Annotated in this window: 58 protein-coding genes (1 of these 58 only partly in view); 39 read left to right on the top strand and 19 right to left on the bottom strand. The window is 62.7% G+C overall.

The window, feature by feature from the left end; translation table 11 throughout:
* The 6 genes from SM764_RS11630 to tpiA form a co-directional block, all read left to right on the top strand.
* A protein-coding gene (locus tag SM764_RS11630; protein ID WP_274833639.1) for an SPFH domain-containing protein crosses the window boundary here: on the top strand, positions 1–624 show its 3' portion. It extends 267 nt beyond the left edge of the window; the window shows 624 of its 891 coding nt (coding positions 268–891); its start codon lies off the left edge, out of view; it ends in the stop codon at positions 622–624.
* Positions 624–905 (top strand): NfeD family protein, encoded by a 282-nt coding sequence (locus SM764_RS11635; RefSeq protein WP_065273206.1) that lies wholly within the window; start codon positions 624–626, stop codon positions 903–905. The genes SM764_RS11630 and SM764_RS11635 overlap by 1 nt, the downstream gene beginning before the upstream one ends.
* A 113-nt stretch (positions 906–1,018) precedes the next feature.
* Entirely contained in the window at positions 1,019–1,381 is a 363-nt protein-coding gene (locus SM764_RS11640) for an SUF system Fe-S cluster assembly protein (protein ID WP_065273205.1), read from the top strand.
* Positions 1,382–1,485: 104 nt separating this feature from the next.
* Positions 1,486–2,724, top strand: coding sequence for a glycerophosphodiester phosphodiesterase family protein (locus SM764_RS11645; protein ID WP_369001850.1), 1,239 nt, complete (start codon positions 1,486–1,488; stop codon positions 2,722–2,724).
* A gap of 112 nt (positions 2,725–2,836) precedes the next feature.
* Complete coding sequence (locus SM764_RS11650) at positions 2,837–3,196, top strand: HesB/IscA family protein (protein WP_065273204.1); 360 nt, start codon at positions 2,837–2,839, stop codon at positions 3,194–3,196.
* A gap of 147 nt (positions 3,197–3,343) precedes the next feature.
* Complete coding sequence (tpiA, locus tag SM764_RS11655) at positions 3,344–4,096, top strand: triose-phosphate isomerase (protein ID WP_369001851.1); 753 nt, start codon at positions 3,344–3,346, stop codon at positions 4,094–4,096.
* A gap of 163 nt (positions 4,097–4,259) precedes the next feature.
* Here tpiA and SM764_RS11660 read toward each other — a convergent pair whose 3' ends face one another.
* The 5 genes from SM764_RS11660 to SM764_RS11680 form a co-directional block, all read right to left on the bottom strand.
* A complete protein-coding gene (locus SM764_RS11660; protein WP_274828695.1) occupies positions 4,260–5,678 on the bottom strand; it encodes a TRAP transporter large permease in 1,419 nt (472 codons plus the stop codon).
* Entirely contained in the window at positions 5,678–6,370 is a 693-nt protein-coding gene (locus SM764_RS11665) for a TRAP transporter small permease (protein WP_369001852.1), read from the bottom strand. Before SM764_RS11665 ends, SM764_RS11660 begins: the two co-directional genes overlap by 1 nt.
* Positions 6,371–6,481: 111 nt before the next feature.
* A complete protein-coding gene (locus SM764_RS11670) occupies positions 6,482–7,483 on the bottom strand; it encodes a DctP family TRAP transporter solute-binding subunit (RefSeq protein WP_274868015.1) in 1,002 nt (333 codons plus the stop codon).
* 265 nt (positions 7,484–7,748) lie between these two features.
* The gene (locus SM764_RS11675) at positions 7,749–8,990 is read right to left on the bottom strand and encodes a sigma-54-dependent transcriptional regulator (protein WP_369001853.1); all 1,242 of its coding nucleotides are present in this window, start codon (positions 8,988–8,990) and stop codon (positions 7,749–7,751) included.
* Entirely contained in the window at positions 8,987–10,753 is a 1,767-nt protein-coding gene (locus SM764_RS11680; protein WP_369001854.1) for an ATP-binding protein, read from the bottom strand. Before SM764_RS11680 ends, SM764_RS11675 begins: the two co-directional genes overlap by 4 nt.
* Positions 10,754–10,826: 73 nt before the next feature.
* Here SM764_RS11680 and SM764_RS11685 point away from each other — a divergent pair, with 73 nt between their 5' ends.
* Positions 10,827–12,008, top strand: coding sequence for a cytochrome P450 (locus SM764_RS11685; RefSeq protein ID WP_369001855.1), 1,182 nt, complete (start codon positions 10,827–10,829; stop codon positions 12,006–12,008).
* A 35-nt stretch (positions 12,009–12,043) separates the two neighbouring features.
* On the opposite strand, the gene SM764_RS11690 is transcribed toward SM764_RS11685, so the two are convergent.
* Positions 12,044–12,517 carry an Lrp/AsnC family transcriptional regulator gene (locus tag SM764_RS11690; RefSeq protein WP_065273197.1) on the bottom strand — a complete coding sequence of 158 codons (474 nt, stop codon included), beginning with the start codon at positions 12,515–12,517 and terminating at the stop codon, positions 12,044–12,046.
* A 200-nt stretch (positions 12,518–12,717) separates the two neighbouring features.
* Here SM764_RS11690 and cobA point away from each other — a divergent pair, with 200 nt between their 5' ends.
* The 6 genes from cobA to SM764_RS11720 all read left to right on the top strand — a co-directional run bounded on the left by cobA (position 12,718) and on the right by SM764_RS11720 (position 17,620).
* The gene (gene cobA / locus SM764_RS11695; protein ID WP_369001904.1) at positions 12,718–13,506 is read left to right on the top strand and encodes a uroporphyrinogen-III C-methyltransferase; all 789 of its coding nucleotides are present in this window, start codon (positions 12,718–12,720) and stop codon (positions 13,504–13,506) included.
* Entirely contained in the window at positions 13,506–13,814 is a 309-nt protein-coding gene (locus tag SM764_RS11700; protein WP_274831886.1) for a DUF2849 domain-containing protein, read from the top strand. The genes cobA and SM764_RS11700 overlap by 1 nt, the downstream gene beginning before the upstream one ends.
* Positions 13,807–15,471 carry a nitrite/sulfite reductase gene (locus SM764_RS11705; RefSeq protein WP_065273195.1) on the top strand — a complete coding sequence of 555 codons (1,665 nt, stop codon included), beginning with the start codon at positions 13,807–13,809 and terminating at the stop codon, positions 15,469–15,471. The genes SM764_RS11700 and SM764_RS11705 overlap by 8 nt, the downstream gene beginning before the upstream one ends.
* Before the next feature lie 4 nt (positions 15,472–15,475).
* Positions 15,476–16,237, top strand: a complete 762-nt coding sequence (locus tag SM764_RS11710) for a phosphoadenylyl-sulfate reductase (protein WP_274828706.1) — start codon at positions 15,476–15,478, stop codon at positions 16,235–16,237.
* Positions 16,234–16,635 carry a DUF934 domain-containing protein gene (locus SM764_RS11715; protein ID WP_369001856.1) on the top strand — a complete coding sequence of 134 codons (402 nt, stop codon included), beginning with the start codon at positions 16,234–16,236 and terminating at the stop codon, positions 16,633–16,635. The genes SM764_RS11710 and SM764_RS11715 overlap by 4 nt, the downstream gene beginning before the upstream one ends.
* Before the next feature lie 121 nt (positions 16,636–16,756).
* Complete coding sequence (locus tag SM764_RS11720; protein ID WP_065273192.1) at positions 16,757–17,620, top strand: ferredoxin--NADP reductase; 864 nt, start codon at positions 16,757–16,759, stop codon at positions 17,618–17,620.
* Between the two features lie 124 nt (positions 17,621–17,744).
* Here SM764_RS11720 and SM764_RS11725 read toward each other — a convergent pair whose 3' ends face one another.
* Positions 17,745–18,422 carry a hypothetical protein gene (locus SM764_RS11725; protein ID WP_368947443.1) on the bottom strand — a complete coding sequence of 226 codons (678 nt, stop codon included), beginning with the start codon at positions 18,420–18,422 and terminating at the stop codon, positions 17,745–17,747.
* A 530-nt stretch (positions 18,423–18,952) separates the two neighbouring features.
* On the opposite strand from SM764_RS11725, the gene infC reads away from it, so the two are divergent.
* Both infC and SM764_RS11735 read left to right on the top strand, forming a co-directional pair.
* The gene (gene infC, locus SM764_RS11730) at positions 18,953–19,414 is read left to right on the top strand and encodes a translation initiation factor IF-3 (RefSeq protein WP_237028470.1); all 462 of its coding nucleotides are present in this window, start codon (positions 18,953–18,955) and stop codon (positions 19,412–19,414) included.
* 132 nt (positions 19,415–19,546) lie between these two features.
* On the top strand, positions 19,547–20,146 hold the full coding sequence (locus SM764_RS11735; protein WP_369001857.1) for an SAM-dependent methyltransferase: 600 nt from the start codon (positions 19,547–19,549) through the stop codon (positions 20,144–20,146).
* A 70-nt stretch (positions 20,147–20,216) separates the two neighbouring features.
* On the opposite strand, the gene SM764_RS11740 is transcribed toward SM764_RS11735, so the two are convergent.
* The 10 genes from SM764_RS11740 to SM764_RS11785 form a co-directional block, all read right to left on the bottom strand.
* Complete coding sequence (locus SM764_RS11740; protein ID WP_065273188.1) at positions 20,217–21,011, bottom strand: FAD binding domain-containing protein; 795 nt, start codon at positions 21,009–21,011, stop codon at positions 20,217–20,219.
* 108 nt (positions 21,012–21,119) lie between these two features.
* A complete protein-coding gene (locus SM764_RS11745) occupies positions 21,120–23,483 on the bottom strand; it encodes a xanthine dehydrogenase family protein molybdopterin-binding subunit (protein ID WP_274831880.1) in 2,364 nt (787 codons plus the stop codon).
* Positions 23,484–23,596: 113 nt separating this feature from the next.
* Positions 23,597–24,082, bottom strand: a complete 486-nt coding sequence (locus SM764_RS11750) for a (2Fe-2S)-binding protein (protein ID WP_065273186.1) — start codon at positions 24,080–24,082, stop codon at positions 23,597–23,599.
* Positions 24,083–24,250: 168 nt separating this feature from the next.
* A complete protein-coding gene (locus tag SM764_RS11755; RefSeq protein WP_369001858.1) occupies positions 24,251–25,267 on the bottom strand; it encodes a molybdopterin-binding protein in 1,017 nt (338 codons plus the stop codon).
* A complete protein-coding gene (locus SM764_RS11760; protein WP_274828717.1) occupies positions 25,264–26,247 on the bottom strand; it encodes an XdhC family protein in 984 nt (327 codons plus the stop codon). Before SM764_RS11760 ends, SM764_RS11755 begins: the two co-directional genes overlap by 4 nt.
* Before the next feature lie 146 nt (positions 26,248–26,393).
* Positions 26,394–26,984, bottom strand: coding sequence for a DUF6691 family protein (locus SM764_RS11765; protein ID WP_369001859.1), 591 nt, complete (start codon positions 26,982–26,984; stop codon positions 26,394–26,396).
* 3 nt (positions 26,985–26,987) lie between these two features.
* On the bottom strand, positions 26,988–27,539 hold the full coding sequence (locus SM764_RS11770; RefSeq protein WP_369001860.1) for a YeeE/YedE thiosulfate transporter family protein: 552 nt from the start codon (positions 27,537–27,539) through the stop codon (positions 26,988–26,990).
* A gap of 97 nt (positions 27,540–27,636) precedes the next feature.
* Positions 27,637–28,890: a vWA domain-containing protein gene (locus SM764_RS11775; RefSeq protein WP_369001861.1), complete on the bottom strand. Its 1,254-nt coding sequence runs from the start codon at positions 28,888–28,890 to the stop codon at positions 27,637–27,639.
* Complete coding sequence (locus tag SM764_RS11780) at positions 28,890–29,405, bottom strand: hypothetical protein (RefSeq protein ID WP_274831874.1); 516 nt, start codon at positions 29,403–29,405, stop codon at positions 28,890–28,892. Before SM764_RS11780 ends, SM764_RS11775 begins: the two co-directional genes overlap by 1 nt.
* On the bottom strand, positions 29,405–30,313 hold the full coding sequence (locus SM764_RS11785; RefSeq protein ID WP_369001862.1) for an AAA family ATPase: 909 nt from the start codon (positions 30,311–30,313) through the stop codon (positions 29,405–29,407). The genes SM764_RS11780 and SM764_RS11785 overlap by 1 nt, the downstream gene beginning before the upstream one ends.
* A gap of 331 nt (positions 30,314–30,644) precedes the next feature.
* On the opposite strand from SM764_RS11785, the gene SM764_RS11790 reads away from it, so the two are divergent.
* The 24 genes from SM764_RS11790 to SM764_RS11905 all read left to right on the top strand — a co-directional run bounded on the left by SM764_RS11790 (position 30,645) and on the right by SM764_RS11905 (position 55,094).
* Entirely contained in the window at positions 30,645–31,691 is a 1,047-nt protein-coding gene (locus SM764_RS11790; RefSeq protein WP_369001905.1) for a glycosyltransferase family 2 protein, read from the top strand.
* The gene (locus SM764_RS11795; RefSeq protein ID WP_369001863.1) at positions 31,688–32,311 is read left to right on the top strand and encodes a sulfotransferase; all 624 of its coding nucleotides are present in this window, start codon (positions 31,688–31,690) and stop codon (positions 32,309–32,311) included. The genes SM764_RS11790 and SM764_RS11795 overlap by 4 nt, the downstream gene beginning before the upstream one ends.
* A gap of 2 nt (positions 32,312–32,313) precedes the next feature.
* On the top strand, positions 32,314–34,659 hold the full coding sequence (locus SM764_RS11800; RefSeq protein ID WP_369001864.1) for a glycosyltransferase family 2 protein: 2,346 nt from the start codon (positions 32,314–32,316) through the stop codon (positions 34,657–34,659).
* Positions 34,660–34,663: 4 nt separating this feature from the next.
* Positions 34,664–35,353 (top strand): FkbM family methyltransferase, encoded by a 690-nt coding sequence (locus SM764_RS11805; RefSeq protein ID WP_368947455.1) that lies wholly within the window; start codon positions 34,664–34,666, stop codon positions 35,351–35,353.
* A 4-nt stretch (positions 35,354–35,357) separates the two neighbouring features.
* Positions 35,358–36,500, top strand: coding sequence for a glycosyltransferase family 2 protein (locus SM764_RS11810; RefSeq protein WP_368947456.1), 1,143 nt, complete (start codon positions 35,358–35,360; stop codon positions 36,498–36,500).
* A 114-nt stretch (positions 36,501–36,614) separates the two neighbouring features.
* Positions 36,615–37,571 (top strand): phosphoadenosine phosphosulfate reductase, encoded by a 957-nt coding sequence (locus SM764_RS11815; RefSeq protein WP_274831868.1) that lies wholly within the window; start codon positions 36,615–36,617, stop codon positions 37,569–37,571.
* Positions 37,572–37,692: 121 nt separating this feature from the next.
* Positions 37,693–38,748 (top strand): dihydroorotase, encoded by a 1,056-nt coding sequence (pyrC, locus tag SM764_RS11820; protein ID WP_368947457.1) that lies wholly within the window; start codon positions 37,693–37,695, stop codon positions 38,746–38,748.
* A 142-nt stretch (positions 38,749–38,890) separates the two neighbouring features.
* Positions 38,891–39,571: an orotate phosphoribosyltransferase gene (locus SM764_RS11825; RefSeq protein WP_369001865.1), complete on the top strand. Its 681-nt coding sequence runs from the start codon at positions 38,891–38,893 to the stop codon at positions 39,569–39,571.
* Positions 39,572–39,825: 254 nt separating this feature from the next.
* Complete coding sequence (locus tag SM764_RS11830) at positions 39,826–41,352, top strand: replicative DNA helicase (protein ID WP_065273175.1); 1,527 nt, start codon at positions 39,826–39,828, stop codon at positions 41,350–41,352.
* Positions 41,353–41,391: 39 nt separating this feature from the next.
* Positions 41,392–41,841 (top strand): YybH family protein, encoded by a 450-nt coding sequence (locus SM764_RS11835; RefSeq protein ID WP_369001866.1) that lies wholly within the window; start codon positions 41,392–41,394, stop codon positions 41,839–41,841.
* Positions 41,842–41,949: 108 nt separating this feature from the next.
* On the top strand, positions 41,950–42,987 hold the full coding sequence (gene alr / locus SM764_RS11840; RefSeq protein WP_065273173.1) for an alanine racemase: 1,038 nt from the start codon (positions 41,950–41,952) through the stop codon (positions 42,985–42,987).
* A complete protein-coding gene (locus SM764_RS11845; RefSeq protein ID WP_065273172.1) occupies positions 42,984–43,766 on the top strand; it encodes an MlaE family ABC transporter permease in 783 nt (260 codons plus the stop codon). The genes alr and SM764_RS11845 overlap by 4 nt, the downstream gene beginning before the upstream one ends.
* Positions 43,763–44,509 carry an ABC transporter ATP-binding protein gene (locus SM764_RS11850; protein WP_369001867.1) on the top strand — a complete coding sequence of 249 codons (747 nt, stop codon included), beginning with the start codon at positions 43,763–43,765 and terminating at the stop codon, positions 44,507–44,509. Before SM764_RS11845 ends, SM764_RS11850 begins: the two co-directional genes overlap by 4 nt.
* A 198-nt stretch (positions 44,510–44,707) precedes the next feature.
* On the top strand, positions 44,708–45,157 hold the full coding sequence (locus SM764_RS11855) for a paraquat-inducible protein A (protein WP_368947460.1): 450 nt from the start codon (positions 44,708–44,710) through the stop codon (positions 45,155–45,157).
* 275 nt (positions 45,158–45,432) lie between these two features.
* Complete coding sequence (gene radA, locus SM764_RS11860) at positions 45,433–46,800, top strand: DNA repair protein RadA (protein WP_065273169.1); 1,368 nt, start codon at positions 45,433–45,435, stop codon at positions 46,798–46,800.
* A 42-nt stretch (positions 46,801–46,842) separates the two neighbouring features.
* Positions 46,843–47,397 (top strand): CvpA family protein, encoded by a 555-nt coding sequence (locus tag SM764_RS11865; RefSeq protein WP_065273168.1) that lies wholly within the window; start codon positions 46,843–46,845, stop codon positions 47,395–47,397.
* Positions 47,398–47,797: 400 nt separating this feature from the next.
* Positions 47,798–48,475, top strand: coding sequence for a Hint domain-containing protein (locus SM764_RS11870; RefSeq protein WP_065273167.1), 678 nt, complete (start codon positions 47,798–47,800; stop codon positions 48,473–48,475).
* Between the two features lie 218 nt (positions 48,476–48,693).
* On the top strand, positions 48,694–50,151 hold the full coding sequence (gene purF / locus SM764_RS11875) for an amidophosphoribosyltransferase (RefSeq protein WP_370570395.1): 1,458 nt from the start codon (positions 48,694–48,696) through the stop codon (positions 50,149–50,151).
* A gap of 148 nt (positions 50,152–50,299) precedes the next feature.
* Positions 50,300–50,842 carry a DUF2199 domain-containing protein gene (locus SM764_RS11880; protein ID WP_274828742.1) on the top strand — a complete coding sequence of 181 codons (543 nt, stop codon included), beginning with the start codon at positions 50,300–50,302 and terminating at the stop codon, positions 50,840–50,842.
* A 121-nt stretch (positions 50,843–50,963) separates the two neighbouring features.
* Positions 50,964–51,230: a hypothetical protein gene (locus SM764_RS11885; RefSeq protein WP_065273165.1), complete on the top strand. Its 267-nt coding sequence runs from the start codon at positions 50,964–50,966 to the stop codon at positions 51,228–51,230.
* A gap of 54 nt (positions 51,231–51,284) precedes the next feature.
* The gene (locus SM764_RS11890; RefSeq protein ID WP_369001868.1) at positions 51,285–51,935 is read left to right on the top strand and encodes an SDR family NAD(P)-dependent oxidoreductase; all 651 of its coding nucleotides are present in this window, start codon (positions 51,285–51,287) and stop codon (positions 51,933–51,935) included.
* 362 nt (positions 51,936–52,297) lie between these two features.
* Entirely contained in the window at positions 52,298–53,083 is a 786-nt protein-coding gene (gene surE / locus SM764_RS11895; RefSeq protein WP_065273164.1) for a 5'/3'-nucleotidase SurE, read from the top strand.
* A complete protein-coding gene (locus SM764_RS11900) occupies positions 53,080–53,727 on the top strand; it encodes a protein-L-isoaspartate(D-aspartate) O-methyltransferase (RefSeq protein ID WP_065273163.1) in 648 nt (215 codons plus the stop codon). The genes surE and SM764_RS11900 overlap by 4 nt, the downstream gene beginning before the upstream one ends.
* A gap of 161 nt (positions 53,728–53,888) precedes the next feature.
* The gene (locus tag SM764_RS11905; RefSeq protein ID WP_347509988.1) at positions 53,889–55,094 is read left to right on the top strand and encodes a peptidoglycan DD-metalloendopeptidase family protein; all 1,206 of its coding nucleotides are present in this window, start codon (positions 53,889–53,891) and stop codon (positions 55,092–55,094) included.
* Positions 55,095–55,125: 31 nt separating this feature from the next.
* Here the strand turns inward: SM764_RS11905 and SM764_RS11910 are convergent, their stop codons facing one another.
* Both SM764_RS11910 and SM764_RS11915 read right to left on the bottom strand, forming a co-directional pair.
* Positions 55,126–55,530 carry a GFA family protein gene (locus SM764_RS11910; RefSeq protein ID WP_368947466.1) on the bottom strand — a complete coding sequence of 135 codons (405 nt, stop codon included), beginning with the start codon at positions 55,528–55,530 and terminating at the stop codon, positions 55,126–55,128.
* A 3-nt stretch (positions 55,531–55,533) separates the two neighbouring features.
* Positions 55,534–56,376 carry an ATP-binding protein gene (locus SM764_RS11915; protein ID WP_274831858.1) on the bottom strand — a complete coding sequence of 281 codons (843 nt, stop codon included), beginning with the start codon at positions 56,374–56,376 and terminating at the stop codon, positions 55,534–55,536.
* Between the last annotated feature and the right edge of the window lie 28 nt (positions 56,377–56,404).

A 56,404-nucleotide genomic window follows, 5' to 3' on the forward strand; every position in this document is an offset into this window, starting at 1 on the left:
GTGCTGGTAGAAATCGACACTTCGGTATTCTACCGCATCCTGGAGCCGGAAAAGACAGTCTACCGCATCCGGGATGTAGATGGTGCCATCGCCACCACCGTCGCCGGGATTGTTCGCGCTGAAATCGGCAAGATGGATCTGGATGAGGTGCAATCCAACCGCTCGCAGCTGATTGGCGAGATCAAGCGCAGCGTCGAAAGCGCCGTGGATGACTGGGGGATTGAAGTGACGCGCGCCGAGATCCTTGACGTGAACCTCGATCAGGCCACCCGCGATGCGATGCTGCAGCAGCTCAATGCCGAACGCGCGCGCCGGGCGCAGGTGACCGAGGCGGAAGGCAAGAAACGCGCGGTGGAACTCGCCGCCGATGCGGAACTGTATTCCGCCGAACAAACTGCCAAAGCCCGCCGCATTCAGGCTGATGCCGAAGCCTATGCGACCGGAGTGGTGGCCAAGGCGATTGCCGAAAACGGGCTGGAGGCGGCGCAGTATCAGGTGGCGCTGAAACAGGTGGAGGCGCTCAACACCCTTGGTGCAGGCACCGGCAGCCAGACCATCGTGGTCCCGGCGCAGGCGCTTGAGGCCTTTGGCGATGCCTTCAAGATGCTGAAAGGAAACAAGTAATGGCCGCTCCCTTCTGGGCACTCTGGTGGGTCTGGTGCGCTGCGGCGCTGGTACTTGGCATTCTGGAGGTGCTGGCGCCGGGCTTTGTCTTCCTCGGTTTTGCCATCGGCGCCCTTGGCGTCGGGGTACTGCTTCTTGCGATGGGCAGCGGCACCTTTGGCCTGCCTGTGCTGGTCTTCCTCTTTGCGGCGATATCGCTCATCGCCTGGCTTGTCCTGCGCCGCGCCTTTGCCCTGCCCCGCGGGCAGGTGAAGACCTTTGACACGGATATCAACGACTAGTCAAAAATCGCCTCTACCATCTGCACCAGCGCGCAAGTTCCCTGCGGTCCAAGACTGGACGCCGCTTGCCCTGTTCCCTATATAAACGGTCGGATAACCAGTCAGGGACCGATATGACCAACGCTTCCGAACCTCTTGAAGGGGCGCCGCTGATCGCGCCGTCTTCTGTTTCCCACCCGCTTTACGATGCGGTGGCAGACGCATGCCGTAGCGTCTATGACCCTGAAATCCCGGTCAATATCTACGAGCTGGGCCTGATCTACACCATCGACATCAACGAAGAAAATGACGTCAAGATCATCATGACCCTGACCGCACCGGGCTGCCCGGTTGCTGGTGAGATGCCGGGCTGGATCGTCGATGCGATCTCGCCCGTACCCGGCGTTAAATCCGTCGATGTCGAACTGACCTGGGAGCCGCCCTGGGGCATGGAGATGATGTCGGACGAGGCGCGCCTGGAACTTGGGTTCATGTAATCCCTGCCCCGTGCATCATCACAATAGTTTCATGGGATCGCGGCGCGGGTGTTACCCGGCGCCGCGATTTTTGTTTCAAACCTGATTTTTTCCGGAGAATCCCTTTGCGCCTTTCCTTTTCCCTGTCGGCCCTTACCCTGCCCGGCCTGCTCCTGTCGCTTGCCGCCACTTCTGCTGTCGCCGAAACCGCCCTGACCTATGGTCCGCGTCCGGCCTATCTGATCGACAAACTGCCCGCGGGCGCGCTGAAGGAGAGGCTGCAGTCCTGTGCCGCGCAGGTGCCGCAGCGCACGGAATTCTCCATCGGTCATCGCGGCGCACCGCTGCTCTTCCCCGAACACACCATCGAAAGCAACATGGCTGCCGCGCAGATGGGCGCCGGGATCCTTGAGTGCGACGTGACCTTTACCAAGGATCTGGAACTGGTCTGCCGCCACGCCCAGAACGATCTTCACACCACCACCGATATCCTGACCAGCGATCTGGCCGACAGCTGCGTCACCCCCTTCACCCCCGCAGGCGGCGGCGCGGACGCCAAGGCCGAGTGCCGCACCTCGGAGATCACACTGGAAGAGTTCCGCAGCCTGACTCCCAAGATGGACAGCCGCGACAAGGCGGCGAAGACCGCAGAAGCCTATCAGGGCGGCGTCGCCCCATGGCGCAGCACGCTCTATGTGGATGGCGCCCGCAGCATGACCCATGCTGAATCCATCGCTCTGTTCCGCAGCCTTGGCGCCAAGTTCACGCCCGAGCTGAAGGCCCCGGCGGTAAAGATGCCCTTCAACGGGTTCACGCAGGAAGACTACGCGCAGAAGCTGGTGGAAGAGTACAAATCCGCGAGCGTGCCAGCATCGGATGTCTGGCTGCAAAGTTTCGATCTCAGCGATGTCCTATATTGGATCGAGAACGAGCCGGAGTTCGGCGCGCAGGCGGTGTACCTCGATGACCGCTATTCCAAATCCGATGCCGATGAAGGCAAGGTGGATCCGTCCACCCCCGCGAGTTTCAAGCCGAGCATGCAGGAGCTGGCAGATATGGGGGTCAACTATATCGCACCGCCGATCTGGATGCTGCTGGCGCTGGAGGACGGGAAGATCGTGCCCTCCCCCTATGCCATCAAGGCGCGCGAGGCGGGGCTCAAGATCATCGCCTGGTCGATGGAGCGCTCTGGGCCGCTGACAAATGGCGGCGGTTGGTATTACCGGTCAGTGAAACCGGCGATCTCGGATGCCTCGGCCTATTATCAGGTGCTGGACGTTCTGGCGCAGGATGTGGGCGTCTCCGGTGTCTTTTCCGACTGGCCTGCAACGGTGACCTATTACGCCAACTGCATGGGACTGTAGACAAAAAAACCGCCACCGCACAGGCACCTGTGCATCGCATCTGTCGCCGCCCCCTTGAGCCTGCCGCCGCAGGACCCTAGATTAAGGGTAACGCGCGAAACTGGAGACTTTCATGTTCGGTATCCCCGGCAAACAGGCTGTAACCATCACCCCGAAGGCTGCGGCGCAGATTTCCAAGCTGATGCAGAATGCGGGCCACGCGGGCCTGCGCATTGGCGTGAAAAAAGGCGGCTGCGCCGGCATGGAATACACCATGGAATACGTCGATGACGCCGATCCCAATGACGAGGTCGTGGAACAAGACGGCGCCCGGGTGATGATCGCGCCGATGGCACAGATGTTCCTGTTTGGCACCGAGATCGACTATGAAACCACGCTGCTGGAAAGCGGGTTCAAGTTCAACAACCCCAACGTCGCCGAGGCCTGCGGCTGCGGCGAGTCGATCAGTTTCAAGGACATGCCCGGCGCTTGATCGCCTGCAGCTACGGTATTCATTGCATGGGGCGGCTTCGGTCGCCCTTTTGTGTTTCCAATGGCCACGCCAGCGGCGTCTTGCACAATTGCTCCCTCTGACGCGGGGTGCTACCACCACGCCACAGAACAACAAGGGAAGCGACACATGCGGCGGAAACTGGCGGCGGGAAACTGGAAAATGAACGGCACCGGGGCAGAGCTGGTCGAGCTTGCTGCGCTGGCTGAAGGCCATCCGGCGCCGGATGGCACCGACATCCTGATCTGCCCGCCCGCAACGCTGCTGTCGCGCGCGGCGGACACCACCCGCGGCGGACCGGTACAAATCGGTGGTCAGGACTGTCACGCCGCGACCTCGGGCGCGCATACCGGCGATCTGAGCGCGGCGATGCTGCTGGATGCAGGCGCGAGCGCGGTGATCCTGGGCCACTCTGAACGCCGCGCCGATCACGGTGAAACCGACGCCATCGTCCTTGCCAAGGCCGAAGCCGCCATGGCCGCTGGCCTGCTGGCCGTGGTCTGCCTTGGCGAGACGCTTGAAGAGCGCGAAGCCGGAGAAACCCTGTCGGTCGTCGGCACGCAGCTTGCCGGTTCGGTGCCGGAGGGCGCCAGCGGCGCCACACTGGTCGTCGCTTATGAACCGGTCTGGGCCATCGGCACCGGCAAGGTCCCAACTCTGGAGCAGATCGGCGAAGTGCACGATTTCCTGCGCGCCGAGCTGACCAGCCGCTTTGGCGCCGAGACCGCCGAAGGCATTCGCCTGCTCTATGGGGGATCGGTGAAACCCGGAAATGCGGCCGAAATCTTTGCCGTGTCGAACGTGGATGGCGCCCTTGTCGGCGGCGCCAGCCTGACCGCCGCGGATTTCTCTCCGATCATCTCGGCTCTGGAGAACGCCTGACCAAGAGGCGCGGCCTCACAAGTGAATGACAAGCCCGGCTCTGACGCAGAGCTGGGCTTTTTTACGGCCTTTGCTTCTAGACTCGCAGACGAAAATGGCGCCCCGATCTCCCGGGGCGCCCTCACTCGTTCCAACTCTTACACAACTCGGTACTCGTGAATCTCTAGTTCGTTATAATCTCCGGCCCCATCAGCGCGTTCGGGATCATCGTGCTGAGCCATGGGATATAGGTCACCATGATCAGGAAGACGAAGAGCACCGCCAGGAACGGCAGGGCCGCCCGGACCACCGCCATCATCGGCATGCCCGCAACCCCGGAGGTCACAAAGAGGTTCAGGCCAACCGGCGGGGTGATCATGCCGATCTCCATGTTGACCACCATGATGATGCCCAGATGGATCGGGTCGATGCCCAGCTCGATTGCGATAGGGAACACCAGCGGCGCAACGATCACCAACAGGCCCGACGGCTCCATGAACTGACCGCCGATCAGCAGGATCACGTTCACAACAATCAGGAACATCACCGGGCCAAAGCCCGCCGACAGCATGGCATTGGCGATATGCTGCGGCACCTGCTCGTCGGTTAGTACGTGTTTCAGGATCAGCGCGTTGGCGATCACGAACATCAGCGTCACGGTCAGTTTGCCCGCATCGAACAGCGCCCGTTTGGTGTCCTTGTGGAACCAGACCGACAGCAGCGCAAGCGGCGCCTGCAGGACGGTGCGGCGCGGGCGCACCTCGGTTCCCGCCAGCGGTCCCATGTCGCGGTAAACAAAGGTTGCCACCAGGAAAGCATAGACGGATGCCACGGCGGCGGCTTCGGTCGGCGTGAAGATCGCGCCTTCCTTGTAAAGCCCCAGTTCAGGCGAATACCACGGGTAGCCATAGATACCGACCATGATGATCACGATCAGGAACAGGCCCCAGAACGCCTCGCGGAAAGAGGCACCGACCTCGGCCCAGCCCGCCCAGTCGCCCTTGGGCATATCCTTGATCCGGGCGATCACATAGATCGTCACCATCAGCATCACCCCGGCCAAAAGGCCCGGAATGATACCGGCAAGGAACATCCGGCCAACCGAGACATCGACCGATGCCGCATAGACCACCATCACGATGGAGGGCGGGATCAGGATGCCAAGCGTGCCCGCGTTGCAGATCACACCGGCGGCGAACTCCTTGGAATAGCCCGCTTGGCGCATTGCTGCGATCACGATGGAGCCGATGGCCACCACGGTCGCCGGAGAGGACCCGGACAGCGCCGCGAACATCATGCAGGCAAAGACGCCGGCAATCGCCAGACCGCCTTGAAAATGGCCGACGCAGGCAATCGAGAACCGGATGATCCGCTGCGCCACCCCGCCGGTCGACATGAAGGTCGAGGCGAGAATGAAGAACGGGATGGCCAAGAGGGTGAAATGGCCTTCGAAGGCTTCGAACAATGTGCCGGCAACCGAGGCCAGCGAACTGTCGGAATAGACCAGCAGAAACAGGGTGGAGCTGAGGCCCAGAGAGACGGAGATCGGCACGCCGATCAGCATCAGGCCAACCACCATGGCAAAAAGCAGAACGACGTCCATCAGTTTTCTCCCCCCGTCGTTTCTCCGGTGGCGCGGGCGCGGGCCTCGTCCAACTCGTCCTCAACCTCGTGGCTGGCCACCAGCCGGTCGGCCTCACCGCGCCAGATACGCAGGGCAGCCTGCACAAACCGGATCACCAGCAGCAGCATCGACAGCGGCAGGATCAGATACGGCACCACTTTGGGTAGTTTTTCGTAGGAATCGCCGTAGTTGATCAGATCCTCCAGAAACCGGAAGATCCCCACCATCGGCACGTCCTGCACCTCGTAAAAGCTCTGGCTGCGGGCCTTCATGTCCAGCCCGGTCGGGAACCAGCGCCCCGAGGTCGGCGGCAGATCCGCAAACACCGCCCAGTAATCATAGGCACCTTTCAGCAACAGCAGCGAAAACAGCAGGCAGGCGCCAACCGCGATCAGCCCCACAACGCGACGTGCAGGCGGCGCAAGCGTGTTGACGATGGCATCCACCCCCAGGTGCGCATGCGTCTTGACCGCGTAAGACGCCCCCAGCAGCACCAGCCAGGCAAAAAGGAACACCGTCAGTTCCAGCGCCCAGAGGATATTGGAGTTGAACACGAAACGCGCCACCACATTGGCAAAGGTGATCACTGTCATCAGCCCCAACAGCAGCGCGATGAGCGTTTCTTCCAGCGTATTGATGACCCCGGCCGGGCCGGTTCTTGCCCCCGACATGCCAGTCTCCCCTGCTATGTTGATAAAATGGTGCAGGCGGCGGATCCCCACGCCGCCTGCGAAGCGGGGCGCAGCACACATCCTTGGATGGCGCGCCCCGGAGTGCGGCTATCAGAAGCCTGCGTTGATCGCCTGTGCGGCGTCGATCTTGTCCTGACCCACGTCACCGGCGAACTGCGCCCAGACGGGTTTCATGGTGTCGACCCAGGACTGGCGCTGCTCGGCCGAAAGCTGACGCACGGTGCCACCGGCATCGATGATCGCCTGCTTGGCTGCGGCGTTGACCTTGGCGGATTCAGAGTTCCGCGCTTCGGTCACTTCCGACAGGATGGTCAGGAACTGGTCGCGCACTTCCGGCTCCAGGCTGTCCAGCCAGTCCACCGAGGTCACCACCAGATAGTCGATGATGCCGTGGTTGGTTTCGGTGATGCCGTCCTGCACTTCGAAGAACTTCTTGCCGTAGATGTTGGACCAGGTGTTTTCCTGACCATCGACAACACCCTGCTGCAACGCGCCGTAGACTTCGGAGAAGGCCATTTTCTGCGGGCTGCCACCGATCGCTTCCATCTGCGCCACCAGCACGTCCGAGGACTGCACGCGGAACTTCAGGCCATTGGCGTCGGTCGGCTCGACCAGCGGTTTGTTGGCCGACATCTGCTTCATGCCATTGTGCCAGTAAGCCAGGCCCTGCAGGCCGCGGCGCTGCATCGAATCCAACATCGCCTGACCGTTTTCAGACGCCTGGAAGGCGTCAACCGCATCGATGTTCTTGAACATGAACGGCAGGTCGAACAGGCGGAACTGTTTGGTGAATTTTTCGAACTTGGACAGCGACGGTGCGGCCAGCTGCACGTCACCCTGCAGCATCGCTTCCAGCACCTTGTTGTCATTGTAGAGGGTCGAGTTCGGATAAACCTCAAGGCACATGGTGCCGTTCATCTCTTCGTTGACACGCTTTTCCAGCAGCGTCGCGGCAATCCCCTTGGGGTGCTTGTCGGTGTTGGTGACGTGGCTGAACTTGACGACGATCTCGCCTTCGTCACAGGCCGCCTGAACGGCGCCAGCGGATACGGTCATCGCCAGAGCGGCGGCGGTAGCAGTCAGGAACTTCATAATAGTCCTCCCAGATTTCTCTCCATAGCCTGTGCGCAATGCACAAGCCCCGTGGGAAGGATCGCGAATCGCACTGCCCCGCTCAAGAATTGAGTCGCGATTCGGGTGATTTTGATTTTTTTATAAATTTTTCAGACAGATGCGTGACGCCCAGTTCCCGGGCACAGGTGCCTCAATTATAGGCTGTGCGAAAACCCGCACAGGGATCAGCGCGAGGTGTGCGGATTTCCGCACAGCCGTAACGCCGTCTTTTCAACCGCTGGAATCACGCATCTGAGGCGCGGCGATAGTCCTCGGGGCGGATGCCATATCGGGCCAGTTTGTCGTAAAAGGTCTTGCGCGGCAGCTTCAGCGCCGCCGCCGCCGCCGAGGCGCGCCCGTTCTGGCGCCCCAGCGCCGCGATCAGCAAGGACCGCTCAACTTGCGCCATCTGTTCCGCCAGCCCCAGACCAGAGCCGACCGAGACTTCCTCGGGCATACCAAGCACGAACCGCATGGCCGCCGACATCAGCGAGCGGGCATTGCCAGGCCAGTCCTGCGCCATCAGCATCGCCAGATTCTCCTGGCTGATCTCGGGCGCCGCGATGCCCGCCTGCTCTGCCGCCTGAGCCACGTAATGATGAAACAAAACCGGGATATCCTCCGGCCGCTCAGCCAGCGACGGAATGCGCACCCGCATGCCATCCAGGCGATAAAACAGGTCAGCATTGAAGGCGCCGCTGGTGGCAAGCTGCGCCAGATCGCTGGTGGTCCCTGCGATCACCCGGGCGGCGACGCCCTGCTCCAGCCGTTCCAGAACCGCGTATTGCACCGCGTCGGCCATGGCCGGGATTTCATCCAGAAACAACGACCCGCCCGCTGCATCCTGGCACAGCGCATCAAAGGCTTCGATGGTCATACCGGCGGCGGGTCGCTTCACAAAGGCGCCCTGCGCCCGCGGCGACATCAGGTGGATGACTTCAGCGACCTTGGAAACGCCACTGCCCGCCGGACCTGTCACCAGAACCTCGGCTCCGGTGGGCGCCACTGCGCGCACTCGCGTCCTGAGCTGCTCTGCCTGCGGGGAGGTGCCGAAAAGCATCCGCGCCGCCGGATCGCCCGCCTCCAGCTGGCGCTTCAGGCGTCTGTTTTCCAGCACCAGTGCCCGGGTCTTCCGCGCCCGCTCCAGCACCGAAAGAAGATCCCCCGGAGCGCAGGGTTTTTCCAGAAAATCAAAGGCACCCTCGGACATCGCCCGCACCGCCATCGGAATGTCGCCTTCGCCGGTCAGCAGGATAACCGGCAGTTCGGCGTCGATCTCATGCGCATAGGTCAAAAGATGAAACCCGTCCCTCCCCGGCATGCGAATGTCCGACAGGATCACCCCATCAAATTCGGGAGAGATCAGATCCTTGGCCGCCACGAAAGAGCCAGCTGTCACCGCCTCCAGGTCGTTCAGCTCAAGCGTCTGCGACAGCGCCTCGCGCACCGCCGCATCATCATCCACGAGCAGTACCCGCCGGGTCATGCAGCTTCTTCCTCGCTCCAGGGGTCAAGTTCGACGGTAAAGACCGCACCATCGCTGCTGTTGCATCCGCGGATGTGGCCGCCGAAACTTTGCACCAACCCGTAAGAGATCGACAGCCCAAGGCCAAGCCCCTCGGCGCTGCCCACGGCCTTGGTCGAATAGAAAGGTTCGAACATCTTTTCCGGTTCCTTGATGCCCGGGCCAATGTCGCGGACATGCACGCGCAGCCGCGCGCCGGCTTGCTGTGACGGCCATTCCAGAGCGATGCGGATCGCCCGCTGCTGCTGTTCCATCATCGCGTCGGCGGCATTGTTGATCAGGTTGACGAAAACCTGCGTCAGCCGCACCTCGCCGCCCCAAGCGTAGACCGGACCGGAAGGCGGCGCCCAATCGAGCGTCACATGGTCAGTGCCCAGTCGCGCCGTGGTCAGTTCAACTGCCGCGTTGATCACCTGCACCAGATCAACCCGCGCCATCGGTTCGCTTTCGTTGCGGGCAAAGGCGCGCAGGTTCTTGATGATCCGCGCCATGCGTTCGGCCATGCTGGAAATCCGGGTCAGATTTTTCGCTGCGCGCTCGGGCTTTTCCCGCTCAAGAAAGGCGGCGCCGTTTTCAGCATATTGCTGAATGGCCATCAGCGGCTGGTTCAGCTCGTGACTGATGCCCGCAGACATCTGCCCCAGCGCCGATAGTTTCCCGGCCTGAACCAGATCTTCCTGCGCCTGTTTCAGCGCCGCTTCGGCCTCTTGTCGTTCATGGACCTCGCGGCGCAGCTGAGTGTTGATCACCTGCAGGGCCTGGGTGCGGGCCTCGACCCGGGTTTCAAGAATGACATTGGCCCGGGCCAGCGTTCGGCGCCGCTCGGTCGCCAAAAACAGCAGTGTGCCGAAGGCAAGACACACCGCCGTCAGAGCGGCCGCCTGCAAGGCAGCGATACGCCGCGCCGGGGCGACATCCACCAGGATCTCTCCACGCATACCGATGACCGGCAGGTCCACTGTCAGGTGCAGCGCCTGCTGCGGCAGGTAGGAGCTGCCGGACATCTGCCAGACCTCGTGCCCGCCATGGTTTTCCACCGCGAAGGAAACCGGATCGCCTCCCTCGGCCGCGCTGCCAGGCAGCCGTTCAGCCCGTCGCCAGAACAGCAATTCCGGCCGGTTGGAAATAAACACCTCTTCGTTGCGGTTGGTGAAGAAGACCGCAGGCAAGGAGCCGCGCCAGGTCTGCTCCACATCCTCTACATCGGCCACCACCACCAGCGCCCCCAACACACCGCCGCCGGGTGCGAAACTGGGTGCGGCATAGAAATAGGCCCGCCGCCCCTCGGGCAGCAGCACCGCGTGACCGGTGCCAAGCGCGCCCTGCATGGCACGTTTGAAGTAGGGTTGATCGGCCACCGAGCCTCCGGCGACCCCTTCGGCAAAGGCCAGAACCCGCCCCGAACGGTCTGCATAGAACACGTCGAGCGCCGCCGTCTTGTCCGCCACCTCGCGCAGACGCCGTGCCGCCTCTTGCTGCCCCGCCGCCGTATCCAGCCCGTCCAGCACCGGATGATCCGCCGTTAGAACAGCCAGTTCCTGATAGATCTGCAACTGCGTGCTGACCCGGTCCGACGCCAATGCCAGATCCGCCGCGCTGCGCTCTGCCAGCGAGTCCAGCGCCTGCCGGTACCCATAGATCCAGACCGCAGCCGCCAGCCCTGCGACTGCACATGCAAATCCCAGCAATAGGCCCCAGCGCTGCCACATGGTTTGTTTGATCATCGATACTGCCTCATGCAGGCCAGACTATGAAACTCACCTTGCATTGACCAGCCGCCATGGCAAAAGTCGCCGCATGAAAACACTGCATCAGCCTCCGACCGATCCGGCCTTTGTGCAAGATCCCTATCCGTTCTACGCCAAAGCCCGCGACGCGGGCGCCCTGCACTATTGGCAGGACTACGACATGGTGGCAGCCTTTCGCAAATCGGCCGTTCACATGCTGCTGCGGGACCGCCGCTTCGGGCGGGAAATCCCCGCCGAAATGGCCACGCCCGGCCCGGCCCATCTGGCACCGTTTCTGGCTGTCGAGGCTCATTCGCTGCTGGACGCCGAACCGCCACGCCACACCCGCCTGCGCAAGCTGGTGATGCGGGCCTTTACCTCGCGCGCGATTACCGCGCTTGAGGCGGATATCGCCCAGCTGTGCCATGATCTGATCGATGCCTTTCCGGACCAGCCCTTTGATCTGTTGCAGGCCTATTGCACGCAGGTTCCGATCGTGACCATCTGCCGCCTGCTCGGCGTACCCGAGGAGATGGCGCCGCAGCTTCTGGATTGGTCGCACCGGATGGTGGCCATGTATCAGGCCGGGCGCACGGAAGAGACCGAGCATTCCGCCGCCGAGGCATCTGCCGCCTTTTCCGATTATCTGCGCAGCTATATCGATCAACGTCGCAGCGATCCGCAGGATGATCTGATCACCCGCCTGATTGCCGCCGAGGAGGCCGGGGACAGCCTGACCACGGATGAGCTGATCGGCACCTGCATCCTGCTGCTGAACGCGGGGCACGAAGCAACAGTGCACGCCCTTGGAAACGGGGTGAAGACGATGCTGGAACAGGGCTGGGATCCGGCCTGGCTGACCGAGGACGGGATCGACCAACTGGTCGAGGAAATCCTGCGCTATGATCCGCCGCTGCATATGTTCACCCGCTATGCCTATGAAGAGGCCGAGGTCTTCGGCCATATCTTCCAGCGGGGCGATCAGGTGGCGCTGCTTCTGGGTGCGGCCAACCGCGACCCGGCAGTGCTTGATGATCCAGAGGTCTTTAACCCCAGCCGCCCAGCCAAGACCAACACGTCCTTTGGGGGCGGACTGCATTTCTGCGTCGGCGCGCCGCTGGCACGGCTGGAAATGCGCATCGCGCTGCCCATCCTGTTCCAGCGCTGCCCCGATCTGCGTCTGGAAGAAAAACCCGAGTATTCAGACAGCTACCATTTTCATGGCCTCACCCGGCTGATGGTGAGCCGCTAATGGTCGGCGCCACCCGGCGCCGCCCTCCACTTCCCCTACTCCGCTGGCTCCAGCGGCAGCAGCGTGGTCGATTTGATTTCCTCCATCGACAGAAGCGCGGTCACATTGTGCACCCGTACCTCAGAAATCAGCGCCTGATAGAATTTGTCATAGGCCCGCGCGTTCTTCACCCGCACCTTCAGAATATAATCGATATCGCCGGCCAGCCGGTGCGCCTCCTGCACCTCGGGGCGGTCGCGTAGCGCCTGCAAGAAGGACGCCTGCCACTCCGCCTCGTGCTCAGAAGTGCGGATCAGCACAAAGAAACAAGCCTCGAACCCCAGCGCCTCGGCGTCCAGGATCACGGTCTGGCGACCGATAACCCCGGCCTCGCGCAGCTTGCGGATGCGATTCCAGACCGGGGTCTTTGAGCTGCCCACCTGCTTGGCGATTTCATCCAGCGACTGGCTGGCGTCGCGTTGCAGCTCCGCCAGGATTTTCCGATCCGTGGCATCAATCCGCACTGTCATTCTAATTTTCCCTCTGCATCGAAACCTTGGTCACCAAGCCCCGAACCACGCGGAACAGATGTCCTTATTTGGGCGGACGTATGGCGCTTAAATGGGAATATTTCCTATATTGAGGGTCAAGTCAAACACCAGAAATGAGGCGCCACATGTCCAGCTTTGCCCCGATCATTCCCTCTGCCAGCTCTCAGCGCGCAGATGGCATGTGCTGCCCCGCGCCGGGACAGGTTGCCTTTGCCGGCTCTGGTCCGGGCGACCCCGATCTGCTGACTCTGAAGGTGCTGAAAGCGATGCAGTCCGCAGATGTGATCCTGTTCGACCGCTTGGTCAGCCCCGAGATCATGGCCCTGGCCGCCCCGGGCATCGCGCTGGAGGATGTCGGCAAGGAAGGCTTTGGCCCCTCCATGTCGCAAGAGGAGATCTGCGCCCGACTGGTGGCCCATGCCCGCGCGGGCCGCAAGGTGCTGCGCCTCAAATCCGGCGATCCCACCGTCTTTGGCCGCCTCGACGAAGAGCTGTCCGCCTGCGACGCAGCCGGGATCGGCTACCAGATCCTGCCCGGCATCACCGCCGCCTCTGCTGCGGTCGCCGCCATCGGTCAGAGCCTGACACAGCGCGGGCGCAATTCCTCGGTCCGGTTCCTCACCGGGCACGACATGCGCGGTTTTGCCGATCACGACTGGACCGCCCTGGCGCGCCCCGGTGAGGTGGCCGCGATCTACATGGGCAAGAAATCCGCGCGTTTCGTGCAGGGCCGTTTGATCATGCACGGCGCCGACCGGGCTACGCCGGTGACCATCGTCGAACATGCCTCGCGCGCCAACCAGCGCGTTCTAGAAACAACGCTTGACCGGCTGCCCGCCGATCTGGCTGCGGCAGGTCTGTCCGGCCCGGCCCTTACCTTCCTCGGGCTGGCGCCGCGTCAAAGCCTCGCCGCCCTGCCCAACCTCGCCTCTGACCTTACCTCCGATCTGAATATGGAGCTCGCCTGATGCCCCGTCCCTTTACGCCCAAAGTGATCACCGCGAATGACCTCCTTGAGGGCGACGTGATCTATTACACCGCCAAGGACAGCTGGAGCCGCTCGCTGAGCGAGGCCGAGCTGATCACCGACGAGGCCGAGGCGCAGCTGCGCCTGCTGGCCGCCGAACGCGATGCTCTCAACGTTGTCGGCATCTACCTGACCGACGCCAAACCTGGCGCGGATGGCCCCGAACCTGTCCACTTCCGCGAAGAATTCCGCCGCACCGGTCCCTCGAACTACGCCCATGGCAAACAGGAGGCTCTCTCCAATGTATAAGTATAACGACTTTGACGCCGCTTTTCTGGCTGAACGCAACGCCCAGTTCCGTGCCCAGGTAGAGCGCCGCATCGACGGCAGCCTGACCGAGGACGAGTTCAAACCCCTGCGCCTGATGAACGGGCTGTATCTCCAGCTGCACGCCTATATGCTGCGGGTTGCAATCCCCTATGGCACACTCAGCAGCGCCCAGATGCGCCAGCTCGCGCTGTTGGCCGAAAAGTGGGACAAGGGTTATGGCCATTTCACCACCCGTCAGAACATCCAGTACAACTGGCCGACCCTGAAGGACGTGCCGGACATGCTGGACGCGCTGGCCGAAGTGGGCCTGCACGCGATCCAGACCTCGGGCAACACCGTACGCAACGTGACCTCGGACCATTTTGCCGCCGCCGCCAAGGGTGAGCTGGAAGATCCGCGCCCCTATGCCGAATTGATCCGGCAATGGTCCACCGACCACCCGGAATTCCAGTTCCTGGGCCGCAAGTTCAAGATCGCGGTGACTGGCGCCGAAGAGGACCGCGCCGTAACCCGCGCTCATGACATCGGGCTGCGCATGGTCTCCCGCGAAGGCGAGACCGGGTTCGAGGTGATCGTGGGTGGTGGCCTTGGCCGTACGCCAATGATCGGCAAGGTGCTGCGGGAGTTCCTGCCCAAGGCGGACCTGCTGCCCTATCTTGAGGCGGTGCTGAGCGTCTACAACCTGCTGGGTCGGCGCGACAACAAGTACAAGGCCCGGATCAAGATCACCGTGCAGGAAAACGGCATCGACAAGATCCGCGACCTGGTTGAAGAGCGTTTTATCGAACGCCGCGCCCAGTTCAACGGCGCCGATCAGGAGCTGCTGGAAGAGATCAAGGCGCATTTCACGCCCCCCGCCCTGCGCAGCGGCGACACTGCGGCCTATGATGCCGCCTATGACAGCGATCCTGTGTTCCGCGCCTGGGCCGACACCAACCTGTCGGCGCATCGCAACGAAGACCACGCCATCGTCACCATCTCGGTCAAGGCGCATGGCGCCACCCCCGGCGATGCCACCGCCGAACAGATGCGCGTGATGGCGGATCTGGCGCAGGAATTCGGCTATGACGAGCTGCGCATCAGCCACCAGCAGAACGTGATCCTGCCGCATGTTCTGAAATCGGATCTGCCCGCGATCCACGCCCGCCTGAAAGAGGTCGGCCTTGCGACCGCCAACATTGGCCTGATCTCGGATATCATCGCCTGCCCCGGCATGGATTACTGTGCCCTGGCCACCGCCCGCTCGATCCCGGTTGCGCAGGATATTGCAACCCGGTTCGAAGAGCTGAAGCTGGAGCACGACGTGGGGCACCTGCAGATCAAGATCTCGGGCTGCATCAATGCCTGCGGCCACCACCACGTCGGCCATATCGGCATTCTGGGTCTGGATCGCGCCGGGGTAGAGAACTACCAGATCACCCTTGGCGGTGATGCGACTGAAACGGCGGCCATCGGCACCCGCACCGGCCCCGGTTTCGCCTATGACGAGATCGTTCCGGCGGTCGAGCGTCTGATCGGCGCCTATCTGGAACTGCGGACCGATGAAGGTGAGACCTTCATCGAGACCTACCGCCGCGTAGGAATGGAACCGTTCAAAGCCGTGCTTTATCCCGAAGCCCGCAAAAAGGTGGCCTAGAGCGATGCTGAAGCTCGCAGAGAGCAGCCCCAATGGGGCTGCACCGGACACCGCCCTGGCGGAAAAGGTGGAGATGCTGAATGCCCGCTACCGGCACCATTCGGCTACCGCCGTGATGCAGGGCGCCCTGCAGGATGCCGGACAGATCGCCCTGGTTTCCAGCTTTGGCGCGGAATCGGTTGTGCTGCTGCATATGGCGGCGGTGATCGATCCCGCCGTGCCGGTGCTGTTCGTGGATACCGAGCTGCTGTTCACCGAAACGCTGGTCTATCAGCAGGAGGTGAGCGAGCGCCTTGGCCTGCGCAACGTGCAGGTCATCCGCGCCGAGGATATCGCCGAAAAGGATCCCTATGGCGCCTTGCGGTTCTCGGACACCGACGCCTGCTGCCACCTGCGCAAGACCGTGCCGCTGCAAAACGCACTGTCGGGCTATGATGGCTGGATCACCGGACGCAAACGGTTCCAGTCTGGCAGCCGCGCCGCGCTCGACTTTTTCGAGGTCGAGGACGGCACCGGACGCATCAAGGTGAACCCGCTGGCCCATTGGGCGCCCGAGGACGTGCGCGCCTACATGGAAGAAAACCGCCTGCCGCGCCATCCGCTGGTGGCGCAGGGCTACCCGTCGATCGGTTGCGCCCCCTGCACCTCGAAGGTGGCAGAAGGCGAAGACCCCCGCGCCGGACGCTGGCGCGATCAGAACAAGGAAGAATGCGGCATCCACATCGTGGATGGCAAACTCACCCGCAAAGGAGCTGACCCCAAATGACTGTAATTGTGACCGACACCGGATTTGGCCCCGACAGCTGGCAGGTCGGCTACGAGGGTGAAAACGCGCTGGACCTGCAGCCCGATGCGGATCTGGCACCCTTGTCGAACCGCATCCCCGGCTGCGAGATGATCCGTATTCATTTCCCCAGCTTTGCCGACGGGCGCGGGTTTACCCTGGCACGGCAGTTGCGGCAGATGGGTTATACCGGGCGGCTCCGGGCCTATGGTCACGTTCTGGCGGATCAATACGCCATGGCGCGGCGCAGCGGCTTTGACGAGGTCGAGATCGATGATGATCTGGCCGCCCGTCAGCCCGAGGACCAGTGGTTGGCCCGGGCAAACTGGCCGGCGCACGACTATCAGGCACGTCTGGGACGCGGCCGGGCCGCCCGCTGAGACGGGCCTGATCTCGCGTCAGACACCCCCACAAACCGCAATTCGGGAAAAACAAAGCTTTTCCTGACCTGAATCAACGATTAATCAGAGGTGCCGGTCTACCAGACCGGCAGTGAAACCGATGAACGAGATGACCGCCGTGACCGACACTGCCTCCGAAGCCAAGCCCGCCAAGGCGACCCCGACCCTGCCGGACGCCCAGACCGTGACCGCGGTCAAGCACTGGACAGACCGCCTGTTTTCCTTCCGGGTATCGCGGCCTGCGTCGCTGCGCTTCCGCTCGGGCGAGTTCGTGATGATTGGCCTGATGGGCGACCCCGATCCCAAGACCGGCAAGCAGAAGCCACTGCTGCGTGCCTATTCCATCGCCTCGCCTTCCTGGGACGAAGAGCTGGAGTTCTACTCGATCAAGGTGCAGGACGGTCCGCTGACCTCGAAACTGCAGCACATCAAAGAAGGCGATCAGATCATCCTGCGGCCCAAACCCGTCGGCACCCTGGTGCATGACGCGCTGCTGCCCGGCAAACGCATCTGGTTCTTCGCCACTGGCACCGGCTTTGCGCCCTTCGCCTCGCTGCTGCGCGAGCCGCAGACCTACGAGGATTACGATGAGGTCATCATCACTCACACCTGCCGCACCGCAGGCGAGCTGACCTATGGCCGGGAACTGATCGAAAGCCTGAAGGACGACGAGCTGCTCAATGAGGTGATCGGTGAGGGCTTCTGGAAGAAGATCAAATACTACCCCACCACCACCCGCGAAGAGAGCGCCAAGATGGGCCGGATCACCGACCTGATCAACTCGGGCGAGGCCTACAAGGATCTGGGCGTTGAGCCACTCAACCCCGAGAGCGACCGGGCGATGATCTGCGGCAACCTGGCCTTCAACCTGGAACTGAAGGACATGCTGGAAGCGGCCGGCCTTGAAGAAGGCGCCAATTCCAAGCCCGCGCAATATGTGGTGGAAAAGGCTTTCCTCGACTAAGCCAGCACGCCTGACGCAAGCCGCCAATGGCCAGATACAAAAAGGCCGCGCCACCCTGATACGGGCGGCACGGCTTTTCTTTTGTACCAGTGGGTTATCCCGCCGCTGCAATCCAGCGTAGGAATTACAGGTTCAGCGCGGCCTTCACCTGATCCAGCGCCGCCTTCAGCATCACCGGGCTGTCCTTGGCCGCGTCAACCGCCCCGGTCAGAACCGATTTCTGCGTCTCGGAGAGGTCCGAATCCGCGATCATCGTGGTCACGGTTTCATAATCGAAGCCTTCCAGCGTCAGCGCCTCCGACATGGCCTGATCTGCGGCCTGCTCCCCCTCGGGGTCCGTGGCACTGCCCGCCGCGTCTGTCGCAGCCTGGGTTGCGCTCTCAACCGCGTCGCGGACAGCCTCATCCGCCTGTTCGACAACATCCTCTGCCGCCTCCACTGCAGCAGCTGCAGCGGTCTCTGCCGCATCTGCTGCGGTCTCTGCCGCATCTGCAGCGCCCTCCACGGCGGCCTCGGCATCGGCTGCGGCCTCTTCGACGGTCTCCTCTACGGCACTCTCAACCGCTTCAGCAGCCTCTTCGGCCTGCTCTGCCACTGACTTGGGGGCCTCTGCCTCGGTGCTTTCCTCGACCACCGGTGCTGGTTCTGGTTCTGCCTCAGGTGCAGGCTCTGTCACGGCTGCGGGGGCATCCGTGTTGGCCGGCGCGTTACTGATCACACTGTCTTCGGTCTGGACGGAAAAGGCATAGTAAGCGCCAATCGCCACCACCCCGGCTGCTACGGCAACAATAACCGGTTTCATGATGTCTCTCCTTTGTTCTGGCCGGAACCTGTCTGGCGACAGGCAGACCGGCGCGTGTTCTTGCGACATTCGATACCGGCTAGCTGGCCTCCCGCAGCGCCCGCCACAAGGGGCAAAAACCGCCGGACGCGTCATCGGCCAGCCGCCGCCGACAGGATCCCAGCGGATTGGCGGGGCATTGCCGGCACCCGGGCCGGGAGCGCTTTCCCCCCTGACGGCCGCTCCCTCCGAATCGATGCAGACTAGGCCGGGCTGGCTGCCGCCCTGCCCGCCGGGCGCCGGTGCCTACCTGCCCGCAGGCCCGACTGCGGGAGGCTTGCGCCCATTCTGCAATGACAATCGCCTTTTTTCACGGGCGCCCGCATCGGTTCCCGCTTGAAAGACGCCGCGCCCCGGTTTAGATTTCATGCTCGAAAATCGGCAACCATCAAAGGATTGAACCCATAGCCCGCAGACCTCATAACGCGCCGCCGCCTCGTGATACCGGCCCGCGCACGAACGAAAAAATCCGCGCCCCCGAAATCCGCCTGATTGGCGCCGAAGGGGAGAACGTTGGCGTTGTCCATCCGGCCAAGGCAATGGAGATGGCAGCGGAAGCGGGTCTGGACCTTGTGGAGATCTCGCCGAACGCCAATCCGCCGGTCTGCAAGATCATGGACTTCGGCAAGTTCAAATACGAGCAACAGAAACGCGAAAGCGAAGCCCGTAAAAAGCAGAAGATCATCGAGGTCAAAGAGGTCAAGTTCCGCCCGAACACGGACACCAATGACTACAGCGTGAAAATGCGCAACGTTTTCAAATTCCTTGAAAACGGTGACAAGGTGAAGATCACCCTGCGTTTCCGCGGCCGCGAGATGGCGCACCAGAACCTCGGCCGTGAGCTGCTGGAGCGTGTGGCCGAAGACGTCAAAGATATCGGCAAGATCGAAAACATGCCGAAGATGGAAGGCCGTCAGATGATCATGATGATCGGCCCGCTGCCGCAGAAATAGCCGGCGGCCCTAACGGACCGGCCTCTGACTGGCTGAATTCCGCCTTTCCATTCCGCCCCCGGTGCTTGACTGCGCCGGGGGCGTTGTCATTGTCGCCCCTGATAAACAGCCATGCGATCAGGACGAGCCGACATGTGGGAAGAACGATTTGCAAACTCCGATGACTATGTGTTCGGGACCGAACCAGCCCGGTTCCTGACCGAACATGCCGCCTATCTGACGCCGGGCCAGACGGCCCTGTCGGTGGCCGATGGCGAGGGGCGCAATTCCGTCTACATGGCGCAGCGGGAGCTTGAGACGACTGCCTATGAGTTCGCCCCCACCGCCATTGCCCGCGCCCGTGATCTGGCGGCAGAGCGTGGCGTCACGGTGGATTTCCAAAACGTTGATATCCTCACCCATGACTGGCCTGAGGATGCCTATGATTTGGTGGTCGGCATTTTCATCCAGTTCGTCGGCCCCAAGGATCGCAAGGTGCAATTCGAAGGCATGAAACGCAGCCTGAAACCCGGCGGTGTGCTGCTGCTGCATGGCTATACGCCGAAACAGCTGGAATTCGGCACCGGCGGGCCGCCCTTTGCCGAGAACATGTACACCGAGGCTCAGCTGGCCGCTGATTTCGTAGGCTGGGACATCCTGGAGAACCGCGCCTATGAGCGGGAGGTGCAGGAGGGACGCGGCCACAGCGGCATGTCCGCCCTCATCGATTTCGTGGCGCGCAAACCCGCCTGACCACAGGTACCCGCATGAAAAAGGGGCCCCGCAGCGCTGCGAGGCCACATTGCTGTTCTGTCCCAGTGGCTCAACCTGCGGCGGCGGCCACGGCGCGTTTGGTCAGGACACCGACAAGATGGGCACGGTATTCCTTGGTGCCGTGGATATCGCCCATCATGTTGGCCGGGTTAATGCGCAGATCCGTCAGAGCGTCGGGGCGGAATTCCTTGCCCAGTGCCTGCTCAGCTTCGCTCCAGCGGAATACGCCCTCTTCGGACGCGCCGGTGACGGCAACCCGCACCCCGTCCGCGTATTTGGCGACAAAAACCCCCACCAGGGCAAAGCGCGACGCAGGCTGCACGAACTTCTGATAGTTCGCGGCCTCCGGCACCGGGAACCGCACGCCGGTGATGATCTCACCCTCTTCCAACGCGGTGGTGAAAAGACCATCGAAATAATCATCCGCCGCGATTTCGCGGGCATTGGTGATCACGGTGGCGCCGCTGCCCAGAACCGCCGCCGGATAGCAGGCCGCCGGATCGTTATTGGCAAGCGAGCCGCCGATGGTGCCCCGGTTGCGCACGGCGGGATCGCCGATGTGGCTGGCCAGCTCGGCCAGCGCGGGATAATGCGCTGCGGCCTCGGAGGCAACGGTGGCATGGGTGGTGGCGCCGCCGATTGCCAGGCTGCCATCATCTTCGCGGCAGACGCCCTGCATTTCACCAATCCCAGCAAGCGAGACCAGTTTCGACGGCATCGCCAGCCGCTGTTTCATGGTCGGCAGCAGGGTCTGGCCACCGCCCAGCGCCTGCGCGTCTTCCTCTGCCAGCGCGGCAACCGCGTCGGCAATGGAGGCAGGTTTTTCAAACTCGAAATTATACATTCCGCTTTCCTTCCCAAAGAATGCCGGGGGATCTCCCCCCTTGTTCTTTTGTTCAAATCTCCCATGGGTGCAGGGATCCGGCACATCTGCCCGGCCCCTGCCCCGGTGTTAACTGTTCATCGCAGCCCAGACGCGGCCGGGGCTGAGTGGCATGTCGATATGCGTCACATCTTTACCCGCAGCCTGCAGCGCGTCCACCACCGCATTCACAACCGCCGGCGGCGATCCGATGGCACCGGCCTCACCGCAGCCCTTCACCCCAAGGGGGTTATGGGTACAGGGCGTCTGGCAGGAATGGTCCACCTGATAGAAGGGCAGATCATCGGCGCGCGGCATGGCGTAATCCATGTAAGAGGCCGACAGAAGCTGACCGTTCTCGTCATAGACGCAGCCTTCGAGCAGCGCCTGACCGATGCCCTGACCGATACCGCCGTGCACCTGACCATCGACGATCATCGGGTTGACGATATTGCCAAAGTCATCCGCCGCCGCGAAACGTTCGATGGTGACCTTGCCGGTCTCGGGATCGACCTCCACCTCGCAGGCATAAGCGCCCGAAGGATAGGTGAAGTTCGCCGGATCGTAAAAGGCAGTCTCTTCCAGCCCCGGCTCCATATCCTCAAGCGGGTAGTTGTGCGGGACATAGGCCGCCAGCGTGACATCGCCCCAGGCGAGGGATTTATCCGTGCCCGCAACCGAGAACTGACCGTCCTTCAGCTCGATATCCGCATCGGAGGCTTCCAGAATGTGGGCGGCGATCTTCTTCGCCTTGGCGATGATCTTTTCCGTCGCCCGCACCATGGCAGAACCACCAACGGCGAGGGAGCGCGAGCCGTAAGTGCCCATGCCCATCGGGGTGTTGGCGGTGTCGCCATGCACGATCTCGACCATGCTTTCGTCGATGCCGATCATATCCGCGATCACCTGCGGGAAGGAGGTTTCATGCCCCTGCCCGTGGCTGTGGCTGCCGGTCATAACCACCAGCCCCCCGGTCGCATTCACTCGCACCGTGGCGGATTCATAAAGACCCGCCCGCGCGCCCAGCTGCCCAACAAGGTTACTCGGCGCAATGCCGCAGGCCTCGATATAGCAGTTGACGCCCAGACCGCGCAGCTTGCCGTTTTCCTCGCTCTTGGCGCGGCGCGCCTTGAAGCCTGCGAAATCGGCAACCTCTTCCAGCTTGTCCATCGTCGCGTTGTAATCACCGGTATCATATTCCACCGCCACCGGGGTGGCATAGGGGAATTCGGTGATGAAGTTCTGACGCCGCAGCGCGATGGGATCGACGCCCAGCTCGCGCGCGGCCTTGTCGATGACGCGCTCCAACTGGAATGTCGCCTCAGGGCGGCCCGCGCCGCGATAGGCATCCACCGGCACCGTGTTGGTAAAGACGGCCTTCACGTTCACATAGATCAGCGGCGTCTTGTAGTTACCCGCCATCAGCGTGCCATGCAGCCAGGTCGGCACCGAAGGCGCAAAGGTAGACAGGTATGCGCCCATATTGGCGTAAGTGTCGGTGCGCAGAGCGGTAAAGTTGTTCTCCGCATCCAGCGCCAGTTCGATCTTGGTCACGTGATCGCGCCCGTGGGCATCCGACATAAAGGCCTCGGACCGGGTAGAGGTCCATTTGACCGCCCGGTTCAGCGCCTTGGCCGCGAAGGTACAGAAGGCTTCCTCGGCATAATGGAAGATCTTGGTGCCGAAACCGCCGCCCACATCCGGCGCGATGACGCGCAGCTTATGCTCGGGGATGCCCAACACGAAAGCGCCCATCAGAAGGCGGATCACATGCGGGTTCTGCGAAGTTGTATAAAGCGTCGATTCCCCGGTGGCCCGGTTGAAATCGCCCACCGCCACGCGCGGCTCCATCGGGTTCGCGACCAGACGGTTGTTGACCAGCTCCAGTGTGGTCACATGGGCCGCATTGGCAAAGGCCTCTTCCACTGCCGGTTTGTTTTCTTCCACGAAGCCCCAGTCATAGCAGAGGTTCGAGGTGAGATCGTCATGCACCTTGGGGGCGCCTTCCTTGACGGCCTCCTTCATGTCGATGACGGCGGGCAGTTCTTCGATATCGAGCTCAATCGCTTCGGCGGCGTCGCGAGCTTCCTCGCGGCTTTCTGCGACCACGGCGGCGATGGCATCGCCCACATAGCGGACCTTGCCCTGAGCCAGAACCGGGTGCGCAGGTTCCTGCATCGGTTCTCCATGGCGGTCGGTCACCTGCCAGCCGCAGGGAATCGACCCCACGCCTTCGAAATCAGCGCCGGTGAAGATGCGGATGACGCCGGGCATCGCGGCCGCAGCCGTGGTGTCGATGCCGTTGATCTTGCCGTGGGCCACATCCGAGCGCAGGAAATGCACATAGGCCTGATTGTTGAGGTTGATGTCGTCGGTATAATTGCCGGTTCCGGTCAGGAACCTCACGTCTTCGCGCCGCTTCGGGCTGGCGCCGATGCCACTATCCTTTGGCATTGTCCAAATCTCCTCCCTGGATGGTGCGCGCCAGGGCGCACCTCTTGGTCATGCAAAATTGTCTTTTGTCCCGGGCCGCGCCTCCCTGCGCTGCCCGCGGCGGGCTTATGGCCTTATTCGGCAGCAATGGCCGTCACGTCCTGACCGGACGCGGCAAGGATCGCCTTGACGATGTTATGATAGCCAGTGCAACGGCAAATATTGCCTTCAAGATAGGCGCGCACCTCGGCCTCGGTCGGCTTGGGGTTTTCCTTCAGCAGCGCCGCCGCCGACATCACCATGCCCGGCGTGCAGAAACCGCACTGAAGCCCGTGGTGATCCTGAAACGCCTGCTGGATCGCATTCAGCGTACCATCCGGAGCCGCCTGTCCTTCGATGGTGGCAACCTCTGCGCCGTCTGCTTCGGCCGCCAGCATGGTGCAGGATTTGACCGCCTTGCCGTTCACATGCACCACGCAGGCGCCGCACTGGCTGGTATCGCAGCCTACATGTGTCCCCGTGAGCCCCAGCTCGTCGCGCAGAAATGACGCCAGGAGCGTGCGCCCCTCCACATCACCGCTGGCGGGCTTGCCGTTCACGGTCATCGAGACCTTCGCCATGAATTCCTCCCATTCGCTACTTTTGTTTGGCTGAATAGGAGTTAAGCACGGGATGCGGCTGGCGCGAACCCCCAGAAATGCCTCTGGCCGTAACATTTTTGCCAAACGGCAAGAAGCCGCGCGTAACACGTTGGAGATGCGGACATTTTGTGCTGTTTGGCGCAGCGTTCAGCCACGCCCGGCGTCATCCTGTCCAGCGCGGCGCGGCATGGGCCGGGTGGGAATCTCTTTCAGCAGACCCCCGACCCCCATGGCGGCGATATCCGCCCCGCGCAACGCCACTCCGCAGATCACCCGCTCCAGCACCCAGTCCGCGCCATTGAGCGCGGGCGAACGGGCGCAGCCCGGCAGGCCGATCACCGGCTTTTCGCCCAGCGCGCCGAGAAACAGAAGGTTGCCCGGATCCACCGGCATGCCAAAGCGCGTCACCGTGCCCCCCGCCAGCCGCAGCGCCTGAGGCGCCACATCCAGTGGGTCCGAGGTCGCCGATCCGGTCAGGATCAGGATGACCTCTCCCGGCGCATCGCCGATGGCTGCGGACAGCTCCGCCTCGCGGTGGGGCACAACCACGCGATCTGTCAGCGCCATTCCCATCCGGTCGAGCCGCCCAGCCATGGCCGCGCGGCCCTTTTCGGATGGAGTATCGCCCGTAACCCGCGTTTCGATCAGGGTTGCGGTCTTGTAGACCGGGGCGCGCACCCGCAACGCCCCGCCTGCATTCCTTGCCGCTTGTCTCAGGTGCGCCTCTGGCACCCCGTAGGCGATGATCTTGATGGTGGCGATCATGCCGTCTGCATCGACCCGGTGATAGGCGGGCACGGTCGCGATGGTGATCATCGGATCCACCGCATTCACCGCCTCCAGCCGCGCCCGGTCCAGCTCCACCACACCGCAGGTTTCGGCGTAAAGGTTCACCCGCCCCGCCCCGGCGCCGGAAATGCGCAAGCCCTGGGCGCCCGGGTCCGGAACGATGGCGTGGGCCAGCGCCTGCGCCGCCGCATCCTCGTGCATATCCCCGCTTTCCAGCCGCGCGGCGGTGACTTCGGAAAACCCGGAGGCGGCCAGATCACTCAGATCCGCCGGGGTCAGCGCCGTGCCCTTGGCAATCTTGCGGGTCTCCAGATGCAGGGAATGGGCCAGGATCGCCCCCTCGGCCTGATCCAGCGGAACCGGGCCGAACTTCATGAGGCTTTGCCGCGCAGAACCGCTGTCATCTCGGCCAGGATCGACACCGCGATTTCAGACGGCCCCGCCGCGCCGATATCCAGACCGATGGGCCCGTGGATGCGCCCGATCTGCTCCTTGGTGAAGCCAGCCGCCACCATCCGGTCCACCCGTTTGGCATGGGTGCGGGTCGAGCCCAGCGCACCGATGTAGAAACAATCCGCACCTAACGCTGCCTCCAGCGCCGGATCGTCGAGTTTGGGATCATGGGTCAGCAGCACCAGCGCGGTGCGGGCATCAAGGCCAAGCTTTTCCACCGCCTCATCCGGCCAGTCGTCCATCAACCGCTCACCGGGGAACCGCGCAGCGGCGGCGAAGGCCTCACGCGGGTCGATAATCACCGGATCGTAGCCCGCAATCCGCGCCATCGGCACCAGCGCCTGGGCGATATGCACCGCCCCCACCACGATCAGCCGCAGCGGCGGGTTGTGCACGGCAACGAAGGTTTTGCCGTCTTCCTCAACACCAGAGCGGTCCATGCGCAGGCGCTCAGCATAGCCATCGCGCACCAGACGGCGCGCGCCGCTGTCCAGATCCACCTCATAGGCGAGCGCGATGCGATCCTTGCGGGCCGCGACCAGTTCCTCCAGCAGATCCACCGGCAGGGCACCGCCCACGGGCTCCACCAACACCTTGATAGTGCCGCCGCAGGCCAGCCCCACGGCAAAGGCATCATCGTCGCTGACCCCGAACTCGAGCAGGCGGTGCTTGCCATCCTCGATGGCTTCCAGCGCCTCAAAGACCACCGCGCTTTCGACGCAGCCGCCCGAGACCGAGCCTTCGATGCGGCCATCGCCGCCCACCACCAGCTGCGATCCGGCCCGGCGCGGCGCCGAGCCCCAAGTCTGCACCACCGTGGCCAATGCAGCCCCGGTGCCATCCCTGTGCCATTCCAGCGCCACCTCCGGCGCGTTCTCGAAACGCTGGGTTTCCTCTGACATGCAATCCTCCCGGCGTGTCTTCCGCCTTTGTTGCCCCCAAGGTTGACGCGAAGGCCAGAGGTTTCAAGCCGAAAACGCAGCGCAAAACGCAAAGCGCCCGCCGGGAGCGGCGGGCGTTCGGGCATTTTACAGGCGCGGGAGGGTGCCTATTCAGCCGGTTGCAGGTTCGATTTGGAGGGCGTCAGCCGCTCGGGCAGGGCAAAGGCCAGCGCGATGAAACCAAGGCCCAGAACGATGCCGAGGATATCGCCCGGCAGCGTCGTCAGCCCGTCGAACTTGGATCCCGGCACGGTGCCAACGGTGACCTTGCCGCCCGCGATGCTGTCCAGAAGGCCGCTCGATTTCCACATCGGGTAGGTCACCATATAGGCCGCCGCCCCCAGAAGACCGCCGGCGATGAAGAACAGCGCATCCTTGCGACCCGAGGCCGCCGCGACAACGCCGGTGCCGGGGCAATAGCCCGCCAGCGCCCAGCCCGCGCCCAGCATCAAGCCGCCAATAAAGACGCCCACATAGGCGGCCTTCACGGACATATGGCCGACGTCGACAAAGCCCAGCATCTGCCCCGCGAACATCAGCACCGATCCGGTGCCGATGGCCAGCAGGATGGTCTTGGCCAGGTTGAGGTTGGTGAGGTTCAGCATCTTGCCGATCATGTTCGGGTTGCTGGCGCCGATACGGTCCAGAACCGCGCCGAAGGCCAGGCCGATAACAATTGCGAGAACGATAGACATCATGGCTCAGGCCTCCTTCTTGAACAGGATCAGGGATACGGGAATCGCAGCGGCGAAGGCCCCGGCGGCAAAGAGATAGCCCGACAGCGCGGTCTGCATCATGCCTGACATCATGTGCCCAGAGGTGCAGCCGCCCGCAAGGCGCGCGCCGTAAAGCACAATGAAGCCGCCAACAAAGGTCGCGCCGTAGCGCAGGGCGACCCCGTCCCCCATATTGGCGCGCCACAGATCGGGGATGCTGCGCTCCCGCGCGGGCAGGCCGCCGCGCGCCATGACCGACAGAAAGCCGCCCACGGCCATCGCCAGCACAAAAACAAAGCTGTAGTTCAGCGGGTTCATCACCGATTTGGCGTATTTGCCGTTCGATTTCGCCAGATAGGCATTGGTCGAGGTATATCCTTCCTCGGTCTTGGTCACCAATTCGCTGTTCACCGCGTCGCCGATGATCCCGTCCAGGATCACGAATTGCGTTGACACGCCAATCGGTTTGACCAGCAGCACTGCCAGAAAGAAGACGAACCCCAGCAGGAGCCCTCCGGTTTTCCAGTTCAAGGCCATCATCAGCCTCCCAAATTACATTCCATTTACGGAATGTAGCAGGCTGAGCGCAGGTCAGGCTTGACCCAGATCAATTACATTCGACTTTTAGAATTCGTCAGAGAAGCGCCATCAACCGCGCCTTTTCGCCCTGATCCTCGGGGCGGGAAATCACCTGCGCCAAATCTTCGAGCGAGGCAATGGAGTGGCCAGCCCGAAAACTGTCCACATGGGGCAGCATGGCGCGGATACCTTGTGCTTTGGGGGCGAAGCCTTCCCAGCGCAAGAGCGGGTTCAGCCAGATCAGCCGCCGCGATGACAGGTGCAGGCGCTGCATCTCCCTGGCCAGTTGGTCCGGGTCGTCCCGGTCCAGCCCGTCAGTGATCAGCAGCACCACCGCCCCCTGCCCCATCACCCGGCGCGACCAGTCGCGGTTGAATTCATGCAGGCAGGATCCGATCCGGGTGCCGCCCTCCCAGTCCTGCGCCTCGGCGCCCGCTGCGGCCAAGGCCGCGTCCACATCGCGCGTGGCCAGATGTCGGGTGATATTGGTGAGCCGCGTGCCAAAGGTAAAACCATGCACCTTGGCCCAGCCCGCGCCCTTTTGATTGGCGACCGAATGCAGAAAATGCAGCACGATGCGGCTGTACTGGCTCATGGAGCCGGAGATATCGCAGATCACCACCAGATTGGGCCAGCGGATGCGCCGTTTCGCGCGGGCGATCTCCTGCAGATCGCCACCCCGGCGGGCCGCATCGCGCAGGGTGCGCCGCCAGTCGGCACGCTGCCCATGCGGAGCGGCCATCAGGCGGCGCGACTGGATCGGCTGCACCGGCAGGCGCATCTGCGCAAGGATGCGTTTGGCGCGGGCGACTTCCTCGGTGCTCATCTGCTCGAAATCCAAGGACCGCAGGCGCTCCTCCGAGGACATGGTCAGCGTCGCGTCGATCTCGAACTCGGTGCCCTCGTCCTCTTGCCCCTCTGGCACATCGATCTGATCGTTGGCGCCATCCAGCAGCGCCTCGGCGGCGCGTTTTTCACCGGGTTTGGCGGCGCGCTCTTCCTGCACGCCGCGCACCGCAGGCAGCATCGCCGCCATCATATGCTCCAGAAACCGCGGATCGCGCCAATAAAGACGAAAGATCTGCGCAAACACCGCCCTGTGTTCGGGGCGGGTCACGAAACAGGCGTGCAGCGCCCAGTAGAAATCCTGCCGACTGGTAAAACCCGCTGCCGCTACCGCCTCAACCGCGTCCACCACCCGGCCCGGCCCGATGGGCAGCCCCGCCTTGCGCAGAGCGCGGGCGAAATGGGTGATGTTCTGGACGAGTTTCGGATCGTCCGGCAGGGAAAGCTCAGGCAGTTCAACCATCAGATCAGTTCGCAAATAGCCCAGAGTGAAATTGAGACGGGAAGTAGAAAATGTAGACCCACCACGTAGAGAATGGCATATTTCTCATGCCACCAAAGGCTACAGTTAATTTCTTCTAGCTGCCTTTTCACGTAGGAGAGATTTCCTTTTTCTATTTCATTTTCAGGATCAATCGCGCGCTCAAGGTGCTCTATCACGAATTCAAGACGCCCTTTCATCGTTCCACCTCCGCCAAAAAGTGTTGCTACTCCCTTGCTGGTCATGGACGAGTTCCACTTGGCCAAAGAAATCAGATCCCCAATCCAATTCAGTGTCAGAGAGAAGATCAAAATGAGCTGCACCCAGAAGGTTCCCGAAGACAACTGGCTCTCAGAAAAGGAAATCCCCAAGAACTCCAGACTGCTGGTGTCAATTTCCAGATGGGTCGTCAGTACCACCACGACCGCGAGTGATAAGCACGCCCGGCCAGACGTTGCCGTTGCTTTGCTGACAAGGGGCGCACCAGCATAGTGCATCAGGCCTCCTCCAGTGTCTGCTTGGCCTTGTCGAGGATGCGTTTCGCTTCGGAGCCCTGCAATTGCGCGATGTCGTCCTGGTATTTCAGGATCGCGCCCAATGTATCGGCGATCACCTCGGGGGAGAGGTCGATCACGTCGAGCGCAAGCAGGCAATTGGCCCAGTCGATGGTTTCGGCCACGCCGGGTTTCTTGAACAGATCCTCGGTCCGCAGCGCCTGGACAAAGGCGACCACTTCGCGGCTGAGTTTTTCAGAGGCTTCCGGCGCGCGGGCCCGCAGGATTTCGACCTCGCGGGTGAAATCGGGGTAATCGACCCAGTGATACAGGCAGCGCCGTTTTAGCGCGTCATGCACCTCACGCGTGCGGTTGGAGGTCAGGATCACGATGGGCGGCTCGGGCGCCTTGATGGTGCCAAGTTCCGGAATGGTCACCTGAAAATCGCTGAGCGCCTCGAGAAGGAACGCCTCGAAAGGCTCATCGGTGCGGTCCAGTTCGTCGATCAGCAGAACGGGCGCGCCATTCTCATCGGGGCGCATGGCTTCCAAGAGTGGCCGTTCGATCAGAAACTCATCAGAGAACAGCTCGCTCTGCAGCGCCGCGCGGTCAGTGCCTCCGGCAGCCTCGGCGGTGCGGATCGCCACCATCTGCGCGGCAAAATTCCATTCATAAACCGCGCTGGAGGCATCAAGCCCCTCGTAGCATTGCAGCCGGATCAGGCGCCGGCCCAGCGCCGCCGACAGCGCCTTGGCGATCTCGGTCTTGCCGACGCCGGCCTCACCTTCCAGGAACAAGGGGCGGCCCAGACGCAGCGACAGGAAGACCACGGTAGCAAGCGCCCGGCCGCAGACATACCCCTGCTCGCCCAACATCTGTTGCACCTGATCGATGGATTGCGCCTCTGTCATGCCTTGCCTCCCCGCTTGGTCGCACCAAGAGGCCATGCGCCCAGCGCGCGGTCAAGGCTGGTCTGCCCCCGTTTTCGGATTGTTGATTTCGTTTGTTGGGCAACACTTCGACAAGGGTTAATGGCTATACACCCTGCAATGATTGACGCAGGGCGCCCGCCCTGCCATGGATTTTGGCAATGACGATAGCCCCGGCTGCACCCGATCCATGTGTGACGACGATGTGCGGTAACGAGAGGCAAGATGCAGGCGGCAAGGCAACAGATCGAATGATGCGCCACGGATCAACACAGCCCGGCACTTCGCGCCGGGACGCCAAAGGGGATGCATGATGCGCATCAACGCCGTCACCTGCGTCAAGAACGAAGGCCCCTTCCTGCTCGAATGGATCGCCTATAACCGGCTGATCGGGGTCACGGATTTCCTGTTCTATTCCAACGATTGCAGCGATGGCACCGATGACCTGCTGGATGCGCTGGCGGCGCGGGGGCTGGTGCAGCATCTGCCCAACCCGGCCGAGGGGCGCAATTACCAGATGGAGGCGCTGAAACACGCGCGCCAGCAGCCCATCGTGGCGGATGCCGACTGGGTCTGGGTGGCCGATGTGGATGAGTTCCTGAATATCCATGCAGGAGACCACACAATCCCCGATCTGATCGCGGCCTGTGGCAATCCCCAGGCGATTTCGCTCAGTTTCCAGTTCTTTGCCAACGACGGGGTCGAGGCCTTTGAGGACGCGCCGGTGATCGCCCAGTTCACCCGCTCGCACAACCCGGATATCTGCTGCGCCGAGGGTTCAATCGAGGTCAAGACGCTGGTGCGGCGCGATTTTCCGCTGCAATACTATGGCGCGCATCGCCCGTTCTTCCGCAAGGCTTTGGCCAAGGACAAGCGCCCCGTCTGGACCGATGGCGGCGGCCGCCGGGTGCCCTTCCGGTTCCTGATGGCTGCAAACCGCGATCATATCCGCAAACTCCCGGCCAAAGGCGCCCGCAGCCTTGCGACGCTGAACCACTACGCGCTGCGTTCGCTCGACAGCTATCTGGTGAAGAATGACCGCGGCGATGTGAACCGGGAAAATCGCGCCTTTGACGATACCTATTGGCGCGAACGCAATGACCCCGCCTATGAGGACCTGTCGATCCAACGTCATCTCCCGGCGATGGAGGCGGCGCTTGCCGATCTGAAATCCGACCCCGAGATCGCCGCCCTGCACGAGGCGGCAGTGCGCCTGCATCGTCACAGACGTGATAAGCTGCTGGCCCAGCCCAACTATCAGGCGATGCGCGATCAGCTGCGCGCCGCCCCAACCCTGCCCCCACAGGAAGAGGCGCTGCTGCGCGATCTTGACCTCTGGACCAAAGAGGCGGCGCAATGAGCCTCAAGGTCATCAACCTCGGCCTGCCGAAGTCGGGCACCACCACGCTGGGCAAGGCGCTGTCGCAGGCGGGTTATTCCGTGGCCGATCACCGCCTGCGCGACCGCGAGGAAGACAAACCCGGCAAGCGGCGGATTTTCGTCGGCAGCCTCCTTTACAAAGGACTATATGAGCGCGGCGATCCCATGGCCTATCTGGATGGTTTTGATGCGCTGTCGGAGGTGAGCTTTATCCACGGCAAATTCTCGGTCTGGCCGCAATTCGATTTTGCCCTGCTGAAAGTGCTGAAGGATCTCAACCCGGGGCTCAAATTCATCGCCACCCGGCGCGATGCGGCCAGTCATTCGAAATCGATCATGGCCTGGAACAACCTTGGCACCGCTCGGCTGCCCGCCAGCACGGTGCCTGGCCTGCCCATCGGATACGGCAAGACGCCGGAACAGCAGATGATCTGGATCGATGGTCATTACGAGGCGCTGAAACACTGGTTCCGCGAGGACCCCGATTACCTTGAGATCAACGTCGCCGATGCCGGTGCGCAAGCGCGGGTGGGCGCGTTCCTTGGGCGCGATCTGCCCTGGTGGGGCCAGGCCAACGTCAACCGGAAGGCACGTTCCTGACCATGCGCATCGTTCTTCATATCGGGCTCGAGCATACAGGCGCCGAGCGGCTACAAAAGGTTCTGGCCCACAAGCGGGACCAGCTGCGCAGCAAGGGCGTGTTGTTTCCCACCTCTCCCGGCGGCAGCAATCACACACGCCTGTTCATGGCGGTGACCGACCCCGATCACGTGGACCCGCTGCGCCATGCCCGCGGCCTTGCCGATCCCGAGCGGCAGGCGCTGTTGCGCGACAAGCTGAGCGCCGATCTGATCCGTGAGGTCAATGAGGCGCAGCCGGACATTCTGATCCTCTCGGCCTCGCAACTGGGCAGCAGGCTGCACCGGCGCAGCGAGCTGATGCGGCTGAAGGATATGCTGACCCCGCTATCCGGCGACATCAGCCTCGTGGCGCATCTGGATGATCCCGCCCCCCTGCTGGCGCGCAGCTATGGCGCGCAGGTACTGAACGGACGGGCTACCCCGCTGGAACGCGAACTGGCGCTGGCCGATCAACCGGACTGGTGGCAAGCCTGCCTCGCGCACCAGCCGCAGATCAGACCGCAGGAAAACCAGTTTGAAGAGACCGAAGGCGCGCCCTTCTGGCTCGATTATCAGGCCCTGCATCAGCATTGGGAGAATGTTTTCGGCGCCGCGTCCATGAGCTTCCGCTCTTACGACGAGGCCCTGTTCTACGGGCCGGAGGCCACCAAAGAGATCCGCGCCGCATTTGGCATTGCGCAGCAGATCGGACGCTGCGGCGATGCGACACAGACCGCGATGCCTGCCGCGCCCTGGCTGACGCGGGCGCGGCAGCTCAATACGCTGCTGCAACATATCACCCTGCATCAGGGCAGGATCGTACCGCCGAAAATGTGGCGCGGTTTCCTGAATGAGCTGCAGATCGACGGCGCGCCGATGGACCCGGCGCAGCTGGCCCGTATCTCAAACCGGTTTGCCGCCGCAAATCAGGCCCTTGCCGAGCAGCACCCCGGATTGTCTGCAGCCAGCTTCGCCACCCAACCCGGTGCCCAAGACCATTCCGGCACAAAGTGGCAAGAGGCGGACCCGGAAATGGGCTTTCGCGCCTCGCAATATCTGCTGCGCTTCATGCCGCAGATTGAGGCCGCAACCCGCGCCTCCCGACCAGCGGAAGAGGCCAAGCCGGACCCAGCCACCACGGAACCCACCGCGCAGGCCCGCAAGGTGATGACCCCGCTGGCGTTGAAAAACTTCGAAATGCTGCAAACCTCGCCCTTCCGGCCGCATGACAATATCGGCGCGCTGGATGAAACCGCGCGTGCCGCCCCCTATGCGGAGGTGCCACGCCGCGCCCTGCCTGCGGGCAGCAGCGGCAATGTGATCGTCGGCTGCATGAAGAACGAGGCGCCTTATATCCTGGAATGGATCGCCTTTCATCGCGCCATCGGTGTGGACAACTTCCTGATCTACACCAATGGCTGCGAAGACGGCACCACCGAGATCCTCGACCGGTTGCAGGAGAAGGGCATCCTGCAGCACCGCAACAACGACGACTGGCGCGGCAAGTCTCCGCAGCAACACGCACTGAACCAATCGCTGCAGGAACCGGTGATCACCCAGGCCGATTGGATCGTCCATATCGACGTTGATGAATTCATCAACGTGCGCTGTGGCAACGGCACCCTGCAGGATTTCTTTGACCGGGTGCCGGATGCCACCAATGTGGCGATGACCTGGCGCCTGTTTGGCCATAACGATGTGACACGGCTGTCGGACGAATTTGTCATCGGCCAGTTTGATGCCTGCGCGCCGAAATACTGCCCCAAGCCGCACACGGTCTGGGGTTTCAAAACGATGTTCAAAAACACCGGCGCCTACCAGAAGATCAGCTGCCACCGCCCCAACAAGCTGCAGGACGGGTTCCGCGATCAGGTCCGCTGGGTCAACGGATCGGGCCGCGACATGACGCAGGATGTACTCGACAACGGATGGCGCAACTCGCGCCGCTCCATCGGTTACGATCTGCTGCAGCTCAACCACTACGCGCTGCGCTCGGCCGAAAGTTTTCTGGTAAAACGCCAGCGCGGACGTGCCCTGCATGTGGACCGCTCCATCGGCCTCAACTACTGGATCCGCATGGACTGGAACGACCACACGGACGTCACCATCCAGCGCAATCTTCCGCGCCTGCGCGCCGAATATGATAGGCTAATGGAGGATACGACCCTGCGCCAGTGGCACGAAAAAGGCCTCGACTGGCATCGCGCCAAGGCCGAGGAACTGCATGGGATGGAGGAATTCGAAACCCTTTACCGGCAGGCACTGGACGTAAAACTGACCGCAACCGAACGCGTTGCATATGCGCTTGCGCTGGATATGGAGAGCTGAAGACATGACCGCCGCAGCCACCGACCCGGTTCTGACCTGTCTGGATATGAAGTTCCCGCTGGACAAGGCGGTGCTGCCACCGCGCGTGCGCAAACTGCTGCGCACCGGCGCCTATGAGGCAAAGGAGGCCGTGGCCGCCAGAAAGCTGATCCGCGCCGGGGATGTGGTGATGGAACTCGGCGGCGGCATCGGTTTCATGTCGACGCTGGTCGCCACCCAGACCCCGGCGCAATCCGTGCATTCGTTCGAGGCAAACCCGCAGCTCTTGCCCTATATCCACCGGGTGCATGCTCTCAATGGCGTCCAGAACGCCAAGGTGACCCATGCAGTGCTCAGCGACAGCGACGGCACCGCGCCCTTTTATGTGCGGCCCAACTTCCTTGCCTCTTCCCTGACACCAATGGCCGAGGATGGCCCTGACGTTCAGCAGGTCGAAGTGCCGATGCGCGACATGAACCGGGTGATGGCAGAGCTGAAGCCCAGCGTGCTGATCTGCGATATCGAGGGCGCCGAGGCAGAGCTGTTGCCCAAGATGGACCTGTCCTCGCTGCGTGCGGTGCTGATCGAAACCCATCCGCAATGGATCGGCAAGGCAGGCATCCGCAAGGTCTTTCAATGCCTTGATGCCGCCGGTCTGGTATTCTTCCCGCGCTGGTCGCATGGCAAGGTCGCCGTGTTCCGGTCCGACTGGTAGGACCATGCGGTATCTGGCCATCCTGACCCTGCGAAACGAAGGTGCCTTTCTGCTGGAATGGCTGGCCCATCACCGCGCCGTGGGGTTCACCGATTTCCTTGTCTTTTCAAACGACTGCCAGGACGGCACCGACAGGATGCTGGACCGGCTCGATGACCTTGGCCACCTGACCCATGTGCGCAACGACGGCCCCTACGGCAAGGGTGGCATCCAGTTCAGCGCCCTGAAGCTGGCGGACCGGCACCGGCTGGTGAAAAAAGCCGACTGGATCATGGCGCTGGATATCGACGAATTCGTCAATATCCACGCGGGCCGTGGTCAGTTGGGCGACCTCTTGGAAGCGCTGCCCGAGGCCGACGCCATCACCCTGACATGGCGGCTGTTCGGTAGTGGCGACACCCTGCGCTATGAGGACACGCCGGTGACGGAGCAGTTCACCCGCTGCGCCCCCGAGGTGATCCACTGGCCCTGGCGCGCGGCGATGTTCAAGACGCTTTATCGCAACGACGGCACCTATCGCAAAACCGGGGTGCACCGCCCGCGCGGGGTAGAGGACGACAGTGCGCTTGAGCAGTTCCGCTGGTTCGATTGCGAAGGGCGCGAACTGGGGCCGCAGTTCAAGACCCGACGCCTGTTTTCCGACTACGGCCAGCCCAACCACCGGCTGGCTCAGCTGAACCACTATGCGCTTGGCGCGATGGAAAGCTTTGTCCTGAAGGCAGACCGAGGCCGCGCGGTGCATTCGGATCATATGCTCGATGTGGACTACTGGGTCGAACGCAACTTCAACACTGATGAAGATACCTCCATTGCCCGCTACAGCGAGGCGCGCGCCGCCATTCAGGCGCTGCTGCTGGAAGATGGCAAACTCGCCCGCCTGCACGAAAAAGCCGTGGCCTGGCGACACGCCCGGTTCCGCGAGCTGATGTTGCAGGAACCGTTTCGCGCCCTCTTTGCCCGGCTATTGATGACCCCGCCCTCGCGCCCGATCAACGCCGTCACCGCGCGCACCCTGGCCGGGTTCGCAACATTGGGACGCCGGGCCGAACAGGCACTCAGCGCCCCCGCACCACAAGCGCCCCCGGAGCAATCGGCAGACCGCGCCAACGCAGAGACCGAGACGCCCAAAGAGAGCGGCACGGACTGACTCGCGCAGAGCCGGAAAACTGGCATGAGTTTTTCTCAATTTTGCCGCATTCCGCCCCTAGCTTCAGACCCAACTACCGGTCCGTCAAAGGTCCGGAGGCAGAGGATCATGGGCATGCAGGACGGTTCAGACGCGCTTGAGACAGATCTTTCCGGGCTGAAACCGGCCCAGTGGAAAGAGCGGCTTGCTGTGCTCAGCGAGGAACTGGGTATGTTCCAGCCTCTGGGCGCGCGCCACTGCGCCGCCTTCATCGATCAGGGCAACACGCTCCTTGTGAGCTTTGAAACCATCCAGGGCATCCAGAGCCTGTCCGAACTGGCGCAACCCTTGGGCTTTGATCTGGTCCGCAACCTTGGCTGGTCGCATCTGTGCATGATTTCGGATGGCGACACCTGGTTCCGCGACGAACAGGTCTTTGGCTTCATCGACCAGCTGATCGACGACGGGTTCTTCGAGGAATTCGACAATGTCGTCTTCTATGGCGCCGGCCCCTGCGGCTATGCGGCCAGCGCCTTTTCGGTAGCGGCCCCCGGCGCAACCGTGGTGGCCATCCAGCCGCAGGCGACGCTGGATCCGCGCATGACCGAATGGGATGAACGCTTCATCGAGATGCGCCGCACCTCTTTCACCGACCGCTATGGCTATGCGCCCGATATGCTGGACGCCGCAGATCATGCCTTTGTCCTGTATGATCCGCGCGAACATCTGGATGCCATGCACGCAGCCCTGTTTGCCCGCAGCAATGTCACCCGCCGCCGTCTGCCGGACTTTGGCGAGGCGGTGCAGACGCGGTTGATCGAGATGGATGTGCTCTATCAGATCCTGTCGATGGCTGGTTCGGGCAAGCTGACAGATCTGGCTTTATCACGCGTTCTGCGCGCGCGGCGCAACAACACCGCCTATCTGCGCAACGTCATGGGACACCTCGACAAACGCGACCGGCCCTACCTGATGACCCTGCTGTGCCGCAACGTGACTGCGCGCCTGCGCGCGCCGCGGTTCCGGCAACGCTTGCAGAACCTGCGCAAACGCGCCGCCGAGGGTGATTTCACCCTGCCGCCGGAACGCTGATCCCAACGCGCCCCTCGCCGTCTGATAGAATAGTTATGCCCAGCACTCGGCACCGGTGACAGATCGTCCTGTGGCGGGCTTCTTTCTTCCCCTTTCTGCGTGCCTGTGCTAACGCGGCGCCATGACACAGACCACGCTCCAGACGCTGACCCTCACCCGCCCCGATGACTGGCATCTGCACCTGCGCGACGGCGCCATGCTGCAGGCCGTGCTGCCGGAAACCGCGCGCCATTTCGGCCGCGCCATCATCATGCCCAATCTGGTGCCGCCGGTGGTAACCGGGGCGCAGGCCGCCGCTTATCGCGATCGCATCCTGGCCGCGCTACCGGGCGACATGTCCTTTGAGCCGCTGATGACGCTCTATCTGACCGAGGACACAGATCCCGGCGATATGGCCGCGGCCCATGCCAGCGGGTTGATCAAGGCGGTGAAACTCTACCCCGCTGGGGCCACCACCAATTCGGCTTCGGGCGTGCGCGATTTCGACAAGGTGCGTCCGGTGCTGGAGAAAATGGCCGAAATCGGCTTGCCGCTTTGTGTGCATGGCGAGGTGACCGACAGCGACATCGACATCTTCGACCGCGAAGCCGTGTTCATCGACCGGGTGCTGGATCCGGTACGCCGCGCCACCCCCGGCCTGCGCGTCGTGATGGAGCATATCACCACCGCCAACGGTGTGGACTATGTGAAGGCCAACGCGGCGGACCTTGGCGCGACCATCACCACCCATCACTTGATCATCAACCGCAACCACATCCTGGTTGGTGGCATCAAACCGCATTATTACTGCCTGCCGGTGGCCAAGCGCGAAGAACACCGTCTGGCCCTGCGTGCGGCGGCGACCTCGGGCGATGCTCGGTTCTTCCTCGGCACGGATTCGGCCCCCCATACCGACCCCAACAAGGAAAGCGCCTGCGGCTGTGCCGGCTGTTTCACCGCCACCAACACCATGGCGCTGCTCGCCCATGTGTTCGAAGAGGATGGCGCGCTGGACAAGCTGGAAGGCTTTGCCTCGAAAAACGGCCCGGCTTTCTACCGCCTGCCGGAAAACGACAGCACCATCACCCTGGTCAAACAGGACGCCCCCACCGCCTTCCCGGAAAAGATCGAAAGCGGCGAAGGCCCAGTGACGGTCTTCGATCCCGGCTTCCCGGTGCATTGGACGGTTCAGGCGTGAGCCCGAGGCGGATCCTTGCCAAAATTCCCCGGACCGCATGCGATCCGGTTCGCGCCCGACCCGTCCCCAATGGCGGGCGCGAAAACCTGCGTGGCATTGCGGCTGCGCATGGGGAAAGACATTCAATTTGCGGAGCTGCCACATGATCCCCTCCTCCTACCCCTCTGCCGAAGAAATCGCCCGCCTCTCTGCCCGGATGCTGCTGGAAATCGGTGCGGTGAACTTCAACACCGAAACGCCCTACACGCTGGCTTCCGGCCTGCCCTCGCCCAGCTATATCGATTGCCGCAAGCTGATCTCCTTCCCGCGGATCCGCTCCACGCTGATGGATTTCATGACCGTCACCGTGATGCGCAACGCAGGCTTTGAAGCCTTCGACAATATCGCGGGTGGTGAGACGGCCGGCATTCCCTTTGCTGCGCTGGTGGCCGAGCGCATGGCGCTGCCGATGACCTATGTGCGCAAAAAGCCCAAAGGTTATGGCCGCAATGCCCGCATCGAAGGCGCGATGAGCGAAGGCGAGCGGGTGCTGCTGGTCGAGGATCTGACCACCGATGGCGGCTCGAAACTGTCCTTTGTCGATGCGATCCGCGAAACCGGCGCCACCTGTGGCCACACGGCGGTGATCTTCTACTACGACATCTTTCCTGAGACGACCAAGACGCTGGGTGATCACGGGGTCGAGCTGCACTACCTCTGCACTTGGTGGGATGTTCTGGCCGAGGCCCGCGCGCAAGAAGCCTTCAGTACCGAAACGCTGGATGAGGTGGCGAAGTTCCTCAAGGACCCGCGTGCCTGGCAGGATGCGCATAAATCCGCCTAAAACGTGCAGGCAGGCCCGGCCTGCCGTTTAAGCCCTGATCCAGCACGCCAGTTCGAAAGAACAAACCTCGCGTGCTGGATACTTTATTTGGGCGCGCAACCGTGCCATGCTACCCGATATTGCGCCTCCCCCTGCGGACGCCTTAAACGCTCCCCAGGGACGGACAGCTATCCACAGGATGTCCACAGGGATTTCCAGATGGCTTTGGGCCAGCGAATTGACCTATCTATCCGGACCGAATGAAGAGAGCCGTGATGAACGAATTGACCCCATTTGATGGCGACCAGCCCCCCGCGCCCATGCCCGAACCTGATGCCCCGCAGCAGGCCAGCGGCATGGAGGCAAACGAGCTGCCCCATTCGGTCGAAGCCGAACAGCAGCTTCTGGGGGCAATCCTGACCAACAACGACGTCTACGACCGCGTGGCGTCGATCATCAATTCCACCCATTTCTACGACCCGGTCCACACCCGCATCTATGAAATCGCCGCGGCGCGGATCTCCAAGAACGCGCTGGCCTCTCCGGTGACGCTGAAGGCCTTCATGGAAGATGATGAAGGGCTGAAGGAGCTGGGCGGCCCGGCCTATCTGGCAAAACTGGCCGGGGCCTCAATCTCGGCCTATGCGGTGCGCGACTATGCTCAGATGATCTATGATCTGGCAATCCGGCGCGAGCTGATCGCGCTGGGGCAGTCGATCTCTGACAAGGCGCGCCGGGTGGATGTCTCCTCGGAGCCGAAAGAACAGATCGTCGAAGCGGAACAATCGCTCTATCAGCTGGCCGAGCAGGGCCAGACCGAAAGCGGTTTCAAGTCCTTCCTGAAAGCGGTGACCGAGGCGGTCAACGTCACCAACGAGGCCTATCAGCGTGGCGGCGGCATGGCCGGGATTTCCACCGGTCTTGATGATCTCGACAAACAGCTGGGCGGGTTGCACCCGTCGGACCTTCTGATCCTTGCAGGCCGCCCCTCGATGGGTAAAACCTCGCTCGCGACCAACATCGCCTTCAACGTCGCCAAGGCCTATAAACGCGGGGTGAAACCCGATGGCACCGAAGGCGCCGTGGATGGCGGCGTGGTCGGCTTCTTCTCACTCGAGATGAGCGCCGAACAGCTGGCGGGGCGTATCCTTGCCGAAGCATCCGAGATTTCCAGCCACAAGATCCGTCAGGGTGACATGACCGAAGGCGAATTCCGCCGCTTCGTGCAGGCCGCCAAGGATCTGGAAAGCTGCCCGCTCTTTATCGACGACACGCCCGCCCTACCAATTTCGCAGCTAGCCGCCCGCGCCCGCCGCCTGAAGCGGACCCACGGGCTGGACCTTCTGGTGATCGACTATCTGCAGCTTTGCCGCGGCATGTCGGACAATCGGGTGAACGAAATCGCCGAAATCTCGATGGGGATGAAGGCCATCGCGAAAGAGCTGAACATTCCGGTGGTGGCCCTGTCGCAGCTCTCTCGTCAGGTCGAAAGCCGGGACGATAAACGCCCGCAACTGTCGGACCTTCGGGAATCCGGCTCGATCGAACAGGATGCCGACGTGGTGATGTTCGTGTTCCGCGAGGAATACTACAAGGAACGGGAAAAACCCGGCGATCACGAGCTGGACAAGATGGAAGAGTGGAAACAGGCGATGGAGCGCCTGCATGCCAAGGCCGAAGTGATCGTCGGCAAACAGCGTCACGGCCCCATCGGCACGGTCGAATTGTCGTTTGAGGCGCAGTTCACCCGCTTTGGCAACCTCGCCAAATCCTGGCAGCAGCAGCCGGACGGCTACGAATAAAGCAGGCTTTCCCAAAACAGCTCAGCCAGAGGACATCCAATGCGCATCCATGATTTCATGCAGGCCTACAAACGGGTCTGGGAGGCGCAGGATTCCGATGGCTTTGCTGCGTTATTCACCCCCGACGGGCAATATTGGAACACGCCCTTTCAGGTGCAGACCGGCCCCGACGCACTGGCCCGTTACTGGGATCGGATCAAGCTGCAACTGGATATATGCCTAACGCCCTCGGTTCTGGCCGAAACGCCCACCGGGGGCATCGGCCACTGGAACGTCACCTATCAGGTCGCCAGCGAGGAATTGTTCCAGATCTGGGCAAAATCCACTGGCACCGGCCTGCCCGACCGCCAGCCCGGCGATCCCCTGCCCCGGATGGAGCTGGACGGCACCCTGGTTGCCGATCTGAACGAGCAAGGGCTTGCCACCTGTGTGCGGATTTTCTGGCACTCCAACGCCTCCATGCCGACAGCGGCAAAAGACCGCGACTGACCGCCTGAATGCCCTGCCACAGGCGGGAGCACGCCAAGGAGGCCGCGCCTAGGCCAAAGCAGGGCGAATTCCACTTGACCCCTGCGGCGCGCATGTCATGAACGGGGCATGAGCACGGCAAGACTGACAATCAATCTGGATGCGCTGGTGACAAACTGGCGGAACCTGAACACCAAGACCAACTGCGAGACCGCCGCAGTGGTCAAGGCAAACGGATACGGCCTCGATTCCGGCCGCGTCGCCACCGCTCTGGCCAAGGCCGGAGCGCGCAATTTCTTTGTGGCCATCGCCGAGGAAGGCGTCGCCCTGCGCCGCGCCCTGGGCCCCGGTCCGGGGATCTCGGTCTTTTCCGGTCATATGGAGGGCGATGCAAAACTCCTGCGCGACTTCCAACTGACGCCGATGCTGAATTCGCTTGATCAGATGCTGCGCCATTTCGAGGCGCTGCCCGGCCACCCCTTTGGTGTGCAGCTGGACAGCGGCATGAACCGGCTGGGCATGGAGCCCGGCGAATGGGCCGCCGTGCGCGATATCGCACTGGGACAGAACCCGGTGCTGCTGATGTCGCACCTTGCCTGCGCGGATGAGCCGGACCACCCAATGAACCCGCAGCAATTGAAAGCCTTCCAGGAGATGACCGACGGTATCGAAGTGCCCCGGTCCCTCTCGGCCACCGGCGGCATGCTGCTGGGCCGTGATTACCATTTCGATCTCTGCCGCCCCGGTATCGGTCTTTACGGTGGTCGCCCATTTGGCGATGCCCTGCCCGTGGTACAACTGGACCTGCCGGTCATCCAGATCCGCGACCTGATGCCCGGTGAGACCGTCGGATATGGCAACACCTGGACCGCGCCGCGCCAATGCCGCATCGCAACCGTCGCGGCGGGCTATGCAGATGGACTGCTGCGCCGGATGACCGATGGCGACATCAAGGCCTATGCCGGAGCCACGCCCTGCCCCGTTGTGGGCCGCATTTCCATGGATCTGATCACAATCGACGTCACCGATCTGTCCGAGGATCCCGCCGTTCTGACCCTTCTGAACGAGCAGCAGACCGTCGACACGCTGGCCGATGCAGCCGGTACCATCGGGTATGAGATCCTGACCTCTCTTGGCGCGCGCTACGCACGGACCTACCAAGGATGAGCCCGCTCGCCCTTCTTGCCCGTATCGGTCGGCTGGTTCTGCACATGCTTGCAGTTGTCGGCCGGGTCGCGCTTTTTGGGCTCTCCACGCTCAGCCACATGATCCGCCCGCCGTTCTACGGCAAGGAAACGCTGCAGGCGCTTTTGCATATCGGCTGGCTGTCGCTGCCGGTGGTGGGACTCACCGCGATTTTTACCGGCGGCGCGCTGGCGCTGCAGATCTACGCCGGCGGCGCGCGCTTCAACGCCGAGGCCGTGGTGCCCCAGATCGTTGCCATCGGCATGGTGCGCGAACTTGGCCCGGTTCTGGTCGGCCTGATGATCGCCGCCCGCGTCACCTCCTCCATCGCGGCGGAGATCGCCACCATGAAGGTGACCGAGCAGATCGACGCGCTGGTGACGCTGTCAACCAACCCGATGCAATATCTTGTCGCCCCCCGCGTGCTGGCTGCCTTCCTGACGGTGCCGCTGCTGGTCGGTATCGGCGATATCATCGGCATCGCCGGTGGCTATGCGGTGGCGGTGCACAATCTCGATTTCAACGCGGCGGCTTACCTCAAGAACACCGTGGATTTCCTTGAAACGCTCGACATCGTCTCTTCGCTGGTCAAAGGCGCGGCCTTCGGCACCATCGCGGCGCTGATGGGCTGCTACTACGGCATGCAATCGGGCCGCGGCGCCCAAGGCGTCGGCAGCGCCACCAAAGGATCGGTCGAGGCCGCAGCCATCCTGATCCTGGCCGCCAACTTCCTGCTGACGGGGGTCTTCTTCTCGGTATGATCAAGCTCGACAACGTCCACAAGGCTTTCGGCTCCAACCAGGTTCTGCGCGGTATGACGCTGGAGGTTCCCAAAGGCACCTCAATGGTGATCATCGGCGGCTCCGGCACCGGCAAATCGGTGGCGCTGAAATGCGTTCTCGGCCTTATCAAACCCGACAGCGGCAGCATCCTGGTCGATGGCAAACCGGCGGATGCAGGCGACCGCGATGCCTTCCTCGCCCGCTTTGGCATGCTGTTTCAGGGTGGTGCGCTGTTTGACTCCCTGCCCGTCTGGCAGAACGTCGCCTTCCGCCTGATGCGCGGCGCGCTGAAACGCCCTGCCGAGGAAGCTCGCGAAATCGCCATCGAGAAACTGCGCCGCGTCGGCCTCAAACCCGATGTCGCCGACCGCCTGCCGGCCGAACTCTCGGGCGGCATGCAGAAACGCGTCGGCCTCGCCCGCGCCATCGCCGCCGAGCCGGAAATCATCTTCTTTGACGAGCCCACTACCGGCCTTGATCCGATCATGGCAGGCGTTATCAACGATCTGATCCGCGAAATCGTGGTCGAAATGGGCGCCACCGCCATGACCATCACCCACGACATGACGTCGGTGCGCGCGATTGCCGACAATATCGCCATGCTGCACGACGGGGTAATCAAGTGGACCGGCCCGGTGGGCCAAATGGATGACAGTGGCGATCCCTACCTCGACCAGTTTATCCACGGCCGCGCGGAGGGTCCGATCGAGGCCGTGCGCTGAACATCCCCGCCGAAAGATATTCTCTCCAATCAAGGCCAGCGCCTGCCCTTGGGTGGGCGCAATAAGCGTCCTCCCGTGGGGAGGGTCGGGCGCTGGCCGGGCCACAGGTGCCCCGGCCGGGGAACGCTCAACACCTTTCCCCTTCCAAATCGGCGGCAAAGGGCACACATCTAGGCAAAGCCATCGAACCGGACCCACATGATCCTGCGCCTTACCACCCTCTCGCTCTTGATCCTCTACCCCATCGCCTGGTTTGCGCCTCTGATGCGCGCGGGCCTCTTGCCGATGTTTGGCCTATCCGAAATCAGTGTCATCACCGGCCTGCAATCCCTCTGGGGCAGCGACGTGATACTGGCGCTGCTGGTGACCTTCTTTGCCATCTTCGCGCCCTACCTCAAGACCATCGGCCTTGCGCTGGTGCAATGGCACCTGCTCGATCCCCGCGCCCAGCCGGTGCTGCATGTCCTGGGGAAGCTCGCGATGGCCGATATCTTCCTCATCGCGCTCTATATCACCATTGCCAAAGGCATCGGCTATGTCACGATAGAGACCGGCTGGGGCCTCTACATGTTCTCCGCCTGCATCCTCGCCTCCATCGCACTCGGCCTCCTCACCGAACGCCACCTCCGATCAGATCCGGGTCAATGACGGCGCCCCGCGCCGCCTTGCGCAGCAAGGTCGCAGATCGTTGACGCGGATCTGATCACTCACACACTCGAAATCGCGCCTTCAGGGCAGACCTGCCCCTGAAGCGCTTCCCCAGCAAATCTTCCGCGCCGCGACAGCGGCGCCCCCTTACCCAACGGCACCGCTGCCGCGGTGCCCGGCCCAACCGGAGCGGATCCCCAAAGGGGATCGCGCGACGGGCGGGAGCACCGCCTTCCAGGCTTGAACAAACCCTGAACATGAGGCAGAACAGCCGCATGGCAAAATCATCTTCCTTCTCCTGCTCGGCCTGTGGCGCCAGCTTCTCCAAATGGTCCGGCCGCTGCGAAGGCTGCGGCGAATGGAACACCATCACCGAGGACAAGGGCCTCTCTTCCGGCGGCCCGGCCAAGAAATCCCTCGGGATGCGGCGCGGCAGGACCATCCCGCTCACCGATCTCGCGACCGAGGAAACCCCGCCACCACGCAGCCATTCCGGCGTTGGCGAACTCGACCGGGTGCTGGGCGGCGGGCTGGTCGCGGCCTCGGCCATTCTGGTCGGCGGCGATCCCGGCATCGGCAAGTCGACCCTGCTGCTTCAGGCCGCTGCGCGTTTTGCCGAGGCAGGCGTCAAAACCGTCTATGTCAGCGGCGAGGAAGCCAGCGCCCAAGTACGCATGCGCGCGCAGCGGCTTGGCCTTGCACAGGCACCGGTAAAGCTCGCCGCCGAAACCAACCTGCGCGATATCCTGACCACGCTGGAGGCTGAACGTCCGCAGCTCGCCATCATCGATTCCATTCAGACAATGTGGGCCGACCACGTCGACAGCGCGCCGGGTTCGGTCAGCCAGGTCCGCGCCGCCGCGCATGAGCTGACGACCTTTGCCAAATCCAACGGCATCTCGATCATCATGGTCGGCCACGTCACCAAGGAAGGCCAAATCGCCGGTCCCCGCGTTGTCGAACATATGGTCGACACGGTCCTCTATTTCGAAGGTGAGCGCGGCCACCAGTTCCGCATCCTGCGCGCGGTGAAGAACCGCTTTGGCCCCGCGGATGAGATCGGCGTCTTTGAGATGACCGGCGCCGGTCTTTCGGAGGTGATCAACCCCTCGGCGCTGTTCCTCTCCGAACGCGGTCAGCCCTCGCCGGGCTCAGTCGTCTTTGCCGGTATCGAAGGCACCAGGCCGGTTCTGGTGGAACTGCAGGCCCTTGTCGCCCCATCGCCGCATTCGCAGCCGCGTCGCGCCGTGGTGGGCTGGGACTCATCGCGCCTTGCGATGATCCTTGCGGTTCTGGAGGCGCGCTGCGGCATTCCCTTTGCCGGGCTTGATGTCTATCTGAACGTCGCAGGCGGCATGAAAATCTCAGAGCCTGCTGCCGATCTGGCGGTGGCAGCAGCATTGCTAAGCGCCCGCGAGGATACGCCACTTCCCGCCGATACCGCAATATTCGGAGAAATCTCACTATCTGGTGCCCTCAGACCGGCGCCTCAGACCGAAAACCGGTTGAAAGAGGCGCAAAAACTTGGTTTCACCTCAGCCATTGCCCCCGGCGGCGGCAAATCCGTATCCGTGAAAGGCCTTTCCCAGCGCAAGGTCAGTGATCTAACCGGTTTTGTTGGCGAATTCTTCGGGGCCGGCTAAAGTCGCCGAAAGAATTTTACTGCGGGCTAACGGGCGAGGGACATGGAAGGTTTCACCATTATCGACGGGGTCGTGGCCCTGGTCATCATTGTATCGGCATTGCTTGCCTATTCACGCGGCTTGGTACGTGAAGCGATGGCAATCGCCGGCTGGGTTGCCGCGGGCGTGCTGGCCTTCATGTTTGCGCCGCAGGTCGAACCCCTGATGGCGGAAATCCCGGTGCTGGGTGAATTCATCGCCGACAGTTGTGAACTCTCGATCATCGCAGCCTTTGCCGCGGTCTTTGCCCTGGCGCTGATTGTCGCCGCCTTCTTTACTCCGCTCTTTGCCTCGCTGGTACAACGCTCGGCGCTTGGCGGGCTGGATCAGGGGGCTGGCTTCTTCTTCGGGGTGCTGCGCGGCATCCTTTTGGTGGCCATCGCCTTCTTCCTCTACAATGTGGTGATGACCGGTCAAAGCTTTACCATTGTTGACGAAAGCCGCTCTGCCGTGGTGTTCGAACGCATGATCGGTAAGATCGAAGCGCGCAATCCCGAGCAGGCGCTTGGCTGGGTCACTCAGCAGTATGAGGCCCTGATCGGCGCTTGCGAAGGCTGACACGCGGCCATCGCAGCACTGTGAACAGTTTCGAAAGGGCGCCCTATGGGCGTCCTTTTTGCTTTCATATCAAAATCATAACCCCCCAACCCCGCGCAAATTGTGCCCTCACTCCGCGCCGTTGCACGGTTTGCGCGTCGATTCGCGTCTGAACAGGGCGCCTGGAATCACGCCCCAGTCACGTTTTTGAATTTCACCCGCTGACAAGGGTCAAAAGTTAACAAAACCTGTCTCTACACGGGTAAATCGTTAACAATCCCAGCCAAAATCGCCGTTTTGTCCCCAGAAAATCGTTCAAATTCTAAATTGGCCGCACCCTTGCCCCATTTTCGGCCCAATTCGGGGGCCACATAGGATCAACGACAGGCAGAAAGCCACTATCACTCAGAAGGGACACGACATGTTTCTGGATCATTTCAACTCTTTCGCTGACTACCAGCCGGTGGACATGCTGTTGGATTTTCCGATGTTCCAGAGCGCCCCCCTGCAGTACACCCCGGCGCAGAGCCGCAGCGGCGGTTTCCTGCCCTCGACACTGGTTGAAACCGACCGTGGCTTTGTACAGGCCCGCGACGTCAAGCCCGGCGACATGATCTACACCTATGATGGCGGCGCGCAGGAAGTGAAAGACGTGAGCCATGCGGTGCCGCGCCTCACCACCCTGATGCATGTGCCCGCTGGCGCCCTTGGCAATGACACCGACCTTCTTCTGCCCGCCGATCTGACCGTTGCACTGGAACTGGACGCGGCTGAGCGCCTGTTCGGTGTGCCGCTCATCACGGCCAAGCTGATCTCCCTGTCGGGTCACAAAGGCATCAAGGCCGCAGCGCCGGAAAGCATCGGCCGCATTCACATCACCTGCGACGAAGAAGAACTGCTCTGGGCCGAAAGCGGCATGCTGGTTCTGGCTGGTGACGGTGGCCTTGACGGCGCCTTCTGCGAGCTGTCGCTCAGCGAAGTGCGTCAGGTTCTGGCCAGCGAAGACGGCCGCGCCCTGGCCCTGACCGGCATGGGCAGCGAAGACGCACGCTTTCCCGCGCCCTTCGACGATATTTTTTCCCCAGCTCTGGCGGCCTAAAGCGCCTGTGTTACCCCGGCTTACGACCACAGGATGCTGCGGTTTGCCAAGGATGTCGCCCCAGACTTCGCCTTTTATCCGGGCAGTAACCGGGCGCGACAAATAAAGCTTTGCCGAATTCAATTGTGATCCTTTGATGACATCCGCTGCCTAAGGCACTATGTGAGGGCCATCACTCAATCCCGGATTCGGAGCCACACGCCTTGCCGATGCCGCAGATGCCACCCGCACACCCCTTTGATGACGACAAACTCCGCGAAGAATGCGGTGTGTTTGGCGTCGTAGGCGTTCAGGACGCCGCCAATTTTGTCGCCCTCGGCCTGCACGCCCTGCAGCACCGCGGCCAGGAGGCAGGCGGGATCGTCTCCCATGATCCTGTCGAGGGCTTTAACAGCGTGCGCCGCTTTGGCTATGTGCGCGACAACTTCACCTCGCAGGATGTGATGGCCACGGTACCCGGCCCGCTGGCCATCGGCCACGTGCGCTACTCCACCGCCGGCTCCAAAGGCCAGACCGCGATCCGCGACGTGCAGCCCTTCTTTGGCGAATTCGCCATGGGCGGCGCCGCCATTGCCCACAACGGCAATATCACCAATGCCAACGCCCTGCGCCGCGAGCTGATCGAGCGGGGCTCGATCTTCCAAAGCTCCTCGGACAGCGAATGCATCATCCATCTGATGGCGCGCTCCATGGGGCGGTCGATCCCCGACCGCATGGAAGAAGCCCTGCGCAAGGTCGAAGGCGCCTTTTCCGTCGTCGCCATGACCCGCACCAAGCTGATTGGTGTGCGCGACCCGCTGGGCGTGCGCCCGCTGGTCCTCGGCAAGATTGGTGATGGCTACGCGCTCAGCTCGGAAACCTGCGCGCTGGATATCATCGGTGCCGAGTTCATCCGCGAGATCAAACCGGGTGAGATGGTGGTGATCAACGACGAGGGTGTGCAAAGCCACTTCCCCTTCCGTCCCCAGCCGTCGAAGTTCTGCATCTTCGAACATGTCTACTTCTCGCGCCCCGATTCGATTCTCGGTGGCCGCTCGGTCTATGAAACCCGCGAGGCGATTGGGCGGGAACTTGCCAAGGAAAACCCGGTCGACGCCGACCTCGTCTGCCCGGTGCCTGACAGCGGCACACCGGCGGCAATCGGCTATTCGCTGGAATCGGGGATCCCTTATGCGATGGGGATCATCCGCAACCAGTACATGGGCCGGACCTTCATCGAGCCGACCGAACAGATCCGCAACATGGGTGTGCGTCTCAAGCTAAACGTCAACCGCGCCCTGATCGAAGGCAAGCGGGTCATCCTGGTGGACGATTCCGTGGTGCGCGGCACAACATCGCGCAAGATCAAAGAGATGATCCTGGATGCCGGCGCCAAGGAGGTGCACTTCCGCATCGCCTCCCCGCCCACCGCATGGCCCTGTTTCTACGGGGTCGACACCCCGGACCGGGACAAGCTGCTCGCTGCCTCGATGAGCGAGGAACAGATGGCCGAGCACCTGGCCGTGGACAGTCTCAAGTTCATTTCGCTGGATGGTCTGTACCGCGCCGTCGGTCAGTTCCAGGGCCGCGACAAAGCCTGCCCGCAATACTGCGACGCCTGCTTCTCGGGTGAATACCCGGTCACCCCGTCGGATATGATCGACCGGGGGTTTGAAATGAAGCCCGCAGCAGAGTAAGAGAGCCGCGAACAGATATAGGGAGGGCGCTGATCCGTGTGATCGGCGCCCTTTCCTATGGTTCCGGACAACCGTCCGGACGGCACAAGCCGAAGACCACGACCCGAAGACCACGAAAGGCCATTCCTTGGACGCCCATCTTGCCCGAATGCTGACCTCTGCGCGCCAGTGCCGTTGTTGCGGTGCCACCTTTGCGCAATTGCTGAGCCTCAGTTGCGACCGGCCAGACGTGTGCCCCGATGATCTGGTGGTACAGGACAACTCCGCGGTGCTGGAAGAGCGCGGCGATGTGCTGACCGAGGATTTCTGCCGCTATGGCAAACTACGCTTTGTGCGCGCCGTTCTGGCCCTGCCGCTGGCCGACAGCCGTGGCGCAGAATTCCTGCTGGGCACATGGGCCAGCCTCAACGAGGATGACTTTGACGCCTATCTCGACCTGTTCGACATGCGCGAAACCGAAAGCATGGGCAGCCGCCCGGCCTGGCTTGCCAATGCCATTCCGCCCGAAAGCGGCACCCCGGTGGCCTGCATGCTGCATATGCGCCCTGAAGGCGAATACCCCGAACTGCAAGTCTCGGAGTCCAACAACGCCCTGGCCCGGCTGCAGCAGACTGGCGTGCAGCTCGAAGAACTGTTGGAGCTTCTCTACGCCTATGGCCACGACCTGCCCTCTCTCGTCTATGACTCCTGATCCCTGATACCGCCCCGTGGGGCGGCCCGACACCACGACGCGACCATCCGCCGTGACTGGCCCGCTGCCTGGGCCATCCGGGCGGACGACTTCCACCAAGCTTGCAAAGCAAACACTCCGAATGACAAAGACACGTACATCGACACCGGCCCAGGTGGCCGCAACCGCAACGCAGCACGTAGAGGCCCCCGAGGGCCGCATCGCCCTCCTTGGTATTTTCGGCTCCGAAGACAATCTGTCGGCGCTGGTGCAGTTTCCCGGTGGGCGCACCCGCAAGGTGACCACCGGGCAGCGCCTCGGTCGGTCCGAGATCATCGCTATCGACAAGCGCGGCCTGCTGATCCGCTCCGGCAATACCACGGTGCAGATGACCATGCCCGGCAGCTAATCTGCCGCGCATCAGCCCCTTGACCCGATGCCTCAACAGGCCCAAAAGGCGGACATGACACAGAAACTTGCTCTTATCACCGGCGCATCGCGCGGCCTTGGCGCCGCTCTGGCCGAGGCGCTTGCCCCGACGCATCACATCGTTGCCGTGGCCCGCACCACCGGCGCTCTGGAAGAGCTAGACGACCGGATCAAGGCCAAGGGCGGCAGCGCCACGCTGGCGCCGATGGACATCACCGTCCCCGAGGCCATGGCAACCCTCTGCCGCGGCATCCACGACCGTTGGGGCCAGCTGGACCTTTGGCTGCATACCGCCATCCACGCAGCCCCGCTCAGCCCGGCGCCATTTGTAGCGCCCAAGGACTGGGAAAAATCAGTTGCGGTGAACGCTACCGCAACCTCGGTGCTGATCCCCTATGTGGCGCCACTGCTGGGACAGACCGGGCGGGCGGTATTCTTTGACGATCCGCGCGGTGGCGTGAAATTCTTTGGCGCCTATGGCGCAACCAAGACCGCGCAGATGGCGCTGGCACGCAGTTGGCAGGCCGAAAGCGTCAAAACTGGTCCGCGGGTCGAGATCTTGCAGCCGCAGCCGATGCCCACCGCCCTGCGCGCACGTTTCTTCCCCGGTGAAGATCGCGAGGCGCTGACACCAGTACAGGATGAGGCCGCGCGCCTGCTGCCCCTGATCCTGAACGACGACTAAGCGACAGCATCAGCGGGAACCAGCCAAATCGCGGCTCCCGCCCCCGCTCTCTCATATCACAGATATACGGATCGGCGTTGGGCCGGGCGCCGCGCCTGCGCCGCGGCGTGGTTACGCCTTATCCCGTCCGCTCCTCCTGCCCCGCAGGCGTCAGCCTGCCCGGCCCAACTGTGCGGAGGCATTCGCAGGATGGACCCAAAGCAGGCGGGAGCCATCCCGGGTGCTGGTGAAACCTGACCTAGCCTGTGGCAAGCTGTGGCGCCTTTGCCCCGTTCCTCACTTCGCGCGCAGGCCTTCCGTGAAAGACTTGCCCCCTCATTCCCCACGTCCTATTCAGATCAAGACCAAGACAGGGGAACGTGATGCGCATTCTGGTTACCAACGACGACGGGATCAACGCTCCGGGGCTGACGGTTCTGGAAGCCATTGCGCATGAGGTTGCCGGACCAGATGGGGAAGTCTGGACCGTTGCCCCCGCGTTCGAGCAATCCGGCGTCGGCCACTGCATCAGCTACACCCGCCCCTCGATGCTAAGCCAGCTGGGCGAGCGCCGCTTTGCCACCGAAGGCTCTCCCGCCGACTGCGTACTGGCTGGCGTGCACGTGGCGATGGAAGATGTGATGCCGGATCTGGTCCTGTCGGGCATCAACCGCGGCAACAATTCCGCCGAGAACGCGCTTTATTCCGGCACCCTTGGCGGAGCGATGGAAGCAGCCTTGCAGGGCATTCCGGCGATGGCGCTGTCGCAGTATTTCGGGCCGCACAACGCGCAGCTCGACAATCCTTTCGAAGCCTCTGCCGAACATGGCGCCGCGCTGATCCGCGACATTCTGAAGGCCAGCCCGCAGGAGCCCACCGAAGGCTACCGGCTGTTTTACAACATCAACTTCCCGCCAGTGCCCGCCGCCGCCGTCAAGGGGGCCCGCGCCGTGGCCCAGGGTATGCGCCATGGCACGCGGTTTTCCGCCCAGGAGCAGCAATCGCCGAACGGGCGGCGCTACGTCTGGATCAAGGGCGGTGATCAGCACGTGCACACCGCGCCGGACACCGATGCTTCGGTCAATTTGGACGGCTATATCTCGGTCACCCCTATGCGCGCGGACCTGACCGCCCATGACGCCCTCCACGCGCTCAAGGTTCTGGAATGACCGCACCCGATCCTGAAACCAAGATGCAGTTCCTTTTTGCGCTCCGCTCGCGCGGGGTCACCGATAGTCAGGTCCTTGAGGCCATGGAACAGATCGACCGTGGCCCTTTTGTGCGCGGGATCTTTGCCGAACGCGCCTATGAGGACATGCCTCTGCCGATCGCCTGCGGCCAGACGATTTCGCAGCCGTCGGTTGTTGGACTGATGACGCAGGCGGCGCAGATTTCGCCGCGCGACACGGTTTTGGAGGTCGGTACCGGCTCTGGTTATCAGGCTGCAATCCTGTCGAAACTGGCGCGCCGGGTCTATACCATCGACCGCCACGCCCGGCTGGTGCGTGAGGCCCGGGCCCTGTTTGATGCGCTGCACCTGCCCAATATCACCTCGCTGGTGGGCGACGGCAGCCACGGTCTGCCGGATCAGGCGCCGTTTGACCGCATCATCGTCACCGCCGCCGCCGAGGATCCGCCCGGCCCGCTGCTGGCGCAACTGAAACCCGGTGGCATCATGATCGTTCCGGTGGGCCAGTCGGACACGGTGCAAACGCTGATCCGGGTGCGCAAGTCCGAAACCGGCCTTGAATATGACGAATTGCGCCCGGTTCGCTTCGTGCCCCTTCTTGAGGGCCTGGGAAAAGACACGTAGATAGGGGAAAAGCCACCGCATCAGGGCAATGTCTCCTTTCCCGGACCCTGCTCTGTCGCAGTGAACAACAAAAGACGCCGACGTTGCGGCCCTGCCCGGAGCTTCCTGATCCGAACCGGCACGGGCGCCAGCTCCAAATGACGTGTTCCGAGGAGAGCGAGATGACACAGAACGCCCCCATCCTGTCCCGACGCGTGGCAAAGACCCTGGCGATATTGCCAGTCGCTGCCCTACTTGCCGCCTGTGATGGGCCGCTGGATTATGACCTGAGGGGGCAGATCGGCGCCTTCAACACCACTTCAGCAGCCAAAAGCGCCACCAGCGACCGCCCGGCTCCGGATGCGCGCGGGTTGATCACCTATCCCTCCTATCAAGTGGCCGTCGCCCAGCGCGGCGATACGGTGGCTGATGTGGCAACCCGGATCGGCCTGCCCAGCGGTGAAGTGGCACGCTTCAACGGCATGCAGCCCGGCGATACCCTGCGCAAGGGCGAGGTTCTGGCCTTGCCGCGCCGCGCGCCCGATGCGCCGGTAACGGCAGGAACCGCCCAGCCCGGCGGCGTCGACATCGCCTCGCTGGCTGGACAGGCCATCGACCAGGCCCCCGAAACATCGCCCAACCCCGGATCGGTCACCACGACCGAGCTGAAACCGACGCCCCGCCCGGCCCCGACCGAGGTGCAGGACGGCCCCGAGCCGGTGCGTCACAAGGTGGTGCGCGGTGAAACCGCCTATACGATCTCGCGCCTCTATCAGGTGCCGGTCAAGGCGCTGGCCGAATGGAACGGTCTGGGCAGTGATTTCTCCATCCGCGAAGGTCAGTATCTGCTGATCCCGCTGAAGGATCAGAGCGCGCCGACACAGCCTGCCGCAGAAACCACCCTGCCCGGCGCAGGCAGCGCCACGCCAACACCGCCGAGCGCCACCAAACCGCTACCGGATGAGGATATCGCCCCGGCTGCGGAAGAGGTCGCCCCGCTGCCCAAGGTCGAGGTGCCGGAGCCGACGCGCAAGAATGACGCCGCCATGGCCTATCCCCTGCAGGGCAAGATCATCTCGACCTATTCCAAAGGGCGCAACGAAGGCATCGATATCGCCGGGGCGCCGGGCGCTGCGGTCATGGCTGCAGATGCCGGTACCGTCGCCGCGATCACCAAGGATTCAAAGAACATCCCGATCATCGTGGTGCGTCACTCCAACAAGCTGCTGACGCTTTATGTGAATGTCACGGATATCTCGGTGAAGAAGGGCGACAAGGTCACCCGTGGCCAGCCCATTGCCAAACTGCGCGATGGCGACGATGCCTTCCTGCATTTCGAGGTCCGCAATGGCTATGAAAGCCTGGATCCGCTGCCCTATCTGAACTGACTCTTGTCCCGCGGCGTCAGCCCCTGCGCGGTCAGTCTTCGTCGGACTGACCGCCCTCCCGGTTACCCGCGAAGTGCTGCATCTGCGCAAACTCAGGCAGCCAGCTTTCCCGGCGCCGGGTCCAGAGCTCATACTCCGGCACCAGTTGGTCTGGCGCGTCCAGCGCGCCGAGATGCAGCTCAATCTCATCATCCGTGCGGGCAAAGACAGATGAGCCGCAGCGCGGGCAGAAATGGCGCCCCTCATAGGCGCCGGTCTCTCCGTTGACAGACACCGCTTCTTCAGGAAACACGGCGGCTGCATAGAACAGCGCGCCGTGGTGTTTGCGGCAATCAAGGCAATGGCAGATCCCCACCCGGCGCGGCCTGCCCCGCGCGGTGATACGTACCGCGCCGCACAGGCACCCGGCGGAAAACTCTGCCTGCGCCTCTGCCACGGCTCAGCTCAGCGTGACGCCATGACGCCCGGCCAGATCGGTGAAATACTGCCAGGCCACCCGCCCCGAGCGCGCCCCGCGCGTCGCCTGCCATTCGATGGCTTCGGCGCGGATCACCTCGGGATCGGCGGTAACACCGTAGGCGGTGCAGTAGCCTTCGATCATCTCCAAGTATTCATCCTGATCACACGGGTGGAAGCCCAACCACAGTCCGAACCGGTCGCTGAGCGAGACCTTTTCCTCCACCGCTTCGGAGGGGTTGATGGCGCTGGAGCGTTCGTTTTCGATCATGTCGCGCGGCATCAGGTGACGCCGGTTCGAGGTGGCGTAGAACACCACATTCTCCGGGCGCCCTTCGATACCGCCATCCAGCACAGCCTTCAGGCTTTTGTAGTGCTGGTCATCATGGCTGAACGACAGATCATCGCAGAACAGCACAAAACGTTTCGAGGAGCCGCGCAGATGGTTCAACAGCCGCGCCACCGAGGGCAGATCCTCGCGCTGCAGTTCCACCAGTTTCAGATCCGGGTGTTCCGCAACAAGGCTGCCGTGTATCGCTTTGACAAGGCTTGATTTCCCCATGCCCCGCGCGCCCCACAACAAGGCGTTGTTGGCGGCGGACCCTTCGGCGAAACGGCGAGTGTTTTCCAGCAGCGTATCGCGCGAACGGTTGATCCCCACCAGAAGATCCAGATCGACGCGGTTCACCGTTTCGACCGGCGCCAGACGGTCCGGTGCCACGTGCCAGACAAAGGCCGGAGCCGCATCGAAATCAGGGGCCGCCAGCGGTGCGGGCGACATCCGCTCCAAAGCCTCGGCAATGCGCGTCAATGCATCCTCGTTCATCGGGTCCTCCGTCATTTTGTTGCGCATG

The sequence above is a fragment of the Pseudophaeobacter sp. 1A16562 genome, assembly GCF_041008785.1.
Taxonomy (GTDB): domain Bacteria; phylum Pseudomonadota; class Alphaproteobacteria; order Rhodobacterales; family Rhodobacteraceae; genus Phycobacter; species Phycobacter gallaeciensis_A.

Bases quoted from the DNA above. Each gene is read 5' to 3' on its own strand.
- SM764_RS11805 (WP_368947455.1), top strand. From the start codon at position 34,664: ATGACCGCCGCAGCCACCGACCCGGTTCTGACCTGTCTGGATATGAAG.
- purF (WP_370570395.1), top strand. From the start codon at position 48,694: ATGCCACCCGCACACCCCTTTGATGACGACAAACTCCGCGAAGAATGC.
- SM764_RS11890 (WP_369001868.1), top strand. From the start codon at position 51,285: ATGACACAGAAACTTGCTCTTATCACCGGCGCATCGCGCGGCCTTGGC.
- radA (WP_065273169.1), top strand. From the start codon at position 45,433: ATGGCAAAATCATCTTCCTTCTCCTGCTCGGCCTGTGGCGCCAGCTTC.
- SM764_RS11685 (WP_369001855.1), top strand. From the start codon at position 10,827: ATGAAAACACTGCATCAGCCTCCGACCGATCCGGCCTTTGTGCAAGAT.
- SM764_RS11740 (WP_065273188.1), bottom strand. From the start codon at position 21,011: ATGTATAATTTCGAGTTTGAAAAACCTGCCTCCATTGCCGACGCGGTT.
- SM764_RS11790 (WP_369001905.1), top strand. From the start codon at position 30,645: ATGCGCATCAACGCCGTCACCTGCGTCAAGAACGAAGGCCCCTTCCTG.
- SM764_RS11750 (WP_065273186.1), bottom strand. From the start codon at position 24,082: ATGGCGAAGGTCTCGATGACCGTGAACGGCAAGCCCGCCAGCGGTGAT.
- SM764_RS11865 (WP_065273168.1), top strand. From the start codon at position 46,843: ATGGAAGGTTTCACCATTATCGACGGGGTCGTGGCCCTGGTCATCATT.
- SM764_RS11670 (WP_274868015.1), bottom strand. From the start codon at position 7,483: ATGAAGTTCCTGACTGCTACCGCCGCCGCTCTGGCGATGACCGTATCC.
- SM764_RS11690 (WP_065273197.1), bottom strand. From the start codon at position 12,517: ATGACAGTGCGGATTGATGCCACGGATCGGAAAATCCTGGCGGAGCTG.
- SM764_RS11735 (WP_369001857.1), top strand. From the start codon at position 19,547: ATGTGGGAAGAACGATTTGCAAACTCCGATGACTATGTGTTCGGGACC.
- SM764_RS11835 (WP_369001866.1), top strand. From the start codon at position 41,392: ATGCGCATCCATGATTTCATGCAGGCCTACAAACGGGTCTGGGAGGCG.
- SM764_RS11825 (WP_369001865.1), top strand. From the start codon at position 38,891: ATGATCCCCTCCTCCTACCCCTCTGCCGAAGAAATCGCCCGCCTCTCT.
- SM764_RS11755 (WP_369001858.1), bottom strand. From the start codon at position 25,267: ATGAAGTTCGGCCCGGTTCCGCTGGATCAGGCCGAGGGGGCGATCCTG.
- SM764_RS11675 (WP_369001853.1), bottom strand. From the start codon at position 8,990: ATGACCCGGCGGGTACTGCTCGTGGATGATGATGCGGCGGTGCGCGAG.
- SM764_RS11900 (WP_065273163.1), top strand. From the start codon at position 53,080: ATGACCGCACCCGATCCTGAAACCAAGATGCAGTTCCTTTTTGCGCTC.
- SM764_RS11770 (WP_369001860.1), bottom strand. From the start codon at position 27,539: ATGGCCTTGAACTGGAAAACCGGAGGGCTCCTGCTGGGGTTCGTCTTC.
- SM764_RS11650 (WP_065273204.1), top strand. From the start codon at position 2,837: ATGTTCGGTATCCCCGGCAAACAGGCTGTAACCATCACCCCGAAGGCT.
- cobA (WP_369001904.1), top strand. From the start codon at position 12,718: ATGTGCTGCCCCGCGCCGGGACAGGTTGCCTTTGCCGGCTCTGGTCCG.
- SM764_RS11845 (WP_065273172.1), top strand. From the start codon at position 42,984: ATGAGCCCGCTCGCCCTTCTTGCCCGTATCGGTCGGCTGGTTCTGCAC.
- SM764_RS11680 (WP_369001854.1), bottom strand. From the start codon at position 10,753: ATGATCAAACAAACCATGTGGCAGCGCTGGGGCCTATTGCTGGGATTT.
- SM764_RS11765 (WP_369001859.1), bottom strand. From the start codon at position 26,984: ATGATGTCTATCGTTCTCGCAATTGTTATCGGCCTGGCCTTCGGCGCG.
- SM764_RS11725 (WP_368947443.1), bottom strand. From the start codon at position 18,422: ATGAAACCGGTTATTGTTGCCGTAGCAGCCGGGGTGGTGGCGATTGGC.
- SM764_RS11775 (WP_369001861.1), bottom strand. From the start codon at position 28,890: ATGGTTGAACTGCCTGAGCTTTCCCTGCCGGACGATCCGAAACTCGTC.
- SM764_RS11785 (WP_369001862.1), bottom strand. From the start codon at position 30,313: ATGACAGAGGCGCAATCCATCGATCAGGTGCAACAGATGTTGGGCGAG.
- SM764_RS11880 (WP_274828742.1), top strand. From the start codon at position 50,300: ATGCTGACCTCTGCGCGCCAGTGCCGTTGTTGCGGTGCCACCTTTGCG.
- tpiA (WP_369001851.1), top strand. From the start codon at position 3,344: ATGCGGCGGAAACTGGCGGCGGGAAACTGGAAAATGAACGGCACCGGG.
- SM764_RS11885 (WP_065273165.1), top strand. From the start codon at position 50,964: ATGACAAAGACACGTACATCGACACCGGCCCAGGTGGCCGCAACCGCA.
- SM764_RS11640 (WP_065273205.1), top strand. From the start codon at position 1,019: ATGACCAACGCTTCCGAACCTCTTGAAGGGGCGCCGCTGATCGCGCCG.
- SM764_RS11715 (WP_369001856.1), top strand. From the start codon at position 16,234: ATGACTGTAATTGTGACCGACACCGGATTTGGCCCCGACAGCTGGCAG.
- SM764_RS11855 (WP_368947460.1), top strand. From the start codon at position 44,708: ATGATCCTGCGCCTTACCACCCTCTCGCTCTTGATCCTCTACCCCATC.
- pyrC (WP_368947457.1), top strand. From the start codon at position 37,693: ATGACACAGACCACGCTCCAGACGCTGACCCTCACCCGCCCCGATGAC.
- SM764_RS11870 (WP_065273167.1), top strand. From the start codon at position 47,798: ATGTTTCTGGATCATTTCAACTCTTTCGCTGACTACCAGCCGGTGGAC.
- SM764_RS11830 (WP_065273175.1), top strand. From the start codon at position 39,826: ATGAACGAATTGACCCCATTTGATGGCGACCAGCCCCCCGCGCCCATG.
- SM764_RS11795 (WP_369001863.1), top strand. From the start codon at position 31,688: ATGAGCCTCAAGGTCATCAACCTCGGCCTGCCGAAGTCGGGCACCACC.
- SM764_RS11780 (WP_274831874.1), bottom strand. From the start codon at position 29,405: ATGCACTATGCTGGTGCGCCCCTTGTCAGCAAAGCAACGGCAACGTCT.
- SM764_RS11905 (WP_347509988.1), top strand. From the start codon at position 53,889: ATGACACAGAACGCCCCCATCCTGTCCCGACGCGTGGCAAAGACCCTG.
- alr (WP_065273173.1), top strand. From the start codon at position 41,950: ATGAGCACGGCAAGACTGACAATCAATCTGGATGCGCTGGTGACAAAC.
- SM764_RS11810 (WP_368947456.1), top strand. From the start codon at position 35,358: ATGCGGTATCTGGCCATCCTGACCCTGCGAAACGAAGGTGCCTTTCTG.
- SM764_RS11665 (WP_369001852.1), bottom strand. From the start codon at position 6,370: ATGTCGGGGGCAAGAACCGGCCCGGCCGGGGTCATCAATACGCTGGAA.
- SM764_RS11700 (WP_274831886.1), top strand. From the start codon at position 13,506: ATGCCCCGTCCCTTTACGCCCAAAGTGATCACCGCGAATGACCTCCTT.
- SM764_RS11660 (WP_274828695.1), bottom strand. From the start codon at position 5,678: ATGGACGTCGTTCTGCTTTTTGCCATGGTGGTTGGCCTGATGCTGATC.
- SM764_RS11720 (WP_065273192.1), top strand. From the start codon at position 16,757: ATGAACGAGATGACCGCCGTGACCGACACTGCCTCCGAAGCCAAGCCC.
- surE (WP_065273164.1), top strand. From the start codon at position 52,298: ATGCGCATTCTGGTTACCAACGACGACGGGATCAACGCTCCGGGGCTG.
- SM764_RS11850 (WP_369001867.1), top strand. From the start codon at position 43,763: ATGATCAAGCTCGACAACGTCCACAAGGCTTTCGGCTCCAACCAGGTT.
- SM764_RS11705 (WP_065273195.1), top strand. From the start codon at position 13,807: ATGTATAAGTATAACGACTTTGACGCCGCTTTTCTGGCTGAACGCAAC.
- SM764_RS11745 (WP_274831880.1), bottom strand. From the start codon at position 23,483: ATGCCAAAGGATAGTGGCATCGGCGCCAGCCCGAAGCGGCGCGAAGAC.
- SM764_RS11800 (WP_369001864.1), top strand. From the start codon at position 32,314: ATGCGCATCGTTCTTCATATCGGGCTCGAGCATACAGGCGCCGAGCGG.
- SM764_RS11635 (WP_065273206.1), top strand. From the start codon at position 624: ATGGCCGCTCCCTTCTGGGCACTCTGGTGGGTCTGGTGCGCTGCGGCG.
- SM764_RS11710 (WP_274828706.1), top strand. From the start codon at position 15,476: ATGCTGAAGCTCGCAGAGAGCAGCCCCAATGGGGCTGCACCGGACACC.
- SM764_RS11915 (WP_274831858.1), bottom strand. From the start codon at position 56,376: ATGAACGAGGATGCATTGACGCGCATTGCCGAGGCTTTGGAGCGGATG.
- SM764_RS11760 (WP_274828717.1), bottom strand. From the start codon at position 26,247: ATGTCAGAGGAAACCCAGCGTTTCGAGAACGCGCCGGAGGTGGCGCTG.
- SM764_RS11815 (WP_274831868.1), top strand. From the start codon at position 36,615: ATGCAGGACGGTTCAGACGCGCTTGAGACAGATCTTTCCGGGCTGAAA.